Genomic DNA, 57,671 nt, shown 5'->3' with positions numbered 1-57,671 from the left:
GAGCGTTCGCCGCCTGGCAATTACCGCCGCACGTCGCATATCGTATGGGGAAGAAGGATCCGTGACGGCGCGGTAAACCTTGCCTGTATTAATAGATGGGACGCGGGCACTAATCTGGCGGGGTAAAGTCAGGCTGCGCGTCATCGGGGAAGGCCTTTTTGATCGCTGCAAACTCATCAAAATGCGCCAGCAAAATATCCACCAGCTCCGGCTCAAAGCGAGTGCCACGATTCTCTTTAAAATAGGCAATAATCTCGTGGTCGTCCCACGGGCCCTTGTAACAGCGACGGCTTCCCAGGGCGTCAAACACATCAGCGACAGCTGAAATGCGTCCGGCAACATGAATATCCTTTCCCGACAATCCTCGCGGGTAACCGCTGCCATCCCAGTTTTCGTGATGCTGGTAGGCAATCTGAGCGCCAAGCTGCAAAATAGGGTTGTCTGATTTACTTAGCATTTCATAGCCGATTTCAGCATGTTTTTGCATGATTTCGGTTTCATTAGGGGCATGTTTACCGGGTTTGTTTAAGATAGTATCGGGGATCCCTACCTTGCCCACGTCATGTAGCGGCGATGCCAGCTTAATCATTTCGGCCTGATCATCCGGTAAGCCATAATAGCCGGCCAGCAGGTGACTGATATGCGCTACGCGCTTCACATGACTGCCGGTTTCCTTCGAGCGCATTTCCACCGCTTCACCGATGACATAAGACAGCTCTTTCTGTGATTCACGGATCGTTTCACGCAATTTCAGGCTTTCGTGCGCCACGGCAATATGATTGGCAAAATAGTCCAGCAAATGATGTTGTACCGCCTCTAAAGGTTCATCATGGGCCACATAAAGAATATTTTCGGTGCCTCTGCTGGTGGTAAAGTAGCCGACAAATTCATCCTGGTTATGGATGCTGGTTCTGTTTGCCAGAGCTTTGCTGATTGCCCGTTGTATTGATGGGGAAAGCGTATCGAGCTGTGTATTACAGACCTTTTCTGCGCCGGTGTTTGCGGCCAGCACCGTTATTTTGTCGGGATGTTTATGGTGTTCAGGGACAACTGCACAACAAACAATGGGGCTGGATTCGATATTCAGTACGATTGAGATCTGATTAAGAATGGCAGAGGCAAATTGTGACAACGTATCGCATTCGATAAACTCGGCCGAAGCGGCGATAATTTTCTCCAGCCCCTGACGATGCCGCTCAATTATTTTGATATCCCGATACCCTCGCAGCGCTGAGAAAATCGAGGTTTTCAGACGCATCGCTGTCAGCTCGGTCTTATTTTTATAGTCGTTGATATCGTAATCGCGGATGACGCTTTCTTCTGGTGCTTCACCGGGTTGCCCGGTGCGCAGTATGAGTCTAATCAGGTGGTTTTGCTGTTCATCACGGATCCACTGGATCAGCTCCAGCCCCGCCTGCGAGGTCTCCATTACCACATCGACAATGGCGACAGCGAATTCGCGCTCCTTATCTTTAGTTAATATTTCACGTGCCTCACTGGCAGAACTGGCAAATGTCAGCGATACCTCCCTGCCGTCGAAGATAAATTCGCTGAGCACTATCCGGGTAATATGGTGAACTTCCACTTCGTCATCAACGACCAGAATTTTCCAGGATGCTTTGGGGCTGATGACGTTGTCACTGATTTCATCACTGGCAAATACCAGCTCATCTTCAAACATAGTGCTTACCTCGGTAATCCGGGACTGATGTAAGACAGAAATGCTACCCATTACGTCACAGGCTAACTTTATTATCGCGTGTGAAAAGGGGATCAGTACCCTGCTTTTACTATAGAAAGCATTTTTCGTTTTGCATAAACGCGGATAAAAAATATCTGCACTTCCATTGAGTCAAGCACTCACTTAAGGCTGCTGAACCAGGGTTGTATTGACGAATGGATCATGCAGAGAGCCAGGAGACGGTTATAGCAAAGCGGTATTTAGCATGGATCAACATTGATACCTCGCGATGATTCTCCTGCGTAAGATATTGATAAACCTTTCCGCTTTGCTGAGACGATACGGTTCACGCAAGGGATATTTTGGCTTAATTGTGTACGTACCACTGCGAATCTGTTCGTTAAATCGCCACTTGATCAGCCTGTCAGTTTCAAATGTTGTGAAGTACTATTTTATTGTTATAGTATAACATCACTTTTTGGGCGGCATCCTGGATTTCTATCTATGTCTGAAGACATTATCAGTGCTGATAACTTAAGCGTTGTAGTAAATGCTAAGCAAATTTTAAAAAACGTTTCCTTTAGTGCAAAAAAAGGCGAAGTGCTCGCACTGCTGGGAGGGAATGGTGCAGGCAAATCGACAACGATTAAAACGTTTTTAGGCTTGATGACACCTTCCTCCGGTACGGCGTCATTAGCCGGCGTGAATGTAGCAATGTCGCCAGACATTGTGCGAAAGAAGGTCGCGTATCTACCAGAGTCGGTGATGCTCTATGCACATCTTACTGCTATCGAAAATATTCGGTATTTTCTGTCGCTATCAGGAAAGACGAAGTCAGATAACGAGATTGCCGATGCGCTTTCCCGTGTTGCTTTGCAGGAGAAAGCCTGGCGGTTACCGTTGGGAGGCTATTCCAAGGGCATGCGACAAAAAACCGCGATTGCGTTGGCGTTGTTACGTAAAGCGCCGATTTTGTTTCTGGATGAGCCCACCTCCGGGCTTGACCCGGTGGCCATTGATGAATTCAACCGCTTAGTGAGCCAATTGGCTCGGGAGGGGGCCACCATCCTCATGGTAACGCATGATGTATATGGTGCCTGCCATGTTGCAAATCGTATTGGCTTGCTTCGCGACGGCGAGATCGTCGGTATGTTTGATGCGCCGGCTAACGGAAATATTGATCCGAAGAAGTTCATACCGCCTTCACCCGGGGAGTGAAGGCATGAGCAAGGTAGTTTTCACTATTGCCCGCGATGAATGGCGCTTCTGGCGGCGCTCGCACCTGGCGCAAACGGTACTGGCTATCACACTGATGCTGGTAGCTGCATCAGTCTGGGTGACATACGCCGATATCAGCCATACCACCGCTCAGCGTCAGCACATGCAATCGGAATCCGTGGATGCATTTGAAGAGCAGCCTGACAGGCATCCGCACAGAATGGTCCATTATGGTCACTACTTATTTCGTTCGCCACCCCCGCTGGGGGCCCTGGACCCGGGCATCGACGCCTTCACCGGGAACGCCATATTCTTAGAAGGGCACCGCCAAAACAGTGCGACGTTTGCCGATCAGAAGCAAAGTAGCGGCCTGTCCTGGGTAGGCTCACTCACGCCAGCTTATGTTATGCAAGTGCTAACGCCGCTGCTGCTCATTGTATTGGGGTTTGGCGTTATGACCCGTGAGCGCGAGGCCGGTACTCTTGATTTTCTTAAAGTGCAGGGCGTCTCTCCTTTATTGTTAATCCTGGGTAAGGGAGTGGCGTTGGCCGGAGCAGGCTTATTGGTTCTGATGCCATTGCTGATTGGGGTCGTCATCGCTGTTGGAAACGGCGCAGCATGGCTTCCGGCAGTTACGTTCATTGTCAGTTACCTGCTTTATATTCTGGTGTGGTGTGCACTGGTGCTGCTGGTGTCTTCAGTAGCGCCTTCAAACAGTTCCAGTTTTAGCGGACTCACCGCGCTTTGGATCGTGAGTTGTCTGGTGATCCCAAGAGTGGCCAGCAATACCGCAAGCGTAATGGTAGCCTCACCGGGAAAACTGGAAACCGATTTTGCGGTGTTGCAGAAGCTGCGTGAAATGGGCGATGGTCATAACGCTGAGGACCCAGCATTTAAGGCGCTGAAAGCTAACCTGTTGGCAAAATACAATGTTGACACGATTGAAGCGTTGCCGGTTAATTTTCGGGGTATTGTCGCGCAACAGTCCGAAGCGGATCTTACCCGCGTTCTTACTGCCTTTGCTGAAGAGCAAATGCAACAACAACTGTCGCAGGCGCAAATCGCACGCGAGTTTGGTTGGTTATCACCGATGATTGCCATTCAGAGTGCATCGATGACACTGGCAGGCACAGACCTGGAAAATTATCAGCGCTTTCTGCGCGAGGCAGAAGCGGTCCGCTTTGACTTCGTACAGTCACTGAACACAATGCACGCCGAAGGCCTGTCGCTTGAGGCTGACGCCAACAAATATAAAAGTCCGGAAGCCAGGAAAGCTGCGACAGTCAGCGCGGACAACTGGCAGATCCTGGAAGATTTTCATTTCTCACCTGCGCCGCCTACTGCACGTCTAAAGGACAGTGTTGCCGCGATCACACAATTGTTTTTTGCTGCGGTGTTTGTGACTGGGCTAATTTTACTTACGGGCAGACGTATATGAGAGGGGCAGATATTCGCCGCGAAGCACTATTTTTAGTACGCAGGAAAAGCGTAACCTTATTATTGCTTGCCGGTTTTGCACTGGCCATGTTTTCAGTATGGACCGGCAGCGTTGAGGTCGCTCAGCAGCACGCCACTATTGACCGGTTGCTGGAAGGCGACAGGATTGATCGCCAGGAAGTAACTCAAAAGCATAGCGATTACGGGTATCTTGCTTACTACACCTTCCATCTTACCTACGCTCCCCCTTCTCCGCTTGCGTTTGCGGCGTTGGGTGTCAGAGATGTCTACCCATGGAAGCATCGGATAAGAATGCTGGCGTTAGAAGGGCAAATTCACGAATCCGACACGCAGAATCCAGAGCTGGCGCTTGCCGGGCGTATTGATTTTACGTTTGTGATTGCCGTCTTTGCACCGCTGCTGCTTATTTTGCTATTGCATGATTTGCGAGCATCGGAGCGTGCGGCTGGCCGTTACGATTTTCTTGTGGTTACCGTGAAGCGCAAATTCAGCCTGTGGCCGCTGCGAGCCGCTTTACTGGTATTGTCATTGTGGCTGGTTCTGATACTCCCGTTTATTGGCGGCGCCATTTTCAACAACGTGCCTGTGTTGCAGATGGCTGCGGTGGGCGCATGCGTGTTGATCTACCTCCTGTTCTGGGCGGGGCTGTGCTATGGCGTGTCAGCATGGCGTATTGCTGCTCCGGTGCTGGCGTCTTTTTTACTGGGAGGCTGGTTGCTGACCACGTTTATCATTCCGGCAGTGGGGGATGTAGTCATCGAAGAAGCCTATCATGGCCCTGCAGGGGGAGATATTTTGATGACCCAGCGCGAAGCCGTAAACGATGCGTGGGACCTGCCTCATAGCGTGACGATGGAAGCCTTTGTCGCATCTCACCCCAAGTGGGAGGGAAAAACGCAAACCGATAGCTTGTTTGAATGGAAGTGGTATTACGCGTTTCAACAGGTTGGTGATGAAAAAGCCCGGCCGTTATCGACCGCGTACCAACAAACCGCAGAGAAGCGCTACGAGGCTGCTGGCTGGGTGGCGTTGCTGTCTCCGGCTACATTATTCAAACGGCATCTGACGCATTTGGCAGAAACTGATGCGAAAGCCGCCTGGCAGTACGAGCGTGATGTCAGGGCATTTCATGCTGAGCTGCGTCAGTTCTACTACCCGTTGTTATTTAATGATGCAATGTACGATGAAGCCGCACTGGCGACGCGGCCTACATTTAATCCAAAGCGCAATGCGGATGAATAAATAATCAGTAGCAAGGAGGTGGCAGGCTGGTATGCAGATAAAACCAGAACTTGCCGAACCGCCCTTCACGATTATCACAAATGTTGCCAGAGCCTGAAGCGTTTCTGGCAGCTTATCAGTGTTTTCTCAGGCCTGCGTTTGCAGGTCTTTTTCTACTTTTATCTCAGGAGTTTGATTGTATGGATTCAATGCTTAAACGCTTCGCATTGTCATCTTTCGCGCTGTTCGCGCTTTTTTTTATTAGTCTGAATGCACATAGTAAAGACACCTTTGAGCTGTTGGGTGTGCAGACTCAGGCAGGTGAAAAGAACGCGTATATGGCGACTGAGGGGGATATTGCATTGCCGGTTACTGTAGTTAACGGGTCCGAATCCGGGCCGGTACTGCTGCTGGCGGCAGGTACCCACGGAGATGAATACCCGTCGATGTTCGCGCTACAGCAGTTGGCTAATGAAATAGACCCGGCATCAGTAAGCGGGACGATAATTTTCTTGCACCTGGCTAATCCGGATGGGTTTCATGGTCGTCGGCTGGCATTAAACCCTAAAGACGAAAAAAATCTGAATCGCGAATTTCCTGGCAGCAAAAATGGAACGCCGACAGAACAACTTGCTGAATTACTTACCCGTGAATTTATCAGCCGAATTGATTTTTTCATTGATATGCACTCTGGCAGCGCGAACCAGAAGTTACTGAATCATGTGTACTCGCCGTTTGTCGGCAATGCTGAACTGGACTTACTGACCTTTGAGTTTGCCAGGGCGACAGGTATGCAGCACATTGTCATGTATGGCGATCGTCCACGAGATCCTGCCAACTCAATTTCTTTTCCAAACACGGCGATGACCCGAGGTAAGCCAGGTCTTACTACAGAGATAGGCCATCTTGCTCAGCGCGATGACGCGTCGATTGCGTATGCCGTCAGGGTCGCCAAAAACGCGCTTTATTTTTTAAACATGATATCGGGTAAAGCTACACCCCATCAGAACGCGGTGATATATCAGGACATTGATTACGTCAAAAGCCATCACACCGGTTTCTTCACGCCACGTGTCACTATCGGAGATAAGGTATCAGTGGGCGACGTTGTGGGAGAGGTCAGTGACTACTTCGGAAACGTGTTACAAACCCTCACCGCGCAGGCGTCCGGTATCATCATGATGATTAATGAGACACCGCCCGTGACAGAAGGGGAGTCGCCGGTAGCAATTGGTATCGCTGAGTAAATTGCGACGTTGAGCCGACAGAGGTAGCGTTCTCATTCTTTCGGTCGGTCCTGTTCCGGCCGGACATGCAGAAAGCTGGCAAAACGCGGTATGCCGTTTCGGGTCAACCCGTAATATTTGAAGGTGATCCAACTTCCTGGTGGAGGCGGGTTGAGGCGCTCATTGTGGCTAAACCCGCTGCCAATTTTAAATTGAGTGCCATCAGAGGTTTTAACCAGTAACGAGCCCATCATGCCTTTGAATTTTCCCTTTCCCGGCAACTGCGCAACGACTGTTGCTTCGGCGTCGTCATAGCGTTTCAGCTTAAGCAGATGCGGGTTGCGTCCATGCTGGTAGATTGCCTGCCTGTGGTGCAGCATCAACCCTTCGCCGCCGTTGGCAATAACCTCATCCAGATGTTGTTCCATGGCGTCGACGGATGCAAACGAACGCTGCGGGATCATGCTGAGATAGGGGCTGTTGGTTGTGCGAACAACGTCAGACATTTTGCGAACGCGGTCAGCGAAAACCAGATCGTCGTCAGGTAAATCAAACAGCTTCATAGTGACGGTGCGCCATCGCTCATCGGGCTGACTGCGCAGCACAATGGAGGCGATGCGTTCAAACTCGCCGTGCTGAGTCCACAGCTCTCCGTCAAGCACCTGTTCCGGCCAGTTCGCTGTAAACCAGTGTGGGGCATGAATGATATTGCCATTACGGGTAATAAGGTGAGTTCCGGTCCAGCGCGCGCGAATGCCATCAAGCTTCTCGCTTACCAGGTACTGTTGAATATCCACCTGTCCCTGGTAGCGACTGGCCAGCTGAACCGCGGCGTTATCGATATATGAGGCGATTGCCGCATTAACGCCGCCAAGTGTTATAAGGCACAAGAACACTATCCGCATTGTGGTTTTCATACACTATCTCCTTGCTGACAACGAAGTATACGTAGCTGGTATCTGGTGAATACTGGTCGAAAGATCGTTTGTGATTATCACCGCGGTGTTGGAAATCGTAGTGGGAAGAGATGGCAAGCGACCAGGGCCAGTTAAAAATGTGGAGTGATAGTGCGACGCAATAGTAGTGACAAGTGTGGGGAATGAAACAAAGCAAAAAAGAACGCTACCCTGAAAAATCACCAGGTAGTAAGTAGAAAGTACTGCAACGCAGTATGTACTATCCCGACAGGGTATCGACGTTATCGGGAGAGTACATTTTCAGTTATTTTGTCAATAAAGATGTCTTACGCAACCTTGTTGGCAGGTGGCTGCGCTACGTCATCGTAACAAACTCCTCGGCACTGGTAGGGTGAATCGCTACGCAGGCATCTAAATCGGCCTTTGTCGCGCCCATTTTGATTGCTACGGCAAAGCCCTGCAGAATTTCATCCATGCCGTGTCCGATACCGTGAAGACCAACAACTTTCTCGTTTTCACCTGCGCAAATCACTTTCATCTTCGTGGCCTGCCGGTGACGTGTTACTGCTGAGAACATGGAGGCAAACGATGAGGTGTACACCTTGATATTTGCTTCACCGTATTCTTTCGCTGCTTCCGGTTCCGTCATTCCTATAGTGCCGATAGGTGGGTGGCTGAACACGACGGTAGGAATCAATGAGTAATCCAGATGGGCATTTTCCTGGCCGTTAAATAATCGCTCACTGAGCAGTCGCCCTGCTTTTATCGCTACGGGAGTCAGTTCCGCGTGACCGGTGATATCGCCCACCGCATAAATGCCCTCGGCTGCCGTATTCTGATATTTGTCCACCTCCACAATACCGTTTGGCAGCACTTTTACATCGGTATTCTCCAGGCCCATATCGCTGGTGGACGGAGCGCGGCCGATTGCCCAGATCAGGCAGTCGGTATCAATTGTCTCGCCATTACTCAGCTGCACCTTAAGGTGCTTATCAGATACCTTTTCCACTTTTTCCACAGAGGCAAATGTGTGCAGAGTGGGGCCTTCCTCGTGAATAAGATCGACCAGCGTTTCATGAATCAGCGGATCAAAATGACGCAAAGGCGCATGTTTTCTGACGACCAGATGGGTTTGTGTTCCCAACGATTGCAGCACGCCCGCCAGCTCGACACCGATATACCCCGCGCCTACTACCACAGCAGTTTTGGGCTGCTCTTTCAGCGCAAAAAAGCCATCGCTATCGATGCCATGCTCAGCACCTTCAATGTCTGGAAAAATGGGATGGCCGCCGGTGGCGAGGGTGATATGTTTGGCAGTGTACTGCTCGCCGTCCACCTCTACGGTGTGATTGTCGATAAAGCGGGCAAACCCTTTTATCAGCGTAACGTCATTGGTAGAAAGTACTCTGTCATAAGAGGCGTGAATGCGCTCAATATAAGCCTGGCGACTGGCTATCAGCGTGTCCCAGCTAAAATGATTCACGCTGAGATCAAACCCGTACTCTGGCGCATACCGGTGAATAGACTCAGCAATCTGGGCGCCATACCACATGGCTTTTTTGGGCACGCAGCCTACGTTTACGCAGGTGCCGCCAATATCTTTGGCTTCGATAATTGCAGCACGTTTACCGTGCTTCGCGGCGCGGTTTGCAGAAGCGATTCCACCGCTGCCGCCGCCAATACAGATGTAGTCAAATTCTTTCATGTTGGTCGCTTTTGGTTAAAGTGTGTATGGTTCTCATTCTGGCATGAATGAAAACGGGAAAAAACGTCACTAAACTTGTTACTTACGTGCCCCGGATAACAAAGTTTATCGTGAGCCTGACGGTTTTGTTATTTCCTTGCTTGTTTGCATCTTTCCAAGTAGTAGTATGCGACTTATCTGCTCATTATCAATGACTAACCGGAAACGTGTTTATGTCTGACACCCATTATGACGACGCCACAGCCTATCGGTATTACCGAACCCTAACGAGTATTGCCGGTTCCGATGACGATATCGAAACCATGCTGCGTCAGGCGATAGAGGCCACTTTCGCGTATATCGGCGCGAAACAGGCGTTTTATTTGCCTTGCTGGGAAGGTCGACTGCACGATATTTCAACCATTAAAGTGTTTAACGGCGAAAGCTGGAATGCGCCTGCAGGTTCGCTTAAAGCGCTTTGCGATACGGTGTCAGAGTACGCGTCGGCAAAGACTGGCCTGGTGGTGAGTAACGAGAAGTGGGTTTTACTTGTTATCGATTGCGCTTCGCAACCCTCGGTGTGGGCCGTGCTAAGCGTGGATAGTGCGCCGGGCGACGAGGTGCTCTCTGTATTAGAGGACGCCACAAAGTGCATTGCCTTCGGACTGAAACATCGTCGACGGGAAAAAGATATTGCGGCGACACAACGAAGCATGGAATCCATCAGCCGGGGAATGGCAGAAACCATGGCGCAGCTGGTGCAGGCTGAAAAAATGTCTGAGCTGGGAAAACTCACGGCGGGTATCGCCCATGAGATTAATAATCCGGTCGGTTATATCCGCTCTAACCTGGAATCTCTCGCCACGTATATGGACTCGTTTCAGACGTTTTTTTCTGAGCTTGAGCAGGCTGTGGAAAAAGGGCAGGTGAGCCCGGAGGTGTTTGATTCCCTGAAAACACGCTTTGATTTTGACTTTTTACTGGAAGACAGCAAAGAGATTGTCGAAACCAACTTGTCTGGTGTTGACCGAATCAGCAACATCGTGAGCGAGCTGTATGCTTTTTCCCGTCGGGGCGAGGGCAAGTTTAAAACGCTGAAAGTCGCGGATGTGGTCAAGCGTTGTATCACGCTCACCCGCAGTCAGTTTGATACGCACCATAATGTGATTTACGAGGACGATACGACTTCGGGGCTTATTTCCGGGGACGGTTCGCAGCTTGAGCAGGTGTTCGTTAATATGATGATAAATGCGGCTCACGCCATGCCCGGAGGAGGCACCCTAACCTTGCGTGTCAGCGAGACTATCAGCCATGTTGAAGTAAGCATTGCCGACACCGGAACAGGCATGGATAAAGCCACCCGTGCAAAAATTTTCACACCATTTTTTACTACCAAAGCCACGGGGAAGGGAACCGGACTGGGGCTGGCTATCACGCAGGGTATTCTGCATGCCCATGATGCGATCACTGACGTTAGCAGTGAACTAAATAAAGGCACAACATTTACGCTTCGGTTCCCTCGGGTTGAAGGCCCCGAATGAATTCATTTATCCGGCCGCTGGAACGTCCTCTGCTGTTTCAGGCTCCTCTTTTTTCAGGCAAATAGTAAACTTCTTACCCCGCTCGCGCTCGAATTGGGCTAACTTGCTAATTGTTGACTCTGAAAAAATGTGCCCTTCAGGCAGGATAAGAATATGCGCATCGTTATACAGGTTTTGCCCCAGCACCATACCGGGTTTCAGCGAGGTCGCTGAAACGGTGTTGTCCATATAAAGCGGACGCCCGACGTCCTGTGCATTTAGCAGTATGTCCAGGATCTCGCCGTCATAGCGGGTGTTTTTATGCTTTTTCATCTCCAGCTTGGCTTCTCTTGGTGCCATCTCTATGCCACTGAGGCGGCCGGTTACCAAGCGCCAGTAATCACGAGCAATAGCCAGGATCCGCGCACCCACTGGGATCTCCTTTGCGACCTTATTGTATAGTCCCGAGCCATTGTAGTGCTCAAACTGAAATTCAATAATGTCTGATACTGATTGCATTTGATGGGCGGGAGCTAAAATTTCCGCCGCTTTGCGGGTTTGCGATAAGTACGCTTGCTGTTGCTGATAATTCAGTTTCGAAAACGGCAGGCGATAATCATCGGGTGTCAGACCTAACAAGCCTAATTCACAGATGAGACCGGCGTATTTCACCAGTTTTACCATGTCTTTTTCCTGGCCGGCTTCTTTCGCCAAACGTCCGGCCAGCTCACTCACTTCTATCGCGAATTTACCATTGATATCGGGGTTGATACTAATCACATTAAACAGTACCTGCTCGATAGCCTGATTATGCTTTTCGACCCGGTTCAGTGCAGCCTTTATCTGGCGGGTGCGCTTTTGTACCATCTGTTCCAGTTGCATGTTGATATCTTTAAGCTTTTTGTTTTGCGCTGCAGTCAGCTTTTGTAGCCGGGCGTTCTCATCTTTCAGGCGTATCCGTTCAAGGCCTTCTTCGATGGTATTCATCAGTTCCTGATTATCCCATGGCTTTTGCAGGTAGCGGTGGATCCGGCCCTGATTAACGGCCTTAATGGTAGAGTCAATATCCGCAAAACCGGTCAGTACTACCCGAAAGGTATCCGGGTACTTTTCGGCGACCTGTTCGAGTAACTCAGCCCCTGACATACTCGGCATCTTCATGTCCGAAATAACAACGTGAGCAGGCGTTTTGGCCAGAATCTCTAGCGCCTTTTGTCCGCTGTCTGCTAACACCAGATTAATATCCATTTTAAACAGTGCACGTTTGATCGCCCGCAGAATGTTTGGCTCATCATCGATGAAAATAACGGTATATTTTTTCTGCACCTGATTGTCGCTGGTATGCATAACTTAACCCTTATCTGGTGTATCGGAACTGTGCACAGCCGACCGGTTAATAAAGACCTTTCATTGCTGGTCTTGTTTGTCTGAATGCACCGAATCCTCGGGCGGTGTCAAAGGTAAAGTCAGCGTGAAACAGCTGCCTTTGCCCTCGTCGCTCCTGACACTAAGCGTGCCTCCATGTTCCTCGGCTATGCCGAAAGAAATCGAAAGTCCCAGGCCTGTTCCCTGACCCTCTGGTTTGGTAGTAAAAAACGGATTGAATAACTTATCGATGTGCTCAGGCTTAATGCCGCCGCCGGTATCTTCAATATGCACACTGACCTGTTTATTGTCAGCAGTGGTAGCAATGCGGATGTGCCCATGCTTTTTGGTGGCTTCAATCGCCTGGCCGGCATTGATCAACAGGTTCGTGATTACCTGTGATATTTTTCCTACATTGATAAATACACGCGGTATTGCACTTAACTCAACCTTAACGTCGCTGATATATTTTAATTTATTGTTCACCATACTCAGCGTGGTGCGCACACAGTCATTGATATCGAACCACTGCTTTTCGTCACTGTCTATGCGTGAAAACAGTTTCAACCCTTTGACAATCTCACTGACACGCTCGAGCCCTTCCGAAGACTCCCGAATAAGCGGAACAACGTCTTCATTAATGAAATCAATATCATGCTGTTCGAACCGTTGTTTCAACTGTTCGAGTTTCTGGAGCCGCTCGCGGTCATCTGTGGTGTTGATAACAGACTGCATTTCAGCAAACAGCAACTGATATGTAGAAATATAGTCTGAAAGCGTCGATAAATTACTGCCGACGAAGCCCACAGGATTATTTATTTCATGGGCGACACCTGCCGCAAGCTGACCTACAGACGCCATTTTTTCAGCCTGAAGCAACTGGACCTGTGCTTCCTTCAAATCTTTATTGGTTGATTGCAACAATGCGTTTTTCTGTTGCAGAAGTGTGGTTCTGTCCTGCACCTTTTGTTCCAGTGAGCGATTAAGCTCGGTAAGCTCCGTTTCTACCGTCGATCGTCGTTTATATTCTTCAAACAATGAGTCAGCCAACTGGTTAAACGCTTCTGAAAGTTCAGCCAGTTCATCAGAGCCGGTCACTTTTACTTTATTATCGGTATAGTGATTATTCTCCACGGAGCGGGCGATTTTTCTGGCACCTGAGCGCAGCACTTTTAACTGAGACGTCAGGTAGGTGCCAAGCACAAAAGAAAACAACGCCACTAACAGCATCTCAATCAGGGCGATGGATACTGCCCAGTTACGTACTTTTACCAGCGAGTTGCTGATAGACGAGATATTAATGCCGAGCTCAACCCGTCCGTAAAGCTGGCTGTTTACCTTGATGGGGGCAGAGATGTCAAAAACGCCATCATCAGTCTGGTCTACAAAACTGTCTTCCTGAAATGGCTGCGAAAGGGCCGCCTCAGAACCACCGGAAGCAAATACATTGCCGCTGTTGTCTATAATTCTGACGTAAACAATATCTGAGTTCGCCAGTAACTCTTCAACGTCGGTTTCCAAAGAGGCGAGATCGTAGCTGAGAAAGGCATTTTTTGTCGTTGAGGCGAACAGGTTTGCCGTTGTATGCGCCCGCTTTAAGATACTGTCATCCAACAGCGTAGTCAGAAACTGAAATATGGTGATAACCAGAATTGCAAGCAAGGTGGCTTCGATGACCGCTACCCCGGCAATGGTTTTTGTTCTCAGCGAGCAATTCACAGCGATACCTCAAAAATGTGGCCGCGCCAGAGATTGAATGCCAAGTTCTCTGACATCATCCCAGTCGCTATTCCGGGCCTCTTCGAAGCCGTCAAACTTAAGCGGTGCGAGTATCGGTTTGTGCTCGCTGCCATTCAGTGCCAGTAGGGCTTTCAGCAACGCAGAACGGATTTCCGGTGACAGATGCGCTGCCGTTGCTATCGCATGCGGGGTATAGGCTTTACTCTTCCATAGTATTCTCAGGTTATCTCTGATACCCGGTTCGATGCTGTTCAGTGTTCTGATGATCCCACCGCCTGCAGGCAAAAAGCCTTTGCTTACATTAAGATAGACCGAATCGTGAGAGAACACATACTGAGGAGTAATAGAAATTCCCATCTTGGCAAGTTCAGCCTGTGGAAGGATGCTGGCAGCAAACGCTGCCGGAGCAGGAAACGCCACAGTTAGCCCGTGTAATTCTTCGATGTGCATGAAGGGGCTGTTTGCGGCAACTACAATAACGCCAACGAGGTTTTTATTTTTCTGACGGGCCAGTGCTTCGTAGCCTGCCAGCTCGTGAAATTCTGTGTAGTGGTATGGATTCATGTAAGCAATATCGTATTGCTTTTCCGTAAGCCGGGCTTCAAATGTCGGGATGTCTTTGGCCGTAGCAAAGTTTATGGTGACACCCGTTTGTTGTGAAAGGTGATTGAGTAACGGCTGCCAGTTTGCCGCCAGTTTTTTTGCCGATTGTTGAGGAACGATGCCAAAAGTCAGAGATTCCGCAGAACTGTCTGAACTAAAAAAGAGAGTCAGAAGCCAGCAAAAGGTTGTCAGCATTAACGTGCGGTATTTCATCTGCAACTCCCGAAGCCTGCATCAGGCCGACATGTAGGTGTCCAGCAAGCTGGTTAAGTCATGGTTTGAAAACGGCTTTTGCAGCACGGCATCGGCGCCCATATCCAGAGCTCGCTCCAGGCTGACATCATCAAGCGCTGAGATAACGATGATCTTTAGTCGCTTGTAGCGCTGCTGTTCACGCGTGAACTGGATCACGCTGTAACCATCCATGCCCGGCATGCTCAAGTCCAGCGTCATCAGTTTCGGGTTGTTTTGGCTTAGCATAATTCCCGCCTGAAAGCCGCCCGTGGCAATCATAGTGTCGTAGCCTGCACGGCGCGCCACTCGCTGTATTGACTTGGCCACCGGCATTTCATCATCGACTATCAGGATCCCAGGCGTCGCCTCACCGCGAAGCTGTTGCGGCACCGGCATGTTATGGCGTTCCAGAAAGTCGACGAAGTCGTCAACCAGTACCCGGTTGTTACCGCGCCCGGGAAGCTTGAAACCTTTCAGTTTGCCACTTTCGATCCAGCGGATAACAGTTCTAAGGTTCACGTCGCAAAATGCGGCAATTTCCCCTGAAGTCAGTGTTTTCATTTTTTCACCCGGTAAACGTTACGTGTATTACGTTATAACACGTCGATTAAAAAGTGACAATCAAGACTAAAGTATAGATTGCGACAAATGTGACATGCGGCTATTGTTTGAACATTGTTTATCAGTGGTAATTCATGTGAGAAAACAAGTCAGTTCACATTTCAGACACTACAACATTTATGCAGTAATCATTGCAGCCTGCGGCATGTCATTGTCGTCGGTCAGGGCCGAGCCGGTTACCGTATCGCCTTACGCCAGCGTGCTGCTTCGTTACGAAAACGACACTGCGATGGCAGGCGCTAGCGATCGCGAAAGATTGCGGGCCACTGTTCGGGCAGGTATACAGGGTAGCATCGGCAATGCCTGGCGCTATCGCGTACGCGTGAGTACAGGATTAAAAAACCGACAGAACGTGCCTTCCATTACCTTATATCGTTTTACTGAGCAGGGGCTTCCTGACAAGGATGTGTATGTCGATCAGGCGTATGTAGAGTATCAGCACGATGACACGGCGTTTATTGCCGGCAAAATTCCCTGGCAACTGACAAACAGTACCGATGTGTTCTGGGACCGGGATCTACACCCGATTGGCGCAGCGCTGCATCATCAGGTGTCCGACGGCCTGACCCTGACCGGGTTCTGGGGCGCGCCACTTGATGGCGCTTCGGGGACGATCGGCAGTCTTCAGGCTGTGCAGGCCACGTGGACAACCAAATATGACAACACAAGCTGGACTTTCGCTCCCTGGCTGGTGAATTACGAGGGACAGCAGCATTGCCAGTATGCGTGCAAGGAGACCGGGTCCGATCACACCTCATTACGGCTGAGTACCTGGTTAAGCTGGCAGCAATGGCGGATTGCCGTGGATGCGGGTCACGCTCTCACTTCAGACGGCGTAACGGTGGACGCTGACCGTGACGATCGCACCAGCCTGGCTGTGGAATTACGCTATGGCAAGCTGAAAGAAAAAGGCGATTTTCAGGCGCATCTGAGACTGTTACATGTAGAAAAATTTGCGGTAATTGAAGAGTTTGCACAGAACGCAACCGGGCGACTGGCAACCACGAACTACAACGGTATTGATGTCAGGGCACGTTATTCCGTTCGCGCTGACTGGTGGGTAGGCACAAGGTTCAGCCACCTTAATTCGCTTGAGGGAGAGAAAAAGCACGCAAATCGATTTCGTATCGAAACCCAGTATCGCTGGTAATGACTTTCTGAGGTGTACCATGTCATTGCAATACGTGAGCCCGCCGAGCGGTGTGCAAGAGTTGCTTATCGTTGACGATGAGCCTGCCGTACTGTCATCACTGAAACGTGTAATCCGGCCAGCCGGATACCGCATTCATACTGCAGTAAACGGAAAAGAAGCCCTGCCAATACTTGCCCAAAATAACATTGCGGTGGTGCTGACAGACAATAACATGCCACATATGTCTGGTGCCGACCTGCTTCGTTATATCCATCAGTATTATCCGGCTACTGTCACCATCATGCTTAGCGGTGAGGGGGATTTTGATACTCTGGTTGAATTGTTAAACAACGGCCTGGCAAATAAATACCTGACAAAACCCTGGACTGACAGTGTGCTTGTCAGTGAAATCGAGCAGGCTTTCAGGCAATACAATACCCGGCGGGAGAACACCTGGACGCAACGCATTCGCTCATTAAAAGCGTCACTTGATCAGCACAAAGAAGGTCCGGACGCGCCGCAAAACGTGATTCCGTTCGACCAGTACAATACGCTGGTGGTGGTCAAACTGATTAATTACGATGATATTGGTCTGTCACATGGCAGCGACGTTGCCGACGAACTTGATACGCTGATTTCCGAGCGTATCCGAAGCTTTCTGAAAGTGCCTTGCAGAGTAAAATGCCTTGAGCAGGGACTGTTTGCGATATTTTTTCCGGAAACGGATGAGAAAACTCTGGATGAGCTGTGCAGCGACATGCGTCGTTTCATTCAGAAGTCGTATTTAATTAATAATAATACGGTGTTTTGTCACGTCGGGGTGGGCTATCGGGTTACCAAAGATTGCGCGTTTGAGTTTGATATTCTGATAAAAAGCCTGGAGCTCGCCATTCTCCGCGAAGTTAACCGGGTGACGGTAACGCATCTTGACGACAGTACCATCGAACGTTTTCAGCGTCAGCAGGCTATCCGCAACGACTTGCAGCACGGCTTACAACAGGGGGAGTTTACGCTGGCGTATCAACCTAAAGTATCGCTGCAATCCGGTATGATAGAAGGCGCTGAAGTGCTGCTTCGGTGGCAGCATCAGTCTATGGGATGGGTCTCTCCTGCAGAGTTTATCAGTCTGGCGGAACTGGACGGCCAGATTGAGACTATCGGTGACTGGGTGCTGAAAAACAGCATTCGCTCGGCCTCCGAACTGGTTCGCTTTAGCCCGGATATCACCTCGGTGGCTATCAATGTGTCGGTACGGCAACTGCAGTCTTTTCACATCGTAAGGCTATTGAAAAGTGAGCTGGAGCGATACAGCCTCAATCCGCGTGTTATTGAGCTGGAAATTACCGAAACCGCCATTGCAGAAAACAGTGATTTTATGAATAACCTGCTCTGGCAGATAAAATTACTGGGCGTGCGTATCTCTATTGATGATTTCGGTGCTGGATATACATCACTGTCTTATCTTGCAAAACTTCCCATTGACGTTCTGAAGCTGGATAAATCGCTGGTGGACCACATTGACACCGAACCCAATAAAAGAGAGTTGGTAAAAAGCCTGATAAGCAGCGCGCGCAAGCTGGAAATGCAGGTAGTCGCTGAAGGGGTGGAAACGAATGCCGTGTTGAAATGTTTAAAGCGTCTGCATTGCGATACGGTACAGGGCTTTATTTTCAGTAAAGCGGTAACACGAAATGACTTTCAGAAGCTGGTGTTACAACAACCTTTTCGAACGTAGGTGTCTGGCATGCTGGCGATGACACGCCGACGATAGCTGGGCCAATTGAACAACACACCACTGACAAGCGGTCGGAATACGAAGCCGGCCCCTTTCACAGCCCGTTCTACTCTCTGGAGGCGTTAGAACAAAACACGCTGTAAATTCCCTTGTTTTTCCTCTCAGCGATCCCACATACTCTCTCATATCCCAATGAAAGTGAGAATGGAATGACAACACCTGCTATCGAGAAAACAGACGGTCTGCCACTTTTTTCAGGTATTACACCTGAGCAAATTAAACCTGCTGTTGAATCTGCCATTGCACAATGCAAGCAAACCATTGATGAGGTGGTGGAATCCAGAGATTACTCTTACGCAAATGTGGTGCTGAAAATCGAAGAAGTAGATGACCATTTAGGCAAGCTTTGGTCTCCGGTATCGCATATGAACTCTGTTGTCAGCACCGATGCGCTGCGCGAAGCCCATGACAGCTGTTTACCGATGCTATCAGAATACGGTACGTGGGTGGGGCAGCACGAAGGACTTTACCAGGCATACAAGTCGCTGAAAGACAGTGACGAATTTGCACAGCTTAGTGAAGAACAGCAAAAGCATATTACTAATACTATCCGTGATTTTACGCTTTCCGGTGTGGCGCTGCCAGCTGAGCAGAAAAAACGCTATGCCGAAATCCAGGCGCGACTCAGTGAGTTGTCATCGACCTTCAGCAACAATGTGATGGACGCCACCATGGGCTGGACTAAGCATATCACTGATGAGGCGGACTTAGCCGGGCTGCCGGAATCTGCCCGTGAGGCTGCCGCGCAGGCGGCCCACCAGAAAGATTTGCAGGGCTGGCTGTTTACGCTGGATATTCCTTCCTATCTCCCGGTTATGCTTTACGCAGACAAGCGTGAACTTCGCGAAGAGATGTACCGGGCGTACAGCACCCGCGCCTCGGAGCAGGGGCCGAACGCCGGTAAGTGGGATAACACCGACATCATCCAGGAAATTCTGGCACTGCGCACCGAGATGGCGAAGCTGCTTGGCTTTGACAGTTATGCAGAAAGCTCGCTGGCAACCAAGATGGCGGAGTCTCCGCAACAGGTTATCGACTTCCTTCGTGATCTCGCGGCAAAGTCGAAGCCGCAGGCGCAGCAGGATCTGGACGAAGTGAAGCAGTTTGCCAGCGACAAACATAATGTCACAGAACTGGAAGCCTGGGATGTGCCTTACTACAGCGAAAAGCTCAAACAGGAAAAATACACAATTTCTGATGAGATGCTGCGCCCATACTTTCCGGAAGACAAGGTCCTGTCAGGCCTGTTCGAAGTAGTGCACCGCTTGTATGGCCTTAAAATTCTGGAACAGCCGGGTATCGATACCTGGCACAAAGACGTGCGCTATTTCACCATTACTGATGACGCGGATGCGCTGCGTGGCAGTTTCTATCTTGATTTGTACGCCCGTGAGAAGAAACGTGGCGGCGCCTGGATGGATGAGTGCCGTGTGCGTCGAAACCTGTTAAATGGTGAACTGCAGCGCCCGGTTGCGTATCTCACCTGTAATTTTAATGCACCGGTGGGCGACAAACCCGCGTTGTTTACTCACGATGAAGTGGTCACACTGTTCCATGAATTCGGTCACGGCATTCATCATATGCTGACCAAAATGTCGGTTGCCGGGGTGTCAGGCATTAATGGTGTGCCATGGGATGCGGTAGAGCTGCCCAGTCAGTTTCTTGAAAACTGGTGTTGGGAAGAGGAAGCGTTGAGCTTCATTTCCGGCCACTACGAGACAGAAGAAGCGTTGCCAAACGATCTGCTGGACAGAATGTTGGCGGCGCGGAATTTCCAGTCTGCTATGCAGATGGTAAGACAGCTGGAGTTTAGCCTGTTCGATTTTCTTTTGCACCAGCAGGACGGCAGTGCCGTTGATGTGCAGAAAACCCTGGATGCGGTGCGCGACGAAGTCGCGGTTATCACGCCACCTTCGTTTAATCGATTCCAGAATAGTTTCGGTCACATTTTTGCGGGCGGTTACGCCGCTGGCTATTACAGCTATAAATGGGCCGAGGTGCTTTCTTCTGACGCATTCAGCCGTTTCGAAGAAGATGGGATCTTCAATCGCGATACCGGCAGATCCTTTCTGCAAAACATTCTGGAAATGGGCGGTAGCCGTGAACCGATGGATCTGTTCGTGGCCTTCAGGGGCCGTGAACCCAATGTCGATGCATTGCTGCGACACAGTGGTATTACCGGCTAATGGCGGAAACCTTCGATACTATTTACCAGCGCGCCTGCGAGCGAAAAGGGGGCGCTGACATCGTAGAGGCGATGGTCACCAAACCATTGACGGCGAAGCAGGTCAGCAAGGTACCCGACGATCGCTTTCTGGCCGAGATGACCAAAAAGGTATTTCAGTCCGGATTTGTATGGCGGGTAATCGAGAAAAAGTGGCCGGATTTCGAAACCGTATTCTTTGGTTTCGACATTGATAAAGTGTTGCTGATGCCCGATGAAATGCTGGAGCAGAAAGCATCGGACAAGCGCATCGTCAGAAACTACAAAAAGGTAATGACGGTGCGTGACAACGCCATCATGATTAACGATGTTGCACGTGAGCACGGCAGTTTCGGTAACTTTGTGGCGTCGTTTGAAGGCGCAGAAATCGTGCATCTCTGGCAGTTTCTTAAGAAGCGTGGTGCGCGTCTTGGTGGTAATACGGGCTCGTATATGCTGCGCGCTATTGGCGTGGACACCTTCTTATTGTCGCAGGATGTGGAAGACTATTTTCGCAAACAGGATCTGATCCACGGGGGCCTGCAAACAAAACGCAGCCTGGAAACGATTGCTGCGCAATTTGACACATGGCAACAGCAAAGCGGGCGTCCGCTGGAACAAATCAGCCAGATCCTCGCTTACAGCTGGGGCACAAATCGCCGTGTAGTCTGACCGCTTATCAGGTTGTGGCCGGGCTGGTCACAACCTGATGTATGAATGTCATTGCTTAAGCGCGACTGGCATTGATGGGGCACACCGTCAGCACATGTAAACAGCCGTCAGCATGTCTTATACCCTTCACCCTTGTGTGTGACAGAGCCATCCCCCGCGGCTTTTCTGCGCGTTACCGTGCGCTCAGGCACTGTTTGCCTGCTGCCATCGCTTATCTGAGGTCACTGTAATTTTCCATGCCGGCATCCGGTTAAACTTTCCTGTATTTAAGGCGGTAAAGCGCTGTTGCTAACCGCCTTATTTCGTTACACTTTGACACAGTAAAAATAACTGACAGGACCGTCATGAGCGACAATCCGAATACGCCCTCCACATCAGAGAATCAGAATACTGCAGTCACCACCGACTTTGGTTACAAGCAGGTCGATAAGTCACAAAAAGCCTCAATGGTGGCTAATGTATTTGACTCGGTTGCGGCGAAGTACGATGTCATGAATGATTTGATGTCCCTGGGCATTCATCGTTTGTGGAAGCGTTACACTATCGACTGTTCCGGGGCGCGCGCCGGACATAAAATTCTCGATATTGCCGGCGGTACCGGCGATTTGACGGCAAAATTTTCCCGCTTGGTTGGCCCTACTGGCAATGTCACGCTGGCTGACATCAACCTGTCTATGTTGACCGTGGGACGCGATAAACTGCGTGACCGCGGGCTTATCAGCAACATCGACTACGTTCAGGCGGATGCCGAAGCGCTGCCGTTTCCGGATAATTCCTTTGATATCGTCACCATGGCGTTCGGACTTCGCAATGTGACGGAAAAACAAAACGCGCTGAACTCGATTTACCGGGTGTTGAAGCCGGGTGGCCGTTTGCTGGTACTGGAGTTTTCTAAACCGACCACGGAACAGTTAAGCAAGCTTTACGATATGTATTCGTTTCATGTGCTGCCAAAAATGGGGCAGCTGGTGGCAAACGATGGCGAAAGCTACCAGTATCTGGCGGAAAGTATTCGTATGCACCCGGATCAGGAAACCCTGAAGGGCATGTTTGAAAAGGCCGGCTTTGAGCAATGCGACTACAAAAACCTGACCGGTGGTATTGTTGCACTGCACAGAGGGTACAAATTTTAATGCCTGCGTCAGCATTATTTAGCGCGACCATTGAGCGACTGATAAATCAGATGCTCAGCATGGATCCGGATTCGGCCGCGCGTTTAAAGCCGCTGGCCGGCTCGCGGTTTGTGATTTTCGTTACGCCTCTTCCCTTTGGCATTGAACTGCATTTTTCAGACCGTGTGGATGTGCTGACAACACAGCAACCCCGCGACGCGCTTATTGCCTCGCTGACCGCTGCAGACTGTTGTATTCAGACCTCGCTGGACACCTTGCCGACGTTAAAAGACACCAGTCAGCTTACCCGTCTGATTCAGGAAAAGAAACTGAATCTGGACGGCGAGCTGCGCATTGCTCAACAGGTCAGCGCGCTGTTTCAGCAGCTGGATATCGACTGGGAAGAGCACCTGGCTGAACACACCAATGACGTGCTGGCGCATGAAGTATTTTCAGCAGGAAAACGCATGCACAATACGCTGTTAACCTTTACGCGAAAGCTTAGCCGTACCGTGGGTAATGCGGTGGTGGAAGAGAAACAGCTGGCTGCACACCGCCTGGCTGTCATGCATTTCAACGATGAGGTCAGCGAGCTGCGTGATGACGTCGCGCGGGCAGAAGTGCGATTACAGAAGCTGGAAGAGCAGGCGAACAAGAACTGATTATGCGCATTCTCAGGTTGTATAAAATAAATAAAGTGCTGCTACAGCATGGTGTTGATGAACTTATCCCCAAGCGTTGGTTGCCCTGGTATGCCCGACTGGCAAGAAAGTGTATATTCTGGATCCCCAACAAGCATAAAAAGCACAATGCCGGAGAACGAATAACGCTGGCACTGCAGTCACTTGGCCCGGTCTTTATCAAGTTCGGACAAATGTTGTCTACCCGACGCGACCTGCTGGCCCCGGCGATAGCAAATGAACTGGCGATGCTGCAGGACAAAGTCACGCCGTTTTCCAGCGAGGCTGCCCAACAGATTATTAAAACCTCTCTGCAACTGCGAACACTGGATGAACTGTTCAGTGAGTTTCATGCAGAGCCGCTTGCATCCGCGTCAATTGCACAGGTGCATGCTGCGAAGCTTCGCAGCAACAACCGTGACGTGGTAGTTAAGGTGTTGCGACCGGATATCCGTGACACCATCAACGCCGATATGGAGTTGTTATACACGCTGGCGAAAGTGCTGCAAAAGTGGCTGCCTGATGGCAAGCGTTTGCGTCCGATAGAGGTGGTAAAGGAATATCAGAAAACCATTGTTGATGAGTTAGATTTGTTGCGCGAGTCGGCCAATGGCATGCAGCTTCGCCGCAACTTCGAAGGTTCTGACGCATTGTATGTGCCTGAAATTTACAGTGATCACTGCAGGCACAATGTGTTGGTGATGGAGCGTATTTACGGCCTGCCTATATCGAACATTGATGCACTGCTGGCGCAGAATACAAACATGAAAGTGCTCGCTGAGCGGGGCGTAGAGGTTTTCTTTACGCAGGTGTTTCGCGACAGCTTTTTTCACGCTGATATGCATCCGGGAAATATCTTTGTTGCCACGGAAAATCCGACAAACCCGAAGTATATCGCCATCGACTTTGGCATTGTCGGCACGCTGAATAAAGAAGATAAGCGTTATCTGGCAGAAAACTTCATCGCGTTTTTCAACCGGGATTACCGTAAGGTAGCGCAATTGCACGCCGATTCAGGCTGGGTACCGCAAGATACCAATATTGATGAGTTTGAAATGGCGATCCGCACCGTGTGCGAACCCATTTTTCAGAAGCCACTGGCAGAAATTTCTTTCGGGAATGTCTTGCTGCAACTGTTTAATACCGCACGGCGCTTCAACATGGAAGTACAGCCACAACTGGTACTGCTGCAGAAAACGCTGCTGTACGTAGAGGGGCTGGGCCGCCAGCTGTATCCGCAACTGGATCTATGGAAAACGGCGAAACCGTTTCTGGAAAACTGGATGCGGGAACAAATCGGCGTGACCGCAATGATTAAAAAAGTGCGTGAAAACATGCCGTACTGGTCAGAAAAGCTGCCAGAAATGCCGGACCTCATTCACGACAGCATGATGCAGATGAAACGAATTCCGCTGCAGCAGCAACGCACGCATCAGAAGATGATTGAGCTTCAGACACAATCGATTCAGTCGACGCATTTAAGCATTGTTGGTGCTACCGGCGTGTTACTCGCCGCTATTTTGCCGGTTTATCAGATCCACTGGGCGTTTCCCGCAGCAAGTGCGCTTGCTGGTGTTGTCTGCTGGTATATGGCTTGGAGAAAAGGGCAGTAAGTACTCATTTACCTGCACAAATGGTCAAATAATTGTTGTGACATTTGCATGAAAATTTTGTGATAAATGCAGTTAAATGCCTAATTTTTGTATCATTCTCTTACCACAATGGTATAGTGACATTGGCCTTCGGGTCACAGGTCTTTTTGAAGACGTGATTATTGTTTATTTGCAGGATGTAAAACCACGCAAGTTACTTTGTGATTTGTTGTAAGACGTTTGCCCCTTTCGTAAGTAAGACCCAAATAACTCGCTTCAATTAAAGACAACAGTTACACGCGCAATATGCGCATTTGATTTGCTATTTGAGGTCTATACGACATGTCTAAAGTAACAGGCACCGTTAAGTGGTTTAACGCTGACAAAGGTTATGGTTTTCTAACTCAGGATAACGGCGGTAAGGACGTATTCGTTCATTTCCGTGCCATTATGTCTGACGGTTACAAAACTCTGCCAGAAGGCCAGCGCGTAGAATTTGAAGTTGAAGAAGGTCAAAAAGGTCTTCAAGCTGCTAACGTGCAAGCTATCTAAGAATTCAAAAACGGCGGATTTATCCGCCGTTTTTTCTTATCACGTCACACTTTTCCAAATACGCCGCAATCCATTCATCTCTTTGTTCTCTGTCCGTGTCTATCCGGATGTGTCTGCATAAAGGACTACCGGCTTCGTAAAAGCGCTGTTGATAGCGATCCCAGTTTTCCAGCTTCGCAATATCTCGCGATAATCCACGTTTTTGTATTCGTTCTTTCAGCACTTGCGTATCGCAGGTGAGATAAAGGATATGTACATTAGCCTTGTATGTCTCAGCAAGCTGTGTTGACCAGTCCGGTTGTGAAAGTTCACGGGTAAATGGTCCGTTCATTACAACATCAGAGTGCACCAGATTATCTTTAGCCAGCGCAAACATGGATGAATAAATCGGTTCGCGAAATGTCTGTTTAAACATGTCTGAATCGCGGTCGTCGGAGTGGTAACCTGCCAGGTCGAGACCGGCTTCCACCACACTCGCAAAATGCGCATCGATATCAATGAAACAACCGCCACAGGCTCTGGCCAGTGTGGCTGACCACGTCGATTTGCCGACGCCGGGCTGTCCGCTAAAAATGAAAAGGTTATGCAATCGACTCTTCCTGAAAACGGGGCAACAAGCGCATAGCTGGCCGCAATAATGAGTAATCAAACACCATTGCACTTTGGTCATTGCGCAGTGTGGGTGACAGATGCTTTTTTCTGCTGGTGACTGGTATCGTTCAAACCGGGCAACAACGCATCGTACACTATTTGCAAAAAGCGCAGTGGCTATCATGTCAAAAACCAGCGTGATCGCAAAGCCAGTTGCGCGACATTGCGTAGGGTTACACTTGATAACAACAGAAAAAACGCAAGGCGCTACAATACAAATGGCTTCAGAATGAACCAACGTGGTAAGGTTGAGTCTGAGTTTCTGAATGCGAGGGTGCAATGTTTGTTGGCATCGTCGTGTGTAGTGGGTAGTACCTGCCTTCTTGATCCAAAGAGGCGATTCGCGGTGTGAGCCGTAAAGGCGTTATCGCCAGCAACGCAATGGGCGTTGTTACCATCACACACTCATGTGTCCAGACGAGTGTCATGGTATTACCCGGTTACAGAAAAAGGAGTGAGTAGATGTTCAGGGGTGGTTACAGAGTTTCTCTGTTCCTGTTTTTCTTTACCGTTTTCGCTGCCGCAGCGCAGGCGCAGGAAAACGTGATTGCCACGGTCTTCGGTGAGTCACTTACCTTAGATGATATCAGTCCGGACAGGGAACAGTTAAGCCAGATTGCGCGCATGAATTCGGCGTCTAAAGATATGGCGATGGCACAGTATCGTCATGGCTTTCTGGCAGATAAAATTGTAGAGGCGGTGCTGTCGCATTATGCCAAGAGCCACGACATTTCTGCTATGCCTGAGTTGGTTGAAAAATTTAAGGCGCGCTTCGCCGAAGATTTCAGCGAGAATCCGCCCGCAACCGAAGAGCCGGTCTCGTTTGATGAAGTCGCGGTGAAACAGGTTGAGCGTTGGTTGATTGATAAGGCCTTGTATGAAGATTTCGGCGGCGTAGTTATCTTTCAGCAGAATAATCCGCAAATGCCGGTGGGGGCTTACGAGCAATTGCTGAAGCAATATCAGCAGAAAGGACATTTTACTATCAGAGATGACAGTTACAGCGCGGTATTCTGGGAAGCGTTTGAACCACCATTCACTTTCGAGATTGAGCCTGGAAAGGTCGATTTCTCACAGCCATGGTGGCTTAGGTAAGGCTTTTTCAGCAGCGCTCTGACTGCAAACCGATGGTCAGGTGAAAGCGCCGGAATCGCCAGATATACGAGATAGTGCCGGCAGCCGCAATTACCATATACTGCCAATCCGTAAAAATGCGCGCTCCGGGCTGATTACTTATGACTACAAATCGGTATTAAGTCGCCGGCGGTAATCAATGCCCGCCGATATTACTCAAACAATGGCGTTGAAAAATACCTCTCAGCCCCATCGGCTAAAATAACGACAATATTCTTACCCTGATAAGCCTTTTGCGTTGCCAGCCTTGACGCTGCAGCCAGTGTGGCACCAGAAGAAATACCCACTGCCAGTCCTTCAACGCGGGCCAGCATCCTGGCCCAGTGAATGGCCTCGTCATCATCAACCGTCATAATGTGGTGATAACAGTCAGTATCCAGCACATCCGGAACATGGCCTGAACTTAACCCCTGTATATTGTGTACGCCCGCGCGTCCCTCGCTGAGCACCGGACATCGTGCCGGTTCAACGGCGATAACTTCCACATTCGGACAATGTTGTGTGACAACCTGCGCAATGCCGGTAAGCGTACCGCCGGTGCCCACCCCAGCTATCAGCACGTCAATGTGGTTTTGGGTATCCTGTAAAAGCTCTCTGGCAGTTGTTTGTGCATGTGCCAGCGGGTTTGCATGATTGGCAAACTGATCGAGTGAACGGGCGTGTGGTCTTTCAGATACCAGTCGTGCGGCTTCGTCAATCGCGCCTTTGGTGCCAAGTGCTTTCGGGGTGGTGATCACGTTTGCGCCGTAGTGGCGAATGAGCTTTTGTCTCTCAACAGACATATGCTCGGGGATTACGATAGTAAGTGGAATGTCATACAACGCACACAACCAGGCGCAGGCGACGCCATTGTTGCCTGACGATGCCTCAATCAGCTCGGTGTCAGCGGTAAAGTCCGGACTCGCCATTAATGCCTTTAACATGGCATAGGCGGGCCTGTCTTTGATAGAGCCGGCCGGATTCATAAACTCTACCTTACCCAGCACGTTGGCCACGAAGCCTTTCCGTTTGGCAATACGGGAGAGCGCAATCAGAGGCGTATTGCCAATCGTGTGCTCAATGCCCGGGTAGATGCGTGGCAAGTTGTCTGTTGCAGTGTAAACCGTATCCAGCATGACGTTCTCTGTAATAAAAAATCAGACAACCAGTTTGTGCCAAAACGCTGAATAATCTTGCTAAATAGGAATGCCAATGTATGCTTAATTAGCAATTTATTCTATTAAATGTCTTGTTTTGAAAAATAATTCCATAGATCGCGTTGACCGCGATATTCTTGCCTTATTACAACAAAATGCTGACGTGCCGCTATCAGAAATTGCAGAGCAAGTCGGGCTGACGCAGACGCCCTGCTGGCGACGCATTCAGCGGTTGGAGCAGCAGGGGCTGATTTCCCGGCGTGTTGCCTTGCTGGATGCACAGAAACTCGGACTGGCAATGACCGTGTTCGTGCAGGTAAAAGCCGGTCGGCATGATGGAAGCTGGCTAGATGCATTTGCCCGCCACGCGTCCGCATTTGATGAAGTGGTAGAGTTTTATCGCATGTCAGGAGAATACGATTACATGCTGAAAGTGCAGGTGACAGACATGGCAAGCTTTGATCACTTCTATAAACGTCTGGTGAACGGGATTGAACTTAGCGATGTCACGTCCAGTTTTGCCATGGAACAAATTAAATACGACACTGCACTGCCGCTTCATCACCTGTAAAGATAACAGTAGCAACAGACACTGTCTGGTATCACGGAGGTCACGTGGTCGCACGCTAAATAATCGAAGCATGTGCAACGCTTTATATTCTCATTTCAACGTCATTTACGAGAGTGATAGGCCGGAATGGGGTCGTTACGCTTCCTGTTCGAACGTCTTGATAATGATAAATCGAGGTCTGAACCGACCGGCGTAAATATTCGCAAAAGTAATACCCTTTCATTGATGCAGATGAATTTTGCGCAAGGACGGGTGTGATAAACTGACGATATTCTATCGTGATAGCCAATCCAGCGTTTGGTTTAGCGCTGTTATCTCTGGTTGGCAGGGGCGGTATCTACGAAGAGGCGCTCTTCCGTTGAAGAGCTGCACAATAGTAGTACCGGTAACGATTCGACGTAAACAGGACACCATGTATGTCACAAGATGTAGCCAATAACTGGGACGATATTTTGTTGCTCAACGAACAACTGTCAGAAGATGAGCGCATGGTCAGAGATTCTGCCCGTGAATTCTGCCAGCAAACCTTAATGCCAGGGATCTTACAAGCTAACCGCCAGGATCATTTTGACACTGGCATTATGCGCCAGTTCGGCGAAATGGGGCTGCTTGGCGCGACGATTGATGGCTATGGTTGCCCGGGCGTGAACTATGTGACGTACGGGCTTATTGCCCGCGAGGTCGAGCGGGTAGACAGCGGCTATCGTAGTGCGATGAGTGTGCAGTCCTCGCTGGTAATGCATCCCATTTATCAGTTCGGTTCTGAGGCACAAAAAGAAAAATATCTGCCGAAGCTGGCAAGTGGTGAGTGGATAGGCTGTTTCGGTCTGACAGAGCCTGATGCGGGCTCTGATCCTGCAGGCATGAAAACCCGTGCGAAAAAAGTAGAAGGTGGGTACCGACTGTCCGGCAGCAAAATGTGGATAACGAACTCACCGGTGGCCGATGTATTTGTAGTGTGGGCCAAGAATCAGGACGAGGATGATAAGATCACCGGCTTCGTACTGGAAAAAGGCATGCAGGGACTATCTGCGCCTAAGGTGGAAGGCAAATTGTCGCTACGCGCGTCCATTACCGGTGAGATTGTCATGGACAACGTGTTTGTACCTGAAGAAAACATGCTGCCAAACGTACGAGGGCTAAAAGGCCCCTTTAGTTGCCTGAACATGGCTCGGTATGGGATCTCCTGGGGGGCGATGGGCGCGGCAGAATTTTGTTGGCACGCGGCGCGTCAGTATGGGCTTGATCGAAAGCAGTTTAATAAGCCGCTGGCGCAAACCCAGCTGTTTCAAACCAAGCTGGCAAATATGCAGACTGAAATTGCGCTGGGCCTGCAGGCATCACTTCGTGTGGGCCAGCTGATTGACAGCAAAGCCTTCGATCCCACCATGATTTCGTTAGTGAAGCGTAACAACTGTGGTAAAGCGCTGGATATCGCCAGACAAGCCAGAGACATGCATGGTGGCAATGGGATCAGTGATGAATTCCATGTGATGCGCCATATGATCAACCTTGAGACAGTCAACACCTACGAGGGAACCTACGATGTGCATGGTCTTATCCTTGGGCGGGCACAAACTGGTCTGCAGGCGTTTTTCTGAGACTTCACATCTTGCGGGTTAGTGTAAGTTATATCACTCATAAAAGAGGCCGGTGAAAACCGGCCTCTTTTGTTTTACTTAACAAGTTTTGTCTTGCGTCGCCGCGTCATCGACAAGACCGCAACTTTACAGCATTACTTTGACTCTCTTGGTGACTCTTCTGCTTGCATTTGCGCTTCCAGCTTAGATTTCTTCTTTATCTTGCAGTCCAGAATGCGCTGCGTATTTTTACGACCCAGATAATACGCGATAGTGTAAGGGTGCGCTTTTTCAAAAAAGCGGGAAAAGGACTTCGTTAAAATATTCATAATTTATCTCCTCCCTGGAGTGTTGTTTCAAAAGCTTCCAACCCGAATAGATAACTGCTCGTTGCGTATGAGCAGTTATCTGTGCGAATTGCTGATAGCAATAAGGCTATCGTAATATAGGAACGCAGGAAAAAGGGTAAAAGATCACTGCGACCGCGTCTTCCCTATCATATCACACTACTATGGCAAACAGGCTACAGGCAGTGTCAGACTTGCAGAAGATAGATCAACGCCAGTGCCACCGCCGGTTACGGCTTATCCGGCGGCAGCCTGGACGAATGTCAGTAATAACTGAGTTTTTCCGATTTACCGGCAAAAATGCGGTAAACCAGTACGGTATAAGCAAGAATGCACGGCACCACGATAACCGTCCCCACTAACAGGAAGCGCAGTGAGTTTGCATCACTCAGTGCATCCATAACCGTAAGTTGTCCGGGAATAACGTAGGGGTAGTAGCTGATACCAAATGCGCTGAAGCACAGCACAAATACTACCAGCGCGATAAAGAAGGGCAGCCATTCTCCTTTCCCTTTGGCTTCGGGGAGTTTTTTGAGTAATACAGCGCACAGCACCAGCAGCGCAAAACAGGTAACAGGAATGGCCATCAGCAAATACCCCCACGGTGCGCTCAGCCAAAGCTCTCTGACATCATCATGTAGCGTAAGATTCGCCAGGCTTACTGCGATGATACCGCCGGATAATACGAACAGTCCGCGTCTTGCCCAGTAAAAGGCTTTTTCCTGCAATTCGTTTTCGGCCTTCATAATCAGCCAGCATGAACCAATAAACGCATAGGCTGCGGTAACACCAAGCGCGGCCAGCAGTGCGAAGCCCTGCGCCCAGATGTCGGTTCGCAGACCGGTAACGTAGATACCCAGCATGTAGCCCTGCGCCAGAGTTGTCAGTAATGAGCCCCATTTAAAACTTAGATCCCAGCTGCGCTTTCTTACCTGCGCTACCTTTGCGCGAAAGTCAAAAGACACGCCACGTAATATCAGCCCGATCAACATCAGCGTGGCCGGAATATACAAGGATTGAAGAAACTCACTGTGCGCTTCCGGAAACGCAAACAATAGCAGGCCAATAGCGAGCACCAGCCAGGTTTCATTGGCATCCCAGTACGGCCCGATAGAGGCAATCATATCGTCACGGAATTTTTCTTCCCGGGGGGGAAGCAGCACCCCTACACCGAGATCATAGCCGTCCAGAATAGCGTAGAGTAATACCGCAAGACCCAGCAGACCAACGTAGATATCACCTAAGGTTTCGGCGGATAAACTTTCAAATGGCATGGTGATCTCCTAGGTATTGGCAGGAGACATTTTTCCGGCTTTCGCCATCTCCCGCTCTTCAGTAGTGATTTCTTCGATCTCGACTGCCCGGCGACACATCAGCATCAGCGTGCCCATATAGGCAAACAACAGCACAGTATAAATCACGGCATACAGAGTAAATGACAAGGCCACATTGCCTGCTGGCAAACCTGTCACTGCATCTTCAGTTCTAAGCACGCCCGATACCAGATAAGGCTGTCGGCCAATTTCAGTGACATACCAGCCGGCCAGCGTCGCTATCCAGCCACTGAAGGCCATACCGGCATAGACTTTCTTCATCCACAACGGAATGTCTCCGCGTCGCCACAGCAAAACCGCCCCTGTCCACGACACCAGCAGCATCAGCAGGCCCATTCCAATCATCACCCGGAAGCTAAAAAAGACCTGGGCTACCGGCGGATGCTCGCCTTTAAAATCATTGAGGCCCTGTACTTTGCCGTTAGGGTCGTGGGTAAGAATAAGGCTGGCTGCGCGCGGGATCTTGATCTCCAGATGATTTTCGCGGCTCTCTTCATCAGGTATGGCAAATAAGAGTAAGGGAACGCCTTCGGTGGTTTCCCATAACCCTTCCATCGCTGCTACTTTCTGTGGTTGATGCTCAAGCGTGTTCAGCCCATGCATATCGCCGGCAAAAATCTGTAGTGGTATCAGCACAGCAGCAGTATAGGTTGCCGTCTTCAGCGCGATTTTCGGTGCTTCTTTGTCATCGCCTTTTAACATGCGATAGGCTGAGAGCCCTGCGATAAGGAAGCTTGCCGTCAGTCCTGAGGCCAGCATCATGTGCACAAACCGGTAGGGGAAAGACGGGTTAAAGATAATTTCACTCCAGTCTTTTGCATACACAATACCGTCTATGACTTCATGCCCCTGGGGGGTATGCATCCAGCTGTTTAGTGAGAGGATCCAAAACGCCGAGGTACTGGTACCGATAGCCACGACCAGTGTCGCCAGCGTATGCACCCAATTGGGCACTTTGCGGATCCCGAAAAGCATAATGCCCAGGAAAGTAGCTTCGAGGAAGAACGCCGTCAGCACTTCATAACCGAGTAATGGTCCCGCCACGTTCCCGACTTTTTCCATAAAGCCGGGCCAGTTAGTACCGAACTGAAATGACATGGTTACGCCACTGACAACACCCAGGGCAAATGTCAGTGCAAACACCCGCACCCAAAACCGGTAAATCCGCATCCATACCGGATTCGTTGACAGATTAGAGCGCAGTTTGAAATAGAAAAGAAACCAGGCTAGTGCCATGGTGATTGTTGGAAAAAGAATATGAAAACTGATATTCAGTGCGAACTGCAAACGAGACAGCAAAAACGCGTCCACAACGGCCTCCTCAATTGACGGTAGATTTACCGGGTAAAAGCTTATCTTTCAGATCCAGCATGCGACCGACACCGGACCCAAGTTTCATCAGCGTGTTCAGCTTGTCAGGTCCCAGATTCTGAAGCTCCTGAGACCACGCCGTCACCGACTCTAATAAGTCATGAATTTCAGACAGCGTTTGCTGCGCCTGCGCTTCATTGCTGTTTGCGGGGGTGTCGAGTAGTAAGTCACGTAACAAACTCAAAGTTGGATCAATTTCGCGCTTTCTTCTTTCTTCAAAAACGCGGTTGGCCAGCTCCCACACAGACCCGGCCGGAACAAAATAATCTTTGCGCTCACCGGGCACCAGGTGAGGTTTTACTAATCGCCAGGATTGAAGCTCTTTCAGGCCCATGCTGACATTGCCGCGTGAAATATTCAGCGCGTCAGCAATTTCCTGAGCTGTGACTGGTTCCTCGTTCAGTACGATAAGTGCCAGCATCTGGCCTACCGTGCGGTTAAATCCCCAGCGACTACCCATCTCACCAAAGTGCATTACAGCAGAGGTTATTAGCGGCGTCATTTTCATTTTACTGATCATATTGAAGTTTCAGAAATTACTGAAACTTTATGATCGAACTTGATCTAAGTCAAATTTTTATCGTGCGAAGGACGCGTATAAGTAGATGCCGGAGCAAGAGAGTAAGGACGAAAGCGTCAGGGGAAAAGCTGGGTGATGCCACCGACAAGGCATACGAGGATAAGCACCGCCGGATACCTGAGTATAGTGTATATCAGAAATTACTGACCGCCCGGCTAGGGTTTCCCGCATTGATGTCGCATTGTGAAGAATACCGGGCGCGCCGTACGGAGCGCCCCACATCCTTCTTGCGGCTATCGCCTGGTGGTATTGCGAATGCTTGGGTCCAGCAGGTATGTGGTGTTGCCCACTGTGAACCTGACGATATAGTCGTGCAATACGCCCTCCGGCGTACCATCCACATTTTTATTGCGAACAACCAGCGCTTTTCGGCCTACAGAGTGAACCTGAAATTCTCTGGCGTTTTGTGCGCTGGAGGCATGGCCAGCCCATAATGCATTAAACGCGGCGATGCCCTGGGTTGTTGACTGCGCATAGGTAGAGAGGATCGCATTTTTTTCTGCAAGCTCATTTTGTTCAAACACTTTCAGGTCAAAATCAGAATAGCCGGCGGGAAACTCGAAACGGATGAATTTTTTGTCTTGTGTAAACTCAATGATCTCAATTGGCTGATTATCCTGATAGAGGATCAGCTGACCCGGTGCGCCCTCCTGCGCTCTGTATTCAACATTGATGGTATTGGGGTTAGCCTGTACGGCAGTGGTAAATAAAATCGCACTGATAACTGTGACAATAGAAAGTGTTTTATTTTTCATTATTGTTTTCCTGTAGCTTAGTAGGATGCGGGCATGGACGTAACCGCTCCTTCCCTGAGTAAACAAGGCGGAGTATTCCGCCCTGTAGCGGGCTGGGCTCAACCCATTTGCCTATTTCTGATGCTCGGATCCAGTAAATAGCTCTGATTATCGTAGGTAAATTTGAGAATATAGCTGTGAAGTGTGCCGCACTCGTCGCCATCCTTATCCTTATCCCGCACTACCATTTTTTGTCCCTGAGGCGCGCGTAACTTAAATTCCCGTTTTTTCTGATCGCTGGATGCTTTTCCACCCCAGGTTGCGTCGAATTTCGAGATGCCATCCTGCGGATCGCTTTCATACGCGGACATTACGGTGGTTTTATCCGACGTTTCATTTTCCTCAAATACGCGGATATCGAAGTCAGTGTAGTCATCCGGAAATGCAAACCGGATAAAACGCTTGTTAGCGGGAAACTCAATCTCGCTTATTGGTGTTGAGCCTGAATACAGCGTAAGGTTTCCGGGTTCGTTCGCGGTATCGGCCTTAAGAACAACATCAACACTGTTGTCGTCTGTTGGCGTGGTATGGTCCTGTACTGGCATAGCGTGATCTCCTGATCAGAGTAAGTTATGCGCCAGCGCCGAACGGATATCCGGCTCAAGCGCAGCAAGTTCCGGATACTGCCAGATTACATCCGGGGTGATAGAAACCAGATTGTTAAGGGCGCGGTAGTCTTCGTTCGCGAGTGCCTGCTCGAGCTGTGCTACCAGGGCCCCGGGCCCAAGAGATTCGGACGTCACTTTATAGTCTGGCTGTAATTTAAGCGCCGTTGCGACACGTAAACGCCAAAGCTGGGCGGTAGGCACTTCCGCTTTCAGCAACGTTTGTTGGTAAGGGTAAGCATCATCGTATCTTTCCTGCGCCATTAGCAGGCGCCAGTACCAGTAATGCCGGTGATACCAGGTCTCCATCCAGAAGTTAGCGCTTTCTTCAGGCGTTTCGGCGTTGATAGCAAAGCTGCGATCGAAGCTTTGCTCTGCAAGAGGGAGGTTATTACTCAGCAGATACACTTCGCCAAGGTACGCATGGGTGGCTGACAGGATTTGTCGCCAGTTCTGATTGTCTCTGTCATGTCGCACCAGCTCTTCCATGGTGCGCTGTTGTTCAAGATAGATCTGAATGGCTTTGTTGAGGTTGCCGCTGAATATTTCTATTTTCGCCAGGCGGTTATTCGCCAGCACCACGTTCACTCTTGCCCTGTAGCCTTTTTCCAGTTGCGCTATCTGTTGAAAGAGCTGTTGCTCACTCTGGTAAAAACTTAAGGCCTGGGTCAGCTTTAGTTGCTTCTGGTGCGCTGAACCGAGCCAGGAATAGACGTCGGCCAGGGTGGCGATAGCATCAAGATTATCCGGCGCCAGTGATACTACCTGCAGCGTGTATTCGGCTGCTTTAAGGAAATAGCCAATGGCAGCGTCGATGTTACCTCTGCTGTTGGCAAGTGTGCCAAGATTGGAGTTAGCGTAGGCCACTTCCATCATCGCGTCCGGGTACTCGGGTCGCATCTCACGTAGCTTGAGTGCCGTGTCCCGGTAGGAGAGAAATAACGCTTCGGCCTGTTTAAGGTCGTTGGCAACCCAGTATGCATAACCCAACCAGAATTCGGCCTGCGCCTGCTCATACATGTAGTCGAAACGGTCGGGCGATTGCGTGACCAGTTTTTCTGCCTGCTTCAGGCTTTGCTCAAATGCCTTGGTGGCTTTATCGTATTGCGCGATGTCCATGTACACGCTGCCGATCTGATAAAGGGCTTTAGTACGATTTAGCAGACTCGTGTCATTGGCTTCTTCATCTTCCAGACCGGCAAAGTAGGCCATGGCTTTCTCGCCAATAGACTGCATCACATCAAGACGACCAAGCTTTTCCAGCTCGGCATGTAAATCTCCGATAAGAAACTCTATTAAATCCTGACTCTTTGCCAGATTTCGCTCGGCAGCCTGTTGGCTCTCTCTGGCTGAAAACGAGGCGCTGGTGGCATAAACGGTCACTGCAATCAGTGCTGCGATGGCAGCATAGCGAAATCCCGTCGCCCGTCTGGCGCGTTGCTCTGACGCTGACACATACTCTTTCAGTTCTGCAGTATGTGCCAGTTCACTTCGGATAAGTGCCCGGCCGTCTTCCAGTGGTTTGCCAGCGTTCAGCAACAGAGCCGGATCGCGTTTGGCGTTAACCCAGCGCCTGACCTGTTCAGACATCTGGTTACGAATATTTAGCAGGGCCCGGTTGGTTTCAAGCCAGCTCACCAGCCGGGGCCAGTGAATATGCAGTGATTCATGAGCAATCGTCACTACTTCCACACCATCGGGATTCCTCTCGCTGACCAGCAAACGCGCATCAAGGAACGCATCCACCAGGGCTCGAGCGTAGCGGTCGCTCTCAAGGTGAGATCTTACTGCCCATTTACGCAGATACCGCCCGCTTTCATCACAACTGGTTAGCTGATTAAAAACATGCGCAAAACGTTTGCGGACGTTTTTATCCAGCTCTTTGAATATGCTCTCTGCATGACTGGCTATGGCACCCTCGATTCCCCCGAGTGATTCGTAGTGTTCGAATGTCAGCATGCCGCTGGGGGTGCGCATGTCATACAACTGGGTTAACGTGAACTCAAGCAGTGGGAGGCTTTCCGGTGATTGGGCGGCCCGCGTGGCAATCACCTCATCCAGCGGTGGTTGTCCTTTGGCGCCTTCCTCAAAGTGCAGGTGTGCGGCGCGGGCAGGGATAGTGATCATCTGGCGAATGTTAAACAGGGCGGGGGGCGACAAATCGTGTTGGCCACCATGCTGTTTAAGCTTAAGCAGTTCCGGGGTGGAAGACAGATGGTGATAGCAGTCGCTGCGTAATGTAGCGATAATATGAACACCGACCTCTTCAACCATGGCGGCTATCAGTTTTGCAAACTGCTTGCGCTGTTCGGGCGCAATGGCCTCTGACGTGTATAGCTCTTCCAACTGGTCGATCAGCAACACCAGGGTGACGGGTTCTGCCTGTGAGGCCAACGCTGTCTGCAGATACTCAATAAAGGTGTCGGGATGCGTGAAGGCCTGACTGGCCAGCACCGTTATGCGTTCAGGGGGGACCAGTTCATGTGCGCTGTGCGACGCCAGAGCCGAGACCAGAGCCCGGAAAGGGTCGCCTTCGATGTCAGCCGGACGCATAACCCCACGCAGGACCTGACCACCATCCCGAAAAAATACGGGATCATAAAGTGCTGGCAATATACCAGCCCGGGCCAGGCTGGATTTTCCAGAGCCGCTCATACCCACTATCAACAGGAATGGCTGATGCATCGCGGCCTTATGTTTCAGCTTTTCCACCGCTTCAGCTATGGCGTCATCACGACCGCAAAAGACATTGGCGTGCTCAAACCGGAATGCTTTAAGTCCCTGAAACGGATTGCCGCTGTACCAGTCACGGGCATGGGTCATTTGTGCTTCGGTCAGCATAGGAAGATGACTGTCCAGCCAGCGATGCAGATGATGTTCCAGCAAACTTTCAAACTCACTCACCGTGGCGTACTGATGATAGGCCTTACTCAGGCGTTGCTGCTGATCGGTAAAGTGTTCGGCAAAAAAAGCGTTCACGCTTTGGGCACGCTTTCCCGCAGTATCCATGCGCCGGTACACCATTACCGCTGGTTTGCCATGAGCCTGCTGTGCATCCTGAGCAGCCAGAAATTCATACTCGGTGCCGGTGAGCGGGCCGGTATACGGTGCGGGAATAGCGTCGTCGGGCAGCGGGGTGCCCATGCGCTGCCATAGCAACATAATAAAGAGATCAGCCGTAGCCGGATTCGGAAGTTGTGGCTGGAACGAGTCTTTTGCCTCAAGCGGCTGCTCTTCCCAGAGGATCAGGTTCAGTTCGCTGCGATGCCCGAATACTTTACGCAGACGCTCAGTCACTTTAGCGACCAGCGCGCGCTCAAGCGCAACGTCGCCAGGCGAGGATACGAAAATATTGCAGGTGGGCATAGGGTTTACGATTTATTGTGCTATTGTCGAATAGCTTAGTACAAAAAGTGAACAGTAACAGGTAAGGCAGCGAAAATAACCGATTTAGGGTGTTTGTTACCGCGCCATGATGTTCTGTGCGATGTACGCGCCCTGCCACTGTCAGATAAGCAAGTGGACGCTGTTGTGCCTGCCGCTTATTACTCTTTAGCCTTCATAAGGACATGACTAATGTCTGAATCGCAAGTTGCTTCTGTGTATCAGCAGTTCGTAGATTCGCCACTGGTACCCATGACGCTGCGTGTCGGCGTGGCGGGGCACCGTGAGCATACAAATATCCGCGCAGATAATGATGTGCTGATAAAACAAATAACCGCACTCTACAGTCTTATCCATGAGCAGTTGAGTCGTTGTCATGAACATCCGCATGCCAGCATTCTTTATGCCTCTGTTCCACCGGTGTTAAGGCTGACATCGTCAATGGCCGATGGCGCAGACCGTTTGTTACTGGAACCTGCGCTGGTTAAAGAGCAATATGAGCTGTCCTGTATTCTGCCTTTTACGGCAAGTGAGTATGCCAGGGATTTTGATGCCGCGAGTCAGCAGGCATTTTTCCAAATTCTTAACCGTGCCAATTATCAGCAACCAGATTCCAAAGTGCTGGAGCTTGACGGCAAACGTGAGAATGCAGATTTTGCGTATCGTGACTGTGCGGAAGCACTGGTCAGTAACTGCGATTTATTAGTGGCGCTTTACGACGGTGAAGACCGGGGAGGATATGGCACGTCCTGGACCATTAAACTGGCGCTGTCGCAGAAAATTCCGGTGATCTGGATAGACATAGCGCACCCCAACAACCTGTATTTTCTGCACAGGGAAAATGGCGAGACCATCACCACACCTCTCACTGCTGCCTCCCTGTATGAATGGCTGGGGCATACGTTGTTATTTGATACGGTTCTGTCTTCCCCGGACGAAACCCGTAAGGGCGATTTAACCTCCCGCGTTCTGCACCGGTTTCGCACGTTCGCCCGTGAGTCAGCATTATCCTATCGTGCTCAGGAGATGCCGGATTATAACGACCGGGGGCCGATCACCGTGAAAGTGGGGCGCAGCAACCTGCTTCATAACGGGTTTGGTATGTTAAGAAAACTGCTGATATCACCGGCGAAAATAAAGCGAGAAGTGACTCAGCACCACGATAAGCTTCCCGCGTCGGCACAGATAAGCGCTACGTCCTCATCGCCGGATATCAACAAATTTCACACCCCTGCCAGCGACGCGTACTTTGCCGCCTATTTACGAGCGGACCGGCTGGCAGGCTTTTATGCGTCACTGCATCGCAGTACCTTCATGTACATTTATATTTTTGGCGCGGCAGCACTGATGGTAGCGGCACTGGCGATTGCCTTTTCCAGCCCGGCCGAGTACGGAAAAACCGCACTGTATTGCGCGGTCATCGAAATCGGGCTATTGGCCCTCATTTATATTCTTTACAAAAGAGACAGATACAAACGCCTTCATGACCGGTGGCTGGAATACCGCTGCATTGCTGAATTCTTAAGGCCGACATTGTATTTATCGTTGTTTAGCAGCCATTTTCCCATGCGCCGTTTCCGCGACAGCGAAGAGGTGCTGGGCAGGAATTTACTCGGGCATGGCGGGCCGGAGCGTTGCTGGGCCTATCTGTACACTGAAACCGTATTGCGATGGGTAGGGTTTTCCGGTCATAACATGGAACCGGAGTATTTATCAGACGCGCTGCACTTTACCCAGACGCACTGGATAAAAGAGCAATATCATTACCATACGCACAACGCTATTGCGATGAAGCAAATGGCAAAGCGGCTGATAAAGTTAAGTGAGGCCATGTTTATCACAACCATCGTGGTGGTGTTTGCTAAAATCGGGCTGACGCTGTACTTGCCTCATCTGTATGGTTTGTCAAAAATCTGTGGTCTGCTGGCGGCCTGGCTACCGGTGACCGGAACCACAGCATTTGCCATCCGTAATCATGCAGAGTTTGAGATCTCAGCGCAACGAAGTCTGAGTGCCAGAGAAATTTTGCTGGGATATCACTGCAAAATATCGGCGCTTGCCACCACAGCACTCACCGCAAAAGAAATTGAAGAAACCTTGCGGGAGCTTACCGCACAGTCGATCACGGAAACTGCCGACTGGCTCGAAATCTATGAAGTGAAAGATACGGAAACCGCCTGAGGTAAACGGACATATTTCCCAAAAGGGCCGCGCTGCGCCGGTGACATTGTGCTGCTGTTTGCGCGCCAGCGCCAAAACTTTTGATATTGGCATCAAACAAAAAAGTTAGCTCTGCAAATCTCAGAATGCCGGTGCCGGAAGAATGTATGTGCTGCACAACCCTGTGCCCTGCTAACCACAACACCCTCAGTGACATCCCCAGCAAAGCGGGTTGATTACCAGCGCTGGATCATCCGCTTGTAAACATCCGGGTCGAGCAGGCTGGGTCGTAATGACGGCGTCACTGTCTGCAGCGCTTGCTTAGCATCACTCCAGGTCGCAAAGCGCTTACCATCGACAATAAAATTAGCGTTGTCGCCCACTGGCTTACCGTCCAGAGAATACGCCAGTGTAAGCAAGCCAGGTTCGATTTTGGCGTGGGTTACATCGGTAGAAGTGATGTATTCTGCGATACCGTCGCCGTCGGTATCCTGTGTCAGCCAGGTCACGCCAAGTAAACGATTGTACGTGCCATCTGTCTGCATCGCTTTGATGGTGTCATTGAAATCGGCAAGCAGCTGTGCGGCATTATCGATTTTTGTTGACAGGGAAATGTGGAAACTCGTTTTCACCAGAGGGGCAGCAGAATAATGCAGCATTTCTTCGCCATCGGCTCTGAGCAGCCGGTTAAATTCGTCGACTAACAAATAAGAGGTCATAAGGTAGGGGGCGCGATCATCGGCAAGCTGACGAAACGCATCGAAGCTGGACGGGTTTCTGGACCACTTGATGTCTTTAATCAATCTGAATTTCGGAGTGTTGGCGAAACGGTTTTCAATAGCAACGCGGTTGCTGTCAAGGTGAGGAATAAGCCGGATCTGCTTAACGTCTTCAGACTTGCTGCTCACGTACAGCAGTAAAGGAAGGTATGACTCGGAGTACAGGAAAGACGATTTCTTACTGCCTAAATCGATAAAAGCAAACTCACCGTCAAGGTCACCGGATAGCAGCCCGCTACCCAGGAATGCCTGGCGCATGACTTCAAGCTGGAGGTCTTCTCCCATGCGGGAAAACGCCTCTTCGACAATGGCATTCAGGCGTGCCGGCTCACCTTCTGCATCGACGTAGGTTGCAAACGAAGAGGCTCCCAGAGTGACCGCACTGGCACTCCCGAAAAACAACATGGAAAACCAAAGTCCCGCGGTGGCCAACAGCTTATTCATTTTTTACTCACTTCGTTACTATCAGTTTGGTGCAAAAGACGGCATTCACTTTATCACTTATCCGGTGGCCCAATATTGTCCTTGTGCTCGCGTTAACCGGTGAAAGACGGCACTTGTGAGCCGTGACAGCATCTGCATAGGGCTTACTGAAAACGCAAACTGTCCTCGTCAGCTCTTATGTAGCTTACATCAAATCTCTACGAATAACCTGTTTTGCAAAGATCATCGAGGACCAGCTAACCCTGGCACTGAAAATCAGCCAATCGCCATCAGCTTTTGGCGTAGTGACTATCAGGTAAGATAATCCAGGCCTTCATGTTACACAGTAAGATAAGAACGTCACTTCCGTTGTGTGACGTTCCTCTTTACCTTTATGCCGGACGTATTACTCGCCAAAGCTTCCGGCTGCACCCGGGTAGACTACCGGGCTTTCGTAACCTTTCTTACTGACGCTGGCAACGCCGAAGAAGTAATTGTCGATCACGACGTTATCCAGTGTTGCTGTGGTCACGTTACCCACATAGCGACTGAACTCCCATTGCGGTGCATCAGTATGGCGCCAGTATATTTTATATCCCGCAAGCTGCGGGTTTTGCTCTGCATTCAGAGCATCCCATGAAAGCGTTGTCGAGGGACGAACTGCACCTTCAATACTGACATTTACCGGTGGGTTGGGGGCCCACGCCATGCTGGCCAGGCTGGCGGCGTTAAGCGAAGTCAGCTTAGCAGCATAGTCGAAATTCACCCCATCGAGTGTGTCACCGTACTTGATACCATCTTCCGTGCGCAGGTCCTGATGCTGGCGGTTGTAGTTCTCGTTGGTTTCCATAATGCGAATACCGGGGTAACCGAGGTCGTTGAAAGGGCGGTGATGGCCGCCGCGACCGAAGCGGTCCAGACGATAAATCACCATGGTATCCAGGTTGGGGATAAACTGGTCGGCAATCCGGTCAATGTAGCGCGCCAGATTACGACTTGGCGAATCGACTTCACCGCCAGTGAAACGGCGGATGCGGGCTTCCTGATCGGTTTCCGTCACCCGGGTTCCTTCTGCGAAAATGCGGGCCGTGGTGTTATTGATTACTCCATTAATTCCCTCAATGTTGCCTATCATGTCGTTGTTCAGTACAGCCTTAATTCGCCAGCCATCGGCTTTGGCCTTTTCCGCCATGATTTTACCGCCGAATAACCCCTGTTCCTCGCCTGATAACGCGGCATAGACGATAGAGCCGTTGAATTTGTGCTTAGAGAGCACGCGGGCAGCCTCCAGCGTACCGGCCACGCCTGATGCATTGTCATTGGCACCGGGTGAGTCCGATGTGGCGTTCATCACATCAGATACCCGTGAGTCGATATCGCCTGACATGATCACGTAACGGTTGGGATCGGTCGAGCCACGCTGAATGGCAATGACGCTGACCACGTCAGTGGCCTCGGGAATACGTTTTTCGCCACTTATCTCCTCAGACTGGAAATACACTTCCAGACAGCCGCCACATTCTGCCGAGATTTTTTCAAATTCAGCCTTTATCCAGCGCCGGGCAGCGCCGATACCGCGGGTATCTGACTCGGTTTCCGATAACGTGTGACGGGTACCGAAGTTGACCAGTGTCGTAATGTCACTTTCAATTCTGTCGGCAGACACATCTGCAACAATATCGTGAATCACTTGCTGGTCACCGGCCTCAGGGACATCTGATGCAGTGGCGAGCGAGCTTGTCAGCGACCCGAAGGTCAGGCCCAACAGAGAAACGAGTGTGGTTCTTTTCATCGTTATTACCGTTTTTTGTTGTAGTTAGAATAAATCAGTGCGACAGGCTGTAAAAGCGCACAGCCAGTATCGGTGCATGTCAGGAAAGTGCGAATACGTCTGCGGTCGCTGTGAGGCGTCAGACGCATTAACATTTTCTTCTGGTACTTACGTTAGGGGAAAGCGAACCAGGTCACAAATGAAGTCGGCGTAATGAGTGGGGACTCTGTCGTAGGATAACGTCTGGCGCAGCGAAAAAGAGTATGTAGCACCGCATAAGAGGAATGTACCTGCTGGTTACTACGTTGTTTTGAAAGGCACCGGCATTTGGTTTTAATGCGCCTTGATTAGCTACAGCTCTCATTACACATCATAGCGGACTGGAAAAGGAGATTAGCACAGCAGGGCACTGCGCACAGTGCCAGACAGCTGCGTAAAAAAAGCGCAGCCATTAGCTGCGCCTTCTCAATTCGTATATGTACTCTTAAGAGTGCAGACTGACTATCAGATGAAAGCGAACGCGTCACCAAACAGGTCGTCTTTGGATAAGCCGCGGGTAGTGAAATCTTCCCGAACCACTTTCGCCATCTCAAAGCGGCCCGCCACATACACCTGCACATTTGCAAAGTCAGCGTGGTCGGCCATGGCGGCATGATGCACCCAGCCGGTACGACCAGACCAGTCGTCATGTGCAAACTCGACCACCGGAATAAAGGTAAACTTATCGTGTTTTTCTGCCAGTGCTGTCAACTCGTCAGCAAGATACAGATCGTCAGCATGACGCCCTCCCCAGTACAGCGTGATCGGTGTGGCATCGTTGCTGTGCAGGTGCTCCTGCAGAATAGACCAGGTGTAGGAAAAGCCGGTACCGCCTGCAATCAGGATCATTGGCTTCCCATTGGGCTTCAGAAACGCCTCGCCGTGCCCACCACTTAATGTAATAGTGCCGTCATTGCGCATACGTTCCAGCACTTCCGTTGCGTAGGCATTTCCTTCATCCGCACCGATGTGCAGTTCGATGCGGTCATTATCCCAGGCGGCATTGGCAATAGAGAAAGGACGCTTGTCGTTCTCGCCCATGTGCACAAGAATGTACTGACCCGCTTTGAATGACATCGGAGACGATGGCGTTAACTCAACCTTGTAAACCGTGTCGGTAAGCGGTTCGATATTGGCGACCTGACATTGTATTTCTGACATGTACTCTCTTCTTTACCTGTTAATGATTACCGGCTGGCAGAATCGTCCATGATACCAAGCTCGTCCCAGATGTCATCCACGCGTTGCTTTACGGCATCGTCCATGACGATAGGGGTACCCCATTCACGATCGGTTTCGCCGGGCATTTTATTGGTAGCGTCCATGCCCATTTTCGAGCCCAGCCCGGATACCGGCGACGCAAAGTCCAGATAATCAATGGGGGTGTTTTCAATCAGGGTGGTATCGCGCGCCGGGTCCATACGTGTGGTAATCGCCCAGATCACATCATTCCAGTCGCGGGCGTTGACGTCGTCATCACACACGATCACAAACTTGGTATACATAAACTGACGCAGGAACGACCATACACCCATCATGACGCGCTTGGCGTGTCCCGGATATTGCTTTTTCATGGTCACGACGGCCATGCGGTATGAGCAGCCCTCAGGTGGCAGATAAAAATCGACAATCTCAGGGAACTGCTTTTGCAGTATTGGCACAAACACTTCATTTAATGCCACACCTAGTATCGCGGGCTCATCCGGTGGACGACCGGTGTAGGTCGAATGATAAATAGGGTTTTTGCGATGTGTGATATGAGTCACAGTAAACACCGGGAACTCGTCTATCTCATTGTAATAGCCGGTGTGATCGCCGTACGGCCCTTCCGGTGCGGTTTCATCCTGCGCAATGTAGCCTTCCAGCACAATCTCAGCCGATGCCGGTACCTGCAGGTCGTTACTGATGGATTTTACCACTTCGGTTTTATCGCCACGCAGTAATCCGGCAAATGCGTACTCTGACAATGTATCAGGCACGGGTGTCACGGCGCCAAGGATAGTTGCCGGATCGGCTCCCAGAGCCACCGACACCGGGTAGGGTTCGCCCGGATGGGTCTGGCACCACTCACGAAAATCCAGTGCGCCGCCACGGTGTGACAGCCAGCGCATAATGACTTTATTCTTGCCAATAACCTGTTGACGGTAGATGCCCAGGTTCTGACGCTTTTTATGCGGCCCCCGGGTGACAGTAAGCCCCCAGGTGATAAGCGGGGCGGCATCCCCCGGCCAGCAGCGCTGGATAGGTAGCTGGCTTAAGTCCACATCATCGCCGCTGATAACAACGTCCTGACACGGCGCTTTTTTTACCGTTTTCGCCGGCATATTCAGCACCTGCTTAAATACCGGCAGCTTGTCCCACAGGTCTTTTAAGCCTTTTGGCGGCTCAGGCTCTTTCAGGTACGCCAGCAGCTTACCCACCTCGCGTAAGGCAGCAACCGAGTCCTGGCCCATTCCCATGGCAACCCGCTCAGGGGTACCAAAAAGGTTAGCCAGTACCGGCATGGTATGGTTTTTCGGATTTTCAAATAACAGGGCCGGACCGCCCGCACGCAAGGTGCGATCGGCAATTTCTGTCATCTCCAGATCCGTATCTATGCTGTGGGTGATGCGCTTCAGTTCACCACGTGCTTCCAGTTGCTGGATAAAGTCGCGTAAATCTTTATATTTCATTTGATTGGGCAGGGTCCACGGACTACTCTTTTGAAAAGATTATACCATTTAGGATTGTTGTCCGATCAGCAACTTATGAAAAACTTATCTTTGCGCAGTGCGCTACTCCTTCTACTCGCTTTTTCATGCCATGCAAAGGCTTTAGCGTCGGCGTGTGACGCTGACCGGTATCAGGACTTTGATTTCTGGCTGGGACACTGGGAGGTCACTACGCCGGATGGGCAGTTTGCCGGCGTGAATCTGATTGAAAAACAGTATGACGGCTGCGTAATTACTGAGCAGTATGCGAATGCTTCCGGCCCCTACGGCACCAGCGTTAACAGCTACGACAAAACAACCGGAAAGTGGTATCAGACCTGGGCTGATAAATCCGGGCTGCGGCTGCCGCTTGAAGGTGGTCTGATTGATGATGTGATGGTGATGACTGGTAAAACATCGGGACAGTCTGGCGAGTTAAATCATAAAATTAGCTGGACGCCGGAAGAAAATGGGAGTGTGATACAACACTGGCAGGTTCGAAAAGCCGATGAGACGCAATGGCAGACCCTGTTCAAAGGAATCTACACCAAAAAAACTGATTAACATTGCCTGAGGTAGAAGCATGAACCAATTCGATGACGATATGACCGCTGAGCTGAATCTGATCCTGAAGTTTCCTCAGGACAGCCTGATGCAGGGATTGAAAATTCATCATGATGCCAGCCAGTCCATCGTCCATGCGGCTGAGCGACTCTTCGCAAAAGGGATAATCACCAAACCTGACGGTGGCTATCTGACTGACTTAGGTGTGGATATTGCCGATCATGCCAGACATCTTCAGATGGCGCTGTCGATGAAACTCAATTAGTAAAACAAGCGCGACTGCCCGCCGCAAATTCAGTGCCCCGCTACTTCCAATGAATGGCGGGGCACTGATTGTTGCTAAACAGCACTTGTGCGCAGGCTGCGTTAAACTCGATGTCGCGTGACATAGTTGGGCACTGAATGCGGCTGAACTGACCCTGTGCGTCGCCCTCTTATCACTGCAACGCCGCCACTTGAGTTTTCCGGCAGCGTGCCGATAGTTTACTGTGGGTCGTTTTTTATCAACACGCGGTTATTTGTTATGCGTAATAAAATCATATATTTGGCGATAGCGTCGCTGCTTTCATTTTTTTCTATTGCCAGTCAGGCGCAGGAAATTAAAGCTGTTCAGCTTTACTCGCAGGACGAGCTTATCAATATGATCAACGAGAATTCTCACCTCAACCGTGTGGTGGAAGATCGTTGTCAGCTGGTTCAGGATATCGAGGCCCGGGCGGAAGTATTGCGCGTGCCTGCTTACCAGTTTTTATGGGGAGATATGCTGGCATGGGGCGTGTGCGTAGATGAAGCGCCAGAGCGTGGTGTTAATCTGATGCGCGATGCCGCTGATCAGGGCTTTCCGGCGGCGCTGGAACAGTTAGGCCGCTATTATGCCAAAGGCACGCTGGTGCAACAGGATCGAAAACGTGCAGTGATCTATCTGCGTGAAGCCGCCGCACTGAAAAATCTGAAAGCGCAAATGCAACTGGCCGAGTTGTTCCTTGATGGCTACGGAAGTCCTTACGATTATGAAGATGCCTACCGCTGGCTATACAACGCGGTAACGGCAGATAAGCAGCAGCACAAAAAAATTGCCGGTTATTTAAGTGACCTTGAGGAGTTGATGCATCCCAAAGCGGTGCGCAACGCCAGACGCCTGACAGATTAGCGCAATGCCTGCGCGGTATGGCTGAAAATAGACGTGGTTTCGGACTAGTTTGTTTCGGTATGACTTCGTTTCGATAATTTGTCACTGCTGCATGACGTCAGCTGAGAGATGGTGATATCACCAGGCTGGAAGGCAGCCGGGGTTTTCTGATATTGCGTGACAGGGTGGCCGTCGACACAGAGTAATGTCGCGAAGCAGGCGATCACACAAGAGGGCGGCGCGAAGGCCCGTTATCCAGCGTAAGATTTATTTGTCATTAACGCGTCTTTTGCCAGTGATCATCGCGGGTATCAATGCGACTTTCCCCCGCCATTGAGTGAATACCACCGCTGTGATGTGTATCAGTGCTGCCGCGTAAAGCGTGTTAGCGAGCCATTCGTGGGTAAGCTCAAGCGTCTGGTTGCCCCAGAATGCATCGATTTCTTCCATCATAAATCCGGTGACACCCAGTCCGGCAAATAACCCGATTACCAGAAATACCATCAGCCAGCCCATCGGATTGTGTCCATGGGTTTGCGACACGTTGCGCGCTTTCAGTTCGCTGATATGTTGGGAAAATGCGGTTTTACGAAAAGAAGCGTGCCGAAATCCGGCCAGATTAGTGGTGGTTACCCCCCAAATGATGCGAAGAGTAATGAATGCAAACGCAATATAGCCCAGTACTTCGTGAGGGAGGTCGCCGGGCTCAAGTACAAAGTAATTAAGCACAAATACTGTTACCAGTGTCCAGTGACAGATCCTGATAAACGGGTCCCATATCCGAATTGTTTTTGTCATGGCTGTGTCCGGTTTATGTTTGTTGCGACGCTGGAATTGAGATGAATGTTGTCACGGTCGTGTCCAGGTTACGTTTGTCACTACGCTGGTAGTGAAATGATGCTTCGCAAAAGTACCGTTGACCGCTGTTGTCTGACACTGGTTTGTATCATTGCAGTGAGTGACCATGCTGAAAAGTGCGCCGCCAGAAATTTGTTCAGGCGACATCACTGGGTTGTTGCAGCGCAGAACATTCTTTAAGCGCTGCAACCTGGCCTGGTTTAGTGAGACTCACTTTTCACAATGCTGCCATCAACCGGATTAAAGTAAATTTCTACTTTCTTATCCGCGGCGTCCATTCCGTAAATTTCATAGCAGTTACCATCGGTAACAACAAACTCGTTGATCGTATAGCCTTTGTCTTTGAGGTCGTTCTGGAACTGAGTTTGATCCATCCACTCAGACTGTGGTGCGGTTGTGCACTGGGTAGAAGGCGATTTGCTACAGGCGCTCAGGGTAAGGGCCGCGCCCGCAATTACTGCTAAACTTATAATCTTCATAACGTTTCCTTTGTTGAATCGGTGGTACAACCATATCACAAGCACACTGACGGGAATGTCACCAAAATGGTCATGCGTAGCATTGTCTGATAGCGAAACTTTCCTGCCAGTCTGAAGTCCATGATACAGACATTTTTACTTATCCAAAGTGAACCAGATCAAGGAATAAGCAATATTTGCACTACATATTTGTCTTTGTAAAAGCCAATACGCCACGATGTCAGCGACTTTGCAAATCTTTTGTAGTAATTAACTGTTATACTTGCTGAAAATTTTATCTGTTTTATCAACCCGTAAAGGAAACTAACTATCTCCATGAGTGACGATCCGCATTATCAGCGCGAGAAAGAAAAATACGAAAACCCCGTAGCAAGCCGCGAGTACCTGCTAAGTGTACTGAAAGAGCAGGGGAAACCGATGTCTTTTCTGGATATATGCGCTGCCGTTGAAGCCTCTGAAGAGGACAGTCGAATTGGAATTCAGCGACGGTTAAGGGCCATGGAGCGGGAAGGGCAGATACAGTTCACCCGTCAGAAAAAGTACGTGGTGCAGAATCAGGAAGAGCTGATCCGTGGCCGGATTATCGGCCATCGTGACGGCTTTGGCTTTCTGCGTCCCGACGATCGCAGCGGCGATTTGTTTATCAGTGGCGGTCAGATGCAGTTGTTTCTGCATGATGATTACGTTGAAGCGCGGGAAAGCGGCACTGACAGACGTGGCCGCAAAGAAGCGTTTATCACGCAGGTTATTACACCGCGTAGCGAGCCTATTGTAGGGCGTTACTTTACCGAGCAGGGCTTTGGTGTGGTGATACCTGACGACAGCCGTTTGCAACACGAAATCGTGATCCCACCAGAGCATACGAATGGCGCGAAGATGGGGCAGGTCGTTGTGGTTGAACTGACTCAGCGTCCGCGTCGCAAAATTAATCCGGTAGGCAAAATCGTTGAAGTGCTGGGTGAGCATATGGCACCGGGTATGGAAATTGAGATGGCGCTACGCACCTACGATATTCCGCACGAATGGCCGAAAGGTGTGACCCGTCAGGTCTCCAACCTGACCGAACAGGTGCCGGAAGAAGCCAAAGAAGGGCGCGTTGATTTGCGTCAGTTGCCACTGGTGACCATCGACGGCGAAGACGCGCGCGACTTTGATGACGCCGTATATTGTGAACCGCTGGACGATGGTGGTTGGCAGCTGTGGGTTGCCATCGCGGATGTCAGTCATTACGTTCGACCCGGAACGGCGCTGGATGACGAAGCACAGGAGCGCGGAAACTCCGTGTACTTCCCTGAGCAGGTTATTCCGATGTTGCCGGAAGTCTTATCAAATGGACTTTGCTCGCTGAACCCCGAAGTAGACCGACTGTGCATGGTGTGTGAAATGACCATCAGCGCGCAGGGAAAACTCGAGGCGTATCAGTTTTACGAAGCGGTCATGAATTCTCACGCGCGGCTGACATACACCAAAGTGTGGCAAATTCTGCAGGGCGATAAAGATCTGCATCAACGTTATGAAGCCCATGTCCCACATTTGCGTAACCTGCACGACATGTATCGCATGCTGAAGAAATCCCGTCAGCATCGTGGTGCGATTGAGTTTGAAACGCAGGAAAGCAAATTTGTGTTCAATGCGCAGCGTAAAATTGAAAATATCGTGCCGGTCGTTAGAAACGATGCGCATAAGCTGATTGAAGAGTGCATGATCATGGCCAATGTCAGCGCCGCATTGTTTTTAGAAAAGCATGACGCGCCAGCACTTTTCCGTGTGCATGATAAACCGGATGCCGATCGCCTGACGACGTTTACCAGTTACCTGGGTGAAATTGGTGTACCGCACCGAATTACGGAAGAGGCGAGACCCGCTGACTTTACCGATGTCGTCAACAAAACCCGCAACCGGCCTGATCAGGAGTTAATCCAGACCATGCTGCTTCGTTCCATGAAGCAGGCTATTTATGACGGTGACAATATCGGTCACTTCGGGCTGGCGCTGGAAGCCTATGCACACTTTACCTCGCCTATCCGTCGCTATCCTGATCTGGTGGTTCACCGCGCAATTAAAGGTTTGCTGAAAAAGCTGCCGCCCAAGCAAAAGGTGTCAGGTGCCAAGGCGTATACCATTGAAGAAATTGAGCAAATCGGTGAACAGTGTTCTATGACCGAACGCCGGGCAGATGATGCTACCCGAGATGTTGCTGACTGGCTGAAATGCGAGTTTATGCTGGACCATGTCGGAGATACGTTCGATGGCGTGGTGGCCTCGGTTACGAATTTTGGCTTGTTCGTCAGGTTAACCGAATACCATATCGACGGCCTGGTGCACATTACCTCGCTGGATGATGATTTCTATCATTACGACGATGTGAAGCAGTGTCTGAAAGGGGAACAGGGCCATAACCAATATCGTTTAGGCGATAATCTGGAAGTGAAAGTGGCTGCCGTCAATCTGGACGAAAGAAAGATTGATTTATTGCTGGATAACACTAAGCTTCGCGGCCCCGGTGGCAAGAAAGTCGCGGTAAAAACGACGAAGAAGTCACGTCGGCAACCTGATGACAACAGCGGACCTGGCGGGAAGGGTCGCGGCGGTAAAGGCCGAGGCACGAAAGGCAGCGCGTCCAGTGCGGGGAAAGGCGCACCGAAAAGCGGTACGTCAAAATCCGGAAGAGGCGCACCAAAGGGGAAACCTAAGTCATCTTCATCGAAACAGCAGAAAGGCGGTAAGAAGCGTTAATGGCACAGCAAGAATGGTTATACGGACTGCATGCGATGCAGTCAGTACTGGAAAATGAACCCGAGCGGGTTATTGAGCTATTCGTATTGAAAGGCAGGAATGACGAACGTCTGGCCAACATTGTGAATCAGGCTCGCCGGTTCGGTGTTAGTGTTCAATTCTGTCAGCGTAAAGCGCTGGACGACAAAGTTCAGGGTGAGCAGCATCAGGGCGTTGTCGCCCGTGCAAAGCCCGCCCGTGTGCTCGACGAAGCGGATCTTGACCAGGTTTTGGACAAACACGAGCAGCCATTTTTACTGGTGCTGGATGGCGTAACCGACCCACACAATCTGGGCGCGTGCCTGCGTACGGCAGACGCGGCCGGTGTGCATGCGGTGGTGGTACCAAAAGACAAATCAGCCAGCCTGACAGGCACAGTCCGAAAGGTAGCCTGTGGTGCAGCCGAGGTTTTGCCTCTCATACAGGTGACAAATCTGTCGCGCACCCTGAAGCATCTTCAGGATAAGGGCTTGTGGATCATTGGCACAGCCGGTGAGGCCGACCAGATGATCTATGATGCAAAACTGACAGGCCCTACTGCGCTGGTGATGGGTGCAGAAGGTAAAGGCATGCGTCGTCTGACGCGTGAAAATTGTGATGAACTGGTAAAACTACCGATGGCAGGGACTGTGTCCAGCCTGAATGTGTCTGTGGCCACAGGGGTTTGCCTGTATGAAATCGTGCGCCAGCGCCGGGGCTAATTCGTAGCCCGGCAGGTTGTGCACATCCAGATAACAAGGCCGACATCGCGCGGCCTTGCTATATTACCGGCCAATTGCCCCTGTATGAACGCCATTATCCTCGCCTACTCTACTGGCAATTCTGCCGAAGTTTCTCAGGCAATGTGAGCACTCCCCCTCTCTCCCTAAATTGTAATTAGTGTGTTTCGGTGATTGCGGTATTCACACGCTTACTATTACTATAGAAGCGTGGTGGCGATAGCCACCGGTCTAAAGTCAGCATCCTTTTTCTTCTGCACGCAGTGCGCTTATCAAGACGGTATTTTTCTTCTGTTTCTGACGGGGGAAATCGCGACGTTTGTATGGGCAATGGTTGCAGAGGCAGGTTTTACTGGGTCCTTCCGTTTCTGTTGTGCCGGTCTTTTTTTGCATCAGCCATCACAGGGATGAACATTGTTGTCGCGATTATTGCGAATGGCATCGGTCAAACAACAACGAAGGATGGCCTTATGACCATATTATCTTTTAAAAGGAAACTTTGCTTTTCACTGCTCAGTCTGTCTTCTGCCACTACCCTGGCATCGACTGCTCCTCTTGCTGACATTTTACCGCCAACCGGACAAGACAGATATCTTATCCGCTTTTCTGACACTGCCACACAAAGCTCTCTGCAGGCTGTCACTGGGGATTCGCTTGCCCGCTCAGTGTTAGCCGGCGCAGGCGTAACCCCAATAAAAACAATCCCCCGACACCATATTATGGTGGCAATGCTTACGAAAGCGCAGATGGCCCGATTGAAGCTAATGCCGGAAATTGAAGACGTAGAAATTGATCCTGTGAGGTATATCAGCGCACAAAGTGTGCCTTATGGGATCAGTGCAACCCAGTCTGATGCGATGCCACCATTCACCGATGCCGGAATAAAAGTGTGTGTTGTGGATACGGGGTACGCGCTGGGTCATCCTGATCTTCCCGGGGTGAGCGACGGCGTGACCGGCGAGGCAAATGCAGTGGAAGTCGGCAACTGGTATGAGGATGGCAACGGTCACGGGACCCATGTGGCGGGAACAGTTGTTGCGTCTGACAATGATGAAGGGGTGATAGGCGTGTCACCGGGCGTCGGGTTGCATATCGTTAAAATCTTTGACGACGATGGGCTTTGGACTTACTCATCCGATTTAATAGAAGCCGTCTCGCAATGTCAGGAAGCAGGCGCTGATGTTGTGAATATGAGCCTGGGTGGATATGGCGCGTCAGCGACAGAAGAGTACGCGATGCGCCGGTTTACGGAAGAAGGCATGTTGCTGGTAGCGGCTGCAGGAAATGACGGTACTGGCACACTGCAATATCCGGCATCGTATGACGACGTCATCTCTGTTGCGGGAGTCAGGGACGATGAGCGCTGGGCGTCGTTTAGTCAGCATAACCGGGCAGTCGAGATTGCGGCGCCGGGAGCCAACGTGCTATCGACATACCCGAATGGTCAATATGCCTTTTCCAGCGGTACGTCGATGGCTGCGCCCCATGTTGCCGGTATTGCGGCAAGATTATGGAATGCGTTCTCAGAGTGTAGCAACGCTGAAATCAGAGAAGCTCTTGTTAGCACCGCTAAGGACAAAGGTCGCCCCGGACAGGATCCCTATTTTGGCTACGGGATTGTCCAGGGGCTTGCCGCCTATAACAGGTTGTCAGAAGTTGGTTGTGAAGGTGTGGCGCCGCCACCGCCGGGCATAGAGCCCGTTACATATACTTTTCCGTTAATGTCATTGCCGCGCAATCGCTGGCTGGGTCGGGTGGTGGAGGTGCCTGAGGGAGCCAGGCTGCTGAGGATCAGTATTAGTGGCGGAAGCGGTGATGCTGATTTATATGTGGATTATGAACGCTGGCCTACAGCACAACAGTATCAATGCAGGCCGTTCAATGGTGGCAACGAGGAAGTGTGTGAGTTCAGAAACCCGCAAGCCGGGCGCTGGCATGTAGGGTTGAATGCCTATATCGCCTTTTTTGATGTCGCGCTCACATATCACTACGAATAAGTTGTCTCGTTCTAACCGTTACAAGCAGGGCGGCGTCAAGAGCCGCTTAACCTGATACGCATGTCCGCATCAGCGGGCATGTTCCTATGATCACGAATCACCACACCAGCGCTTTGTCATTTTATTGCGTGTAATGCGCAAACCTAGATTTTATTGCCCCCTCACGATTGTGACAAAAGCAGCCTGACTGATTGGTGCGTGTGATTTTTGTACACAATCATTTACACAAGTAAATTGTATGACAGATAAAATAGATTTGTGTTGGGTATGATTTGTTCGATAAGTTAGTTATATCAGTTTTTCAGGATAGCTATTAATTTTTTTATAATTATTGATGATGTTAAAAGTTGGGGTGAAAAATCACCTAACAAGCGGTTTACCAATCGCTGTCGGCGTGTCAAGAGGTGTAAGGCGCTAATGGAAGTATGATTTTATACCATTCGTTATACCGACTCATACTTTACATGTGATACTCAATACCCTTTGATAGTAATATGAATTTATGTTGTCCAATTGGTCAATAATTTTGGTGCTATGTATCCGGCGGTCAGCAGGCCATTATCGGATAGCTACCAGGTTAGAAAATACACGCTGGATAATGGCGAATGGGCACAGTAGTGCCTGCTATTGATGATAAATTAATTTTCATCAGCTTTTCTTATAACTTTTAGTGATAATGTGCTCTTTTACTTCATTCAGAGTTTGTTACGAGCACTTTGCACGCAAGACGTAACAGCAAAGTCAGAGACCTGAGCCAGGTGTCTGATTTGCTTATTGTTTAGCTGGTCACAGAGAGGCCGGCAATACCCTCTTCCATTATGGAAGCATGCTGTTGAGGTTGAACAGCAAACACCAGATGTCCGGGTATACGGGTAACGTGGTCTGAAGATGAATAATAGGGATATAAACTTTTTCAGATTAAGGGCGGCCTGGCTCGCTGGCATCTGTCGTAAATTGGACCCTGAAATAAGCTTCGGAAAGAAAGCACGGGGAAAAAACAACAAGACAGGAAATAAATGACTATTAAAAAACAACACACACTAACAAAAAAAGCTGCTCTGGCAGCGACCCTCACCCTATTGAGTGTTTCTGTAAATGCCGCTGTTAACGGGCCGCAAAAAGTTAAGGAAGAAAAGCAGTCAGTCGAGACGATGATTGAAAACGGGCTGACACCATTTATTGGTGCAGAGTCTGTTGAGCAGCGCTATATCGTTAAGTTCAAAAATACCAACGGCATTGGCGGGCCGGGTTTAGCGATTGCGAAAGGCAAGAAAGACAGCAAGAAAGGTCCTTCAGAAAATGCATCAGATCGGGCATTTGAGGCCCACGCTGCGAAATCGTTGATCGAAACGGTCGGTGGCCGCGCGCACAAAGTGCTTGAGAAACAGCGCATGGTCGCAGCATCAATGGATAAGCGTACTATGAACCTGTTGCGTAAAAACCCTAATGTGGAAAGCATTGCGGTGGATGCGCGTCGTGAGCTGATGGCGCAGAGCACGCCATATGGCTACAACATGGTGCAGGCAAATCAATTCGCACAAAGCGATACCAGTGCGCGTAAAGTCTGTATTATCGATACAGGTTACAACCTGGGACACCCAGACTTACCAGATACAAACAATGGCGTTACCGGACAGGGTAACAATGCTGCGGTGGGTAACTGGTATAACGACGGCAATGGTCACGGTACCCACGTTGCCGGTACTATTGCAGCCTATGATAATACCGAGGGTGTTATCGGCGTGTATCCGGGTGTAAATCTGCATATCGTCAAAATCTTTGATGATAACGGTAACTGGACGTATTCATCAGACATCATCCAGGCTATCAACCAGTGTCAGAATGCCGGCTCGAATGTGGTAAACATGAGTCTGGGTGGCGGCGGTGCTTCGTCAGCAGAACAATCAGCAATGCAGGGGTTTGTTGATGATGGCATGCTGCTGGTAGCTGCTGCTGGTAACGATGGCAACAGCACTAAGTCGTATCCGGCGTCGTACCCGTCTGTGGTTTCTGTTGCTGCGGTAGATAGCAATGAAAATCATGCTAACTATTCGCAGTACAATGACGCTGTTGAAATCGCTGCACCAGGTAGCTCGGTATACTCCACGTACCCAACTAACTCCTATGCAACGCTTAACGGTACCTCAATGGCAACACCGCATGTAGCAGGGGGCGCGGCGCTGGTATGGAGTTTCTTCCCGCAATGTTCAAATGAACAAATCCGTGGTGCGTTAAATGCAACTGCAAAGGATAAGGGCTCTGCGGGTCGTGATAACTTCTATGGTTATGGCCTGATGCAGGTTGCCGATGCCTACGATTACTTAAACGCCAATGGCTGTGACGGTGCTGGTGGCGGCGGTACTGGCGGCGGTGGCGGCGTAGAGCCGGTATCTGGCCAGCTGACTAACCTGTCAGGCTCAACCGGCAGTTGGGATCGCTACACCTGGGATGTACCGGCGGGCGTAAGTTCGCTGACCGTACAGATTGGTGGCGGAAGCGGCGATGCTGACCTGTATATGCGTCTTGGGGCACAACCTACTACGTCTTCATGGGATTGCCGCCCATACAGAAGCGG

At 50.3% G+C, this 57,671-nt stretch carries 45 protein-coding genes and 1 pseudogene (1 of these 46 only partly in view); 24 read left to right on the top strand and 22 right to left on the bottom strand.

All coding sequences use genetic code 11. The features are described 5' to 3' along the window. Positions 1-109: 109 nt before the first annotated feature. A complete protein-coding gene (locus tag JKP77_RS09750; RefSeq protein ID WP_218310995.1) occupies positions 110-1,681 on the bottom strand; it encodes a DUF3369 domain-containing protein in 1,572 nt (523 codons plus the stop codon). 504 nt (positions 1,682-2,185) lie between these two features. On the opposite strand from JKP77_RS09750, the pseudogene JKP77_RS09745 reads away from it, so the two are divergent. The 4 genes and pseudogenes from JKP77_RS09745 (at position 2,186) to JKP77_RS09730 (ending at position 6,825) form a co-directional block, all read left to right on the top strand. Further along, positions 2,186-2,907: pseudogene (locus JKP77_RS09745) on the top strand (ABC transporter ATP-binding protein). After that, the gene (locus tag JKP77_RS09740; protein ID WP_218310994.1) at positions 2,904-4,337 is read left to right on the top strand and encodes an ABC transporter permease; all 1,434 of its coding nucleotides are present in this window, start codon (positions 2,904-2,906) and stop codon (positions 4,335-4,337) included. The pseudogene JKP77_RS09745 and the gene JKP77_RS09740 overlap by 4 nt, the downstream one beginning before the upstream one ends. Next, the gene (locus JKP77_RS09735) at positions 4,334-5,599 is read left to right on the top strand and encodes a DUF3526 domain-containing protein (RefSeq protein ID WP_218310993.1); all 1,266 of its coding nucleotides are present in this window, start codon (positions 4,334-4,336) and stop codon (positions 5,597-5,599) included. The genes JKP77_RS09740 and JKP77_RS09735 overlap by 4 nt, the downstream gene beginning before the upstream one ends. Before the next feature lie 179 nt (positions 5,600-5,778). Beyond that, positions 5,779-6,825: a succinylglutamate desuccinylase/aspartoacylase family protein gene (locus JKP77_RS09730; RefSeq protein ID WP_246601160.1), complete on the top strand. Its 1,047-nt coding sequence runs from the start codon at positions 5,779-5,781 to the stop codon at positions 6,823-6,825. 32 nt (positions 6,826-6,857) lie between these two features. On the opposite strand, the gene JKP77_RS09725 is transcribed toward JKP77_RS09730, so the two are convergent. After that, a complete protein-coding gene (locus tag JKP77_RS09725; protein ID WP_218310992.1) occupies positions 6,858-7,721 on the bottom strand; it encodes a DNA ligase in 864 nt (287 codons plus the stop codon). 355 nt (positions 7,722-8,076) lie between these two features. After that, positions 8,077-9,426, bottom strand: coding sequence for a glutathione-disulfide reductase (gorA, locus tag JKP77_RS09720; protein ID WP_218310991.1), 1,350 nt, complete (start codon positions 9,424-9,426; stop codon positions 8,077-8,079). Positions 9,427-9,638: 212 nt separating this feature from the next. Here gorA and JKP77_RS09715 point away from each other — a divergent pair, with 212 nt between their 5' ends. Then, on the top strand, positions 9,639-10,946 hold the full coding sequence (locus tag JKP77_RS09715) for a sensor histidine kinase (protein WP_218310990.1): 1,308 nt from the start codon (positions 9,639-9,641) through the stop codon (positions 10,944-10,946). Positions 10,947-10,952: 6 nt separating this feature from the next. On the opposite strand, the gene nosR is transcribed toward JKP77_RS09715, so the two are convergent. From nosR to JKP77_RS09695, 4 genes are read right to left on the bottom strand one after another with little or no spacing between them, the layout of a single operon-like run. After that, the gene (nosR, locus tag JKP77_RS09710; RefSeq protein WP_218310989.1) at positions 10,953-12,272 is read right to left on the bottom strand and encodes a response regulator c-di-GMP phosphodiesterase, NosR family; all 1,320 of its coding nucleotides are present in this window, start codon (positions 12,270-12,272) and stop codon (positions 10,953-10,955) included. A 60-nt stretch (positions 12,273-12,332) separates the two neighbouring features. Beyond that, a complete protein-coding gene (locus tag JKP77_RS09705) occupies positions 12,333-14,009 on the bottom strand; it encodes an ATP-binding protein (protein WP_218310988.1) in 1,677 nt (558 codons plus the stop codon). 9 nt (positions 14,010-14,018) lie between these two features. After that, complete coding sequence (locus JKP77_RS09700) at positions 14,019-14,828, bottom strand: phosphate/phosphite/phosphonate ABC transporter substrate-binding protein (protein WP_476726937.1); 810 nt, start codon at positions 14,826-14,828, stop codon at positions 14,019-14,021. 39 nt (positions 14,829-14,867) lie between these two features. Further along, positions 14,868-15,428 carry a response regulator gene (locus JKP77_RS09695; protein ID WP_218310986.1) on the bottom strand — a complete coding sequence of 187 codons (561 nt, stop codon included), beginning with the start codon at positions 15,426-15,428 and terminating at the stop codon, positions 14,868-14,870. Positions 15,429-15,564: 136 nt separating this feature from the next. On the opposite strand from JKP77_RS09695, the gene JKP77_RS09690 reads away from it, so the two are divergent. The 8 genes from JKP77_RS09690 to cspE all read left to right on the top strand — a co-directional run bounded on the left by JKP77_RS09690 (position 15,565) and on the right by cspE (position 25,226). Next, on the top strand, positions 15,565-16,638 hold the full coding sequence (locus JKP77_RS09690; RefSeq protein ID WP_218310985.1) for a putative porin: 1,074 nt from the start codon (positions 15,565-15,567) through the stop codon (positions 16,636-16,638). Positions 16,639-16,657: 19 nt separating this feature from the next. Beyond that, on the top strand, positions 16,658-18,355 hold the full coding sequence (locus tag JKP77_RS09685; RefSeq protein ID WP_218310984.1) for an EAL domain-containing response regulator: 1,698 nt from the start codon (positions 16,658-16,660) through the stop codon (positions 18,353-18,355). A 209-nt stretch (positions 18,356-18,564) separates the two neighbouring features. Next, a complete protein-coding gene (gene prlC / locus JKP77_RS09680; protein WP_218310983.1) occupies positions 18,565-20,601 on the top strand; it encodes an oligopeptidase A in 2,037 nt (678 codons plus the stop codon). Continuing rightward, a complete protein-coding gene (locus JKP77_RS09675) occupies positions 20,601-21,290 on the top strand; it encodes a DNA-3-methyladenine glycosylase I (protein ID WP_218310982.1) in 690 nt (229 codons plus the stop codon). The genes prlC and JKP77_RS09675 overlap by 1 nt, the downstream gene beginning before the upstream one ends. 344 nt (positions 21,291-21,634) lie before the next feature. After that, positions 21,635-22,423 (top strand): bifunctional demethylmenaquinone methyltransferase/2-methoxy-6-polyprenyl-1,4-benzoquinol methylase UbiE, encoded by a 789-nt coding sequence (ubiE, locus tag JKP77_RS09670; protein ID WP_218310981.1) that lies wholly within the window; start codon positions 21,635-21,637, stop codon positions 22,421-22,423. Continuing rightward, a complete protein-coding gene (locus JKP77_RS09665) occupies positions 22,423-23,064 on the top strand; it encodes a ubiquinone biosynthesis accessory factor UbiJ (RefSeq protein WP_218310980.1) in 642 nt (213 codons plus the stop codon). Before ubiE ends, JKP77_RS09665 begins: the two co-directional genes overlap by 1 nt. Before the next feature lie 2 nt (positions 23,065-23,066). After that, positions 23,067-24,695: a ubiquinone biosynthesis regulatory protein kinase UbiB gene (ubiB, locus tag JKP77_RS09660; RefSeq protein WP_218310979.1), complete on the top strand. Its 1,629-nt coding sequence runs from the start codon at positions 23,067-23,069 to the stop codon at positions 24,693-24,695. A gap of 321 nt (positions 24,696-25,016) precedes the next feature. Then, on the top strand, positions 25,017-25,226 hold the full coding sequence (cspE, locus tag JKP77_RS09655; RefSeq protein ID WP_218310978.1) for a transcription antiterminator/RNA stability regulator CspE: 210 nt from the start codon (positions 25,017-25,019) through the stop codon (positions 25,224-25,226). Positions 25,227-25,245: 19 nt separating this feature from the next. Here cspE and JKP77_RS09650 read toward each other — a convergent pair whose 3' ends face one another. Continuing rightward, entirely contained in the window at positions 25,246-25,815 is a 570-nt protein-coding gene (locus JKP77_RS09650) for a P-loop nucleotide/nucleoside kinase family protein (RefSeq protein ID WP_218310977.1), read from the bottom strand. Between the two features lie 524 nt (positions 25,816-26,339). On the opposite strand from JKP77_RS09650, the gene JKP77_RS09645 reads away from it, so the two are divergent. After that, positions 26,340-26,972 (top strand): hypothetical protein, encoded by a 633-nt coding sequence (locus JKP77_RS09645; protein WP_218310976.1) that lies wholly within the window; start codon positions 26,340-26,342, stop codon positions 26,970-26,972. Between the two features lie 191 nt (positions 26,973-27,163). Here the strand turns inward: JKP77_RS09645 and JKP77_RS09640 are convergent, their stop codons facing one another. Beyond that, positions 27,164-28,126: a PLP-dependent cysteine synthase family protein gene (locus tag JKP77_RS09640; protein ID WP_218310975.1), complete on the bottom strand. Its 963-nt coding sequence runs from the start codon at positions 28,124-28,126 to the stop codon at positions 27,164-27,166. A 133-nt stretch (positions 28,127-28,259) separates the two neighbouring features. Here JKP77_RS09640 and JKP77_RS09635 point away from each other — a divergent pair, with 133 nt between their 5' ends. Both JKP77_RS09635 and JKP77_RS09630 read left to right on the top strand, forming a co-directional pair. After that, a complete protein-coding gene (locus JKP77_RS09635; protein ID WP_218311038.1) occupies positions 28,260-28,718 on the top strand; it encodes an Lrp/AsnC family transcriptional regulator in 459 nt (152 codons plus the stop codon). Between the two features lie 416 nt (positions 28,719-29,134). Then, positions 29,135-30,319, top strand: coding sequence for an acyl-CoA dehydrogenase (locus JKP77_RS09630; protein ID WP_218310974.1), 1,185 nt, complete (start codon positions 29,135-29,137; stop codon positions 30,317-30,319). Positions 30,320-30,453: 134 nt separating this feature from the next. Here the strand turns inward: JKP77_RS09630 and JKP77_RS09625 are convergent, their stop codons facing one another. The 7 genes from JKP77_RS09625 to JKP77_RS09595 all read right to left on the bottom strand — a co-directional run bounded on the left by JKP77_RS09625 (position 30,454) and on the right by JKP77_RS09595 (position 38,695). Beyond that, the gene (locus JKP77_RS09625; RefSeq protein ID WP_218310973.1) at positions 30,454-30,627 is read right to left on the bottom strand and encodes a hypothetical protein; all 174 of its coding nucleotides are present in this window, start codon (positions 30,625-30,627) and stop codon (positions 30,454-30,456) included. 281 nt (positions 30,628-30,908) lie between these two features. Next, positions 30,909-31,919, bottom strand: coding sequence for a cytochrome d ubiquinol oxidase subunit II (locus JKP77_RS09620; RefSeq protein WP_218310972.1), 1,011 nt, complete (start codon positions 31,917-31,919; stop codon positions 30,909-30,911). A 9-nt stretch (positions 31,920-31,928) separates the two neighbouring features. Beyond that, positions 31,929-33,290 carry a cytochrome ubiquinol oxidase subunit I gene (locus JKP77_RS09615; RefSeq protein WP_218310971.1) on the bottom strand — a complete coding sequence of 454 codons (1,362 nt, stop codon included), beginning with the start codon at positions 33,288-33,290 and terminating at the stop codon, positions 31,929-31,931. A gap of 10 nt (positions 33,291-33,300) precedes the next feature. Then, complete coding sequence (locus JKP77_RS09610) at positions 33,301-33,858, bottom strand: GbsR/MarR family transcriptional regulator (protein ID WP_218311037.1); 558 nt, start codon at positions 33,856-33,858, stop codon at positions 33,301-33,303. Between the two features lie 305 nt (positions 33,859-34,163). Then, complete coding sequence (locus JKP77_RS09605; RefSeq protein ID WP_218310970.1) at positions 34,164-34,685, bottom strand: hypothetical protein; 522 nt, start codon at positions 34,683-34,685, stop codon at positions 34,164-34,166. 98 nt (positions 34,686-34,783) lie between these two features. Beyond that, complete coding sequence (locus tag JKP77_RS09600) at positions 34,784-35,269, bottom strand: hypothetical protein (RefSeq protein ID WP_218310969.1); 486 nt, start codon at positions 35,267-35,269, stop codon at positions 34,784-34,786. Positions 35,270-35,284: 15 nt separating this feature from the next. After that, a complete protein-coding gene (locus JKP77_RS09595) occupies positions 35,285-38,695 on the bottom strand; it encodes an ATP-binding protein (RefSeq protein WP_218310968.1) in 3,411 nt (1,136 codons plus the stop codon). Positions 38,696-38,905: 210 nt separating this feature from the next. Between JKP77_RS09595 and JKP77_RS09590 the strand changes: the two genes are divergently transcribed. After that, positions 38,906-40,894: a hypothetical protein gene (locus JKP77_RS09590; RefSeq protein ID WP_218310967.1), complete on the top strand. Its 1,989-nt coding sequence runs from the start codon at positions 38,906-38,908 to the stop codon at positions 40,892-40,894. Positions 40,895-41,109: 215 nt separating this feature from the next. Here JKP77_RS09590 and JKP77_RS09585 read toward each other — a convergent pair whose 3' ends face one another. The 4 genes from JKP77_RS09585 to ubiD form a co-directional block, all read right to left on the bottom strand. Further along, entirely contained in the window at positions 41,110-42,096 is a 987-nt protein-coding gene (locus tag JKP77_RS09585; RefSeq protein ID WP_218310966.1) for a substrate-binding periplasmic protein, read from the bottom strand. A 385-nt stretch (positions 42,097-42,481) separates the two neighbouring features. Continuing rightward, positions 42,482-43,867 (bottom strand): M28 family metallopeptidase, encoded by a 1,386-nt coding sequence (locus JKP77_RS09580; protein WP_218310965.1) that lies wholly within the window; start codon positions 43,865-43,867, stop codon positions 42,482-42,484. A 483-nt stretch (positions 43,868-44,350) separates the two neighbouring features. Further along, positions 44,351-45,046, bottom strand: a complete 696-nt coding sequence (gene fre, locus JKP77_RS09575; RefSeq protein ID WP_218310964.1) for an NAD(P)H-flavin reductase — start codon at positions 45,044-45,046, stop codon at positions 44,351-44,353. 26 nt (positions 45,047-45,072) lie between these two features. Next, positions 45,073-46,557, bottom strand: a complete 1,485-nt coding sequence (ubiD, locus tag JKP77_RS09570; protein ID WP_218310963.1) for a 4-hydroxy-3-polyprenylbenzoate decarboxylase — start codon at positions 46,555-46,557, stop codon at positions 45,073-45,075. Between the two features lie 75 nt (positions 46,558-46,632). Between ubiD and JKP77_RS09565 the strand changes: the two genes are divergently transcribed. The 3 genes from JKP77_RS09565 (at position 46,633) to JKP77_RS09555 (ending at position 48,289) form a co-directional block, all read left to right on the top strand. Continuing rightward, positions 46,633-47,139 (top strand): hypothetical protein, encoded by a 507-nt coding sequence (locus JKP77_RS09565; RefSeq protein ID WP_218310962.1) that lies wholly within the window; start codon positions 46,633-46,635, stop codon positions 47,137-47,139. Between the two features lie 19 nt (positions 47,140-47,158). After that, complete coding sequence (locus JKP77_RS09560; RefSeq protein WP_218310961.1) at positions 47,159-47,404, top strand: TIGR02647 family protein; 246 nt, start codon at positions 47,159-47,161, stop codon at positions 47,402-47,404. A gap of 258 nt (positions 47,405-47,662) precedes the next feature. Then, complete coding sequence (locus JKP77_RS09555; RefSeq protein WP_218310960.1) at positions 47,663-48,289, top strand: tetratricopeptide repeat protein; 627 nt, start codon at positions 47,663-47,665, stop codon at positions 48,287-48,289. Between the two features lie 246 nt (positions 48,290-48,535). On the opposite strand, the gene JKP77_RS09550 is transcribed toward JKP77_RS09555, so the two are convergent. Further along, entirely contained in the window at positions 48,536-49,066 is a 531-nt protein-coding gene (locus JKP77_RS09550; protein WP_218310959.1) for a cytochrome b/b6 domain-containing protein, read from the bottom strand. Between the two features lie 260 nt (positions 49,067-49,326). Further along, positions 49,327-49,605, bottom strand: a complete 279-nt coding sequence (locus JKP77_RS09545; protein WP_218310958.1) for a PepSY domain-containing protein — start codon at positions 49,603-49,605, stop codon at positions 49,327-49,329. Between the two features lie 315 nt (positions 49,606-49,920). Between JKP77_RS09545 and rnr the strand changes: the two genes are divergently transcribed. From rnr to JKP77_RS09525, 4 genes are all read left to right on the top strand, one after another. Beyond that, positions 49,921-52,341: a ribonuclease R gene (gene rnr / locus JKP77_RS09540; protein ID WP_218310957.1), complete on the top strand. Its 2,421-nt coding sequence runs from the start codon at positions 49,921-49,923 to the stop codon at positions 52,339-52,341. After that, entirely contained in the window at positions 52,341-53,081 is a 741-nt protein-coding gene (gene rlmB, locus JKP77_RS09535; protein ID WP_218310956.1) for a 23S rRNA (guanosine(2251)-2'-O)-methyltransferase RlmB, read from the top strand. The genes rnr and rlmB overlap by 1 nt, the downstream gene beginning before the upstream one ends. A gap of 488 nt (positions 53,082-53,569) precedes the next feature. Continuing rightward, entirely contained in the window at positions 53,570-55,096 is a 1,527-nt protein-coding gene (locus JKP77_RS09530; RefSeq protein ID WP_218310955.1) for a S8 family serine peptidase, read from the top strand. Positions 55,097-56,112: 1,016 nt separating this feature from the next. Then, positions 56,113-57,671, top strand: the 5' portion of a protein-coding gene (locus tag JKP77_RS09525) for a S8 family serine peptidase (protein WP_218310954.1). The gene runs 109 nt beyond the window's last position; only the first 1,559 of its 1,668 coding nucleotides appear in the window; it begins with the start codon at positions 56,113-56,115; the stop codon falls past the right edge of the window.

The sequence above is a fragment of the Alteromonas antoniana genome (genome assembly GCF_019249295.1).
GTDB lineage: Bacteria > Pseudomonadota > Gammaproteobacteria > Enterobacterales > Alteromonadaceae > Alteromonas > Alteromonas antoniana.
The sequence above is the reverse complement of the archived record's forward strand: the minus strand, read 5'-3'. Positions and strand labels throughout refer to the sequence as shown.

Excerpts from the sequence above, each read along its gene's own strand:
- rnr (WP_218310957.1), top strand. The coding sequence starts at position 49,921 with ATGAGTGACGATCCGCATTATCAGCGCGAGAAAGAAAAATACGAAAAC.
- prlC (WP_218310983.1), top strand. The coding sequence starts at position 18,565 with ATGACAACACCTGCTATCGAGAAAACAGACGGTCTGCCACTTTTTTCA.
- ubiE (WP_218310981.1), top strand. The coding sequence starts at position 21,635 with ATGAGCGACAATCCGAATACGCCCTCCACATCAGAGAATCAGAATACT.
- JKP77_RS09645 (WP_218310976.1), top strand. The coding sequence starts at position 26,340 with ATGTTCAGGGGTGGTTACAGAGTTTCTCTGTTCCTGTTTTTCTTTACC.
- JKP77_RS09685 (WP_218310984.1), top strand. The coding sequence starts at position 16,658 with ATGTCATTGCAATACGTGAGCCCGCCGAGCGGTGTGCAAGAGTTGCTT.
- JKP77_RS09625 (WP_218310973.1), bottom strand. The coding sequence starts at position 30,627 with ATGAATATTTTAACGAAGTCCTTTTCCCGCTTTTTTGAAAAAGCGCAC.
- JKP77_RS09560 (WP_218310961.1), top strand. The coding sequence starts at position 47,159 with ATGAACCAATTCGATGACGATATGACCGCTGAGCTGAATCTGATCCTG.
- JKP77_RS09675 (WP_218310982.1), top strand. The coding sequence starts at position 20,601 with ATGGCGGAAACCTTCGATACTATTTACCAGCGCGCCTGCGAGCGAAAA.
- JKP77_RS09740 (WP_218310994.1), top strand. The coding sequence starts at position 2,904 with ATGAGCAAGGTAGTTTTCACTATTGCCCGCGATGAATGGCGCTTCTGG.
- JKP77_RS09595 (WP_218310968.1), bottom strand. The coding sequence starts at position 38,695 with ATGCCCACCTGCAATATTTTCGTATCCTCGCCTGGCGACGTTGCGCTT.
- JKP77_RS09630 (WP_218310974.1), top strand. The coding sequence starts at position 29,135 with ATGTCACAAGATGTAGCCAATAACTGGGACGATATTTTGTTGCTCAAC.
- rlmB (WP_218310956.1), top strand. The coding sequence starts at position 52,341 with ATGGCACAGCAAGAATGGTTATACGGACTGCATGCGATGCAGTCAGTA.
- ubiD (WP_218310963.1), bottom strand. The coding sequence starts at position 46,557 with ATGAAATATAAAGATTTACGCGACTTTATCCAGCAACTGGAAGCACGT.
- fre (WP_218310964.1), bottom strand. The coding sequence starts at position 45,046 with ATGTCAGAAATACAATGTCAGGTCGCCAATATCGAACCGCTTACCGAC.
- JKP77_RS09590 (WP_218310967.1), top strand. The coding sequence starts at position 38,906 with ATGTCTGAATCGCAAGTTGCTTCTGTGTATCAGCAGTTCGTAGATTCG.
- JKP77_RS09640 (WP_218310975.1), bottom strand. The coding sequence starts at position 28,126 with ATGCTGGATACGGTTTACACTGCAACAGACAACTTGCCACGCATCTAC.
- JKP77_RS09545 (WP_218310958.1), bottom strand. The coding sequence starts at position 49,605 with ATGAAGATTATAAGTTTAGCAGTAATTGCGGGCGCGGCCCTTACCCTG.
- JKP77_RS09530 (WP_218310955.1), top strand. The coding sequence starts at position 53,570 with ATGACCATATTATCTTTTAAAAGGAAACTTTGCTTTTCACTGCTCAGT.
- JKP77_RS09665 (WP_218310980.1), top strand. The coding sequence starts at position 22,423 with ATGCCTGCGTCAGCATTATTTAGCGCGACCATTGAGCGACTGATAAAT.
- JKP77_RS09610 (WP_218311037.1), bottom strand. The coding sequence starts at position 33,858 with ATGAAAATGACGCCGCTAATAACCTCTGCTGTAATGCACTTTGGTGAG.
- JKP77_RS09605 (WP_218310970.1), bottom strand. The coding sequence starts at position 34,685 with ATGAAAAATAAAACACTTTCTATTGTCACAGTTATCAGTGCGATTTTA.
- nosR (WP_218310989.1), bottom strand. The coding sequence starts at position 12,272 with ATGCATACCAGCGACAATCAGGTGCAGAAAAAATATACCGTTATTTTC.
- JKP77_RS09730 (WP_246601160.1), top strand. The coding sequence starts at position 5,779 with ATGGATTCAATGCTTAAACGCTTCGCATTGTCATCTTTCGCGCTGTTC.
- JKP77_RS09700 (WP_476726937.1), bottom strand. The coding sequence starts at position 14,828 with ATGCTGACAACCTTTTGCTGGCTTCTGACTCTCTTTTTTAGTTCAGAC.
- JKP77_RS09585 (WP_218310966.1), bottom strand. The coding sequence starts at position 42,096 with ATGAATAAGCTGTTGGCCACCGCGGGACTTTGGTTTTCCATGTTGTTT.
- JKP77_RS09750 (WP_218310995.1), bottom strand. The coding sequence starts at position 1,681 with ATGTTTGAAGATGAGCTGGTATTTGCCAGTGATGAAATCAGTGACAAC.
- JKP77_RS09715 (WP_218310990.1), top strand. The coding sequence starts at position 9,639 with ATGTCTGACACCCATTATGACGACGCCACAGCCTATCGGTATTACCGA.
- gorA (WP_218310991.1), bottom strand. The coding sequence starts at position 9,426 with ATGAAAGAATTTGACTACATCTGTATTGGCGGCGGCAGCGGTGGAATC.
- JKP77_RS09580 (WP_218310965.1), bottom strand. The coding sequence starts at position 43,867 with ATGAAAAGAACCACACTCGTTTCTCTGTTGGGCCTGACCTTCGGGTCG.
- JKP77_RS09695 (WP_218310986.1), bottom strand. The coding sequence starts at position 15,428 with ATGAAAACACTGACTTCAGGGGAAATTGCCGCATTTTGCGACGTGAAC.
- JKP77_RS09555 (WP_218310960.1), top strand. The coding sequence starts at position 47,663 with ATGCGTAATAAAATCATATATTTGGCGATAGCGTCGCTGCTTTCATTT.
- cspE (WP_218310978.1), top strand. The coding sequence starts at position 25,017 with ATGTCTAAAGTAACAGGCACCGTTAAGTGGTTTAACGCTGACAAAGGT.
- JKP77_RS09725 (WP_218310992.1), bottom strand. The coding sequence starts at position 7,721 with ATGAAAACCACAATGCGGATAGTGTTCTTGTGCCTTATAACACTTGGC.
- JKP77_RS09565 (WP_218310962.1), top strand. The coding sequence starts at position 46,633 with ATGAAAAACTTATCTTTGCGCAGTGCGCTACTCCTTCTACTCGCTTTT.
- ubiB (WP_218310979.1), top strand. The coding sequence starts at position 23,067 with ATGCGCATTCTCAGGTTGTATAAAATAAATAAAGTGCTGCTACAGCAT.
- JKP77_RS09735 (WP_218310993.1), top strand. The coding sequence starts at position 4,334 with ATGAGAGGGGCAGATATTCGCCGCGAAGCACTATTTTTAGTACGCAGG.
- JKP77_RS09600 (WP_218310969.1), bottom strand. The coding sequence starts at position 35,269 with ATGCCAGTACAGGACCATACCACGCCAACAGACGACAACAGTGTTGAT.
- JKP77_RS09550 (WP_218310959.1), bottom strand. The coding sequence starts at position 49,066 with ATGACAAAAACAATTCGGATATGGGACCCGTTTATCAGGATCTGTCAC.
- JKP77_RS09620 (WP_218310972.1), bottom strand. The coding sequence starts at position 31,919 with ATGCCATTTGAAAGTTTATCCGCCGAAACCTTAGGTGATATCTACGTT.